Origin of the sequence: Pantoea sp. SM3 (assembly GCF_000963995.1) — a bacterium.
GTDB classification, from domain to species: Bacteria; Pseudomonadota; Gammaproteobacteria; order Enterobacterales; family Enterobacteriaceae; genus Pantoea; species Pantoea rwandensis_B.
On record NZ_JZRD01000013.1, the window covers coordinates 1 to 57,671 of the forward strand.

The window sequence follows — 57,671 nt, forward strand, 5'->3', positions numbered from 1 at the left end:
CTTAACTGATCGGCATTACGCCATAAATGGCGGCCTCTATAGGCTCACTGCAAAGTGCGCAGGTTTTGCCTTATTTACTGCTTGGACGCAGTGCAGGGAACAGGATCACGTCACGGATGGTGTGGCTGTTGGTGAACAGCATTACCATACGGTCGATACCGATGCCCAGACCTGCAGTTGGCGGCAGGCCGTGCTCCAGTGCGGTGACGTAGTCTTCGTCGTAGAACATCGCTTCGTCATCGCCCGCGTCTTTTGCATTCACCTGCTGCAGGAAACGCTCAGCCTGATCTTCTGCATCGTTCAACTCGGAGAAGCCGTTACCGATTTCACGGCCGCCGATAAAGAACTCAAAGCGGTCAGTGATTTCCGGGTTCTCGTCGTTACGACGTGCCAGCGGTGACACTTCAGCCGGGTATTCGGTGATGAAGGTTGGCTGAATCAGATGTGCTTCTGCGGTTTCCTCGAAGATCTCGGTCACCACGCGGCCCAGACCCCAGCTCTTTTCCACTTTGATGTGCAGCGATTTGGCAATCGAGACAGCTTTATCAAAGTCTTCCAGATCGTTCAGGTCGGTTTCCGGACGGTATTTCTTGATCGCTTCACGCATGGTGAGCTTCTCAAATGGCTTGCCGAAATCGAAGCTGTGGTCACCGTAAGGCACTTCAGTGGTGCCCAGCACGTCCTGCGCCAGGGTGCGGAACAGGCTTTCAGTCAGTTCGATCAGATCTTTGTAATCCGCATACGCCATATAGAGTTCCATCATGGTGAACTCTGGGTTATGACGTGGCGAAATACCTTCGTTACGGAAGTTACGGTTGATCTCGAACACGCGATCGAAGCCGCCGACGACCAGACGCTTCAGATACAGCTCCGGTGCAATACGCAGGTACATATCAATGTCGAGCGCATTGTGATGGGTGATGAACGGACGGGCTGACGCGCCGCCAGGGATCACCTGCATCATCGGCGTTTCCACTTCCATAAAGTCGCGATTCACCATGAACTGACGGATGCCGGCCATGATTTTTGAGCGCACTTTAAAGGTGTTACGTGATTCGTCGTTAGAGATCAGATCGAGATAACGCTGACGATAACGGGTTTCCTGATCGGCCAGGCCGTGGAATTTATCCGGCAGCGGACGCAGTGCTTTGGTCAGCAGACGCAGTTCAGTGATGTGGATCGACAGCTCACCGGTTTTGGTCTTGAACAACTTACCGCGCGCGCCAAGGATATCGCCCAGATCCCACTTTTTGAACTGCTCGTTGTAGACGCCTTCTGGCAGATCGTCACGTGAAACGTAGATCTGAATCTGGCCGCCAACGTCCTGCAGCGTAGCAAAAGAGGCTTTACCCATGATGCGGCGGGTCATCATACGGCCGGCCACGCTCACTTCAACGCCGAGCGCTTCCAGCTCTTCGTTCTCTTTAGCGTCATAGCTGGCGTGCAGCACATCTGACGTGGTATCGCGGCGGAAATCGTTAGGAAACGCGATGCCCTTTTCACGCAGCGCGCTGAGTTTTTCGCGACGCGCTTTCAGTTCGTTGTTTAACTCAAGGGCGGCATCAGCGCTCTGCGGTTGTTGTTCAGACATGTCGGTTCCTTATAACCCTGCTTTTAAACTTGCTTCAATGAAGCGGTCGATGTCGCCATCCAGCACCGCCTGGGTGTTGCGCGTCTCTACGCCGGTGCGCAGATCTTTGATACGCGAATCGTCGAGTACGTATGAGCGAATCTGACTGCCCCAGCCGATATCGGATTTGTTGTCTTCCGCGGCCTGCTTGTCAGCGTTTTTCTTCTGCATCTCATATTCGTACAGCTTCGCACGCAACTGCTTGAAAGCCTGATCTTTGTTCTTGTGCTGTGAACGGTCATTCTGGCACTGCACCACAATGTTGGTCGGCAAGTGGGTAATACGCACTGCAGACTCGGTTTTGTTAACGTGCTGACCACCCGCACCCGAGGCACGGTAAACGTCGATACGCAGATCGGCCGGATTGATGTCGATATCGATGTTGTCATCCACTTCCGGGTAGATAAACACCGAACTGAATGAGGTATGACGACGGCCGCCGGAGTCAAATGGACTCTTACGCACCAGGCGATGGACGCCGGTTTCGGTACGCAGCCAGCCAAACGCGTAGTCACCGATGATTTTAATGGTGGCCGATTTGGTCCCAGCCACTTCACCGTCTGACTCTTCGATAATTTCGGTTTTATACCCTTTGGCTTCCGCCCAGCGCAGGTACATGCGCAGCAGCATACTGGCCCAGTCTTGCGCTTCGGTGCCGCCAGAACCGGCCTGAATATCCATGTAGCAGTCGGCGCTGTCATACTCGCCTGAGAACATGCGGCGGAATTCGAGTTCGCCCAGCTTGGCTTCTAAACCATCCAGCTCGATAACGGCTTCGTTGAAGGTCTCTTCGTCATCGGCTTCAACCGCCAGATCCAGCAAGCCCTGCACATCTTCCAGGCCCTGACGCATGTGATCTAAGGTTTCTACTACCGCTTCCAGCGAAGCGCGTTCTTTACCCAGCGCCTGCGCGCGTTCAGGTTCGTTCCAGACGTCAGGCTGTTCCAGCTCGGCGTTTACTTCTTCGAGGCGTTCTTTCTTGGCATCATAGTCAAAGATACCCCCTAAGAACGTCGCTGCGCTCAGTGAGGTCTTGAATACGATTTTTGACCGGATTAATTTCAAACATGGCTTTTCAGTCTTTTTTGACGATTCGGTGAAAGGAGATAAAAAGTAACGCGCTAGTTTACCCGAAACTGCGCGTACTTTGTAGCATTGCAGGTATGCGAGATAGCGCAACAGAATAGGTTTTTATGCGCCCAAAGGGATTCGGTGACCAACAATGGCGAGCCAGGGTCACTCGCAGCAGGTTACCGGGTGCGCTTTTACACGCACCCGAATGAATGACGCGGTTATACCGGCCAGATATGGTCGATAATCAGTTGAACCGAGCGGTTGCCACGGTATTCGTTGATATCGAGTTTGTAGGCCAGCTTCACCTGACGCACGCTGGTATCCGGCCACAAGGTAGTATCAACGTTAAACGTGATACCATCCAGTAGCGGTCCGCCGCCCAGTGGCTCAATCATGACCTTCAGGTGACGCTCGCCCACCAGCTTTTGTTGCAGCAGTTTGAACTGGCCATCAAACACCGGTTCCGGGAACGTCTGGCCCCACGGACCGGCTTCACGCAGCATTTCGGCGGTGTGCAGCGTGAACTCCTGTGCGTGCAGTTCGCCATCAGACCAGATCACGCCCTGCAGCGCTTCGCCATCCAGCCATTCGTCGATCAGCGCAGCAAAGCGCTCGCGGAACAGTTCGTATTTTTCGGTTTCCAGCGACAGGCCCGCCGCCATCGCGTGGCCGCCAAACTTCATCATCATGCCGGGATAGAGCGTATCGAGACGCTCCAGCGCATCACGTAAATGCAAGCCAGCAATCGAACGACCCGAGCCTTTTAGCGTGCCATCGCCGGCTGGTGCGAAGGCGATGACCGGACGATGGAAACGCTCTTTCAACCGTGATGCCAGAATGCCGACCACGCCCTGATGCCATTCGGGATGATAGAAGGCCAGCCCCAGCGGCAGATCGGTGTGCTGGCGTTCCAGCTCATCGCACAGCGCCAGCGCTTCGCTCTTCATGCCCTGCTCAATCTCTTTGCGCGTCTGGTTCAGCGCATCAAGCTCGTTGGCAAGCATACGCGCCTGCGCAATGTCTTCGGTGAGCAGCAGAGCCACGCCGACCGACATATCATCCAGTCGACCGGCTGCATTGAGGCGAGGCCCGACGGCATAACCGAGGTCGCTGGCCGCCAGTTGACGCGCATCGCGGTTGGCGATCTCCAGCAGCGCGCGGATACCCGCCCGGCATTTTCCGGCGCGGATGCGGCTCAAGCCCTGCCACACCAAAATGCGGTTATTGGCATCCAGCGGCACCACGTCAGCCACCGTACCTAGCGCGACCAGATCCAGCCACTCCGCCAGATTAGGTTCGTTTCGGCCATCACTAAACCAGTTCTGCAGACGCAGGTGCGCACGCAGCGCCAGCATCAGATAAAACGCCACGCCCACACCCGCTAACGAACGCGAAGGGAATGCGCTGTCATTGAGATTCGGGTTAACGATCGCTTCCGCTGCTGGCAACGTTTCGCCAGGCAAGTGGTGATCGGTGATCAGCACGGGAATACCGTGCTGATGGGCGGTTTCTACGCCTGCATGGGAAGAGATGCCGTTATCCACGGTGAGAATCATCTCCGCACCGCGCGCACGAGCCTGTTCGACCACTTCAGGACTCAGGCCGTAGCCATCCTCAAAGCGGTTTGGCACCAGATAATCGACGTTTCCGCCCATGCTGCGCAGCGCTAAGACGGTTAATGCGGTGCTGGTTGCGCCATCGGCATCAAAATCACCGACCACCACAATACGGCGGCCTGTTTCCAGCATCTGATGCAGTAAGGCTACCGCTTGATCGATGCCACCCAGGGTTTGCCACGGCAGCAGATGTTTTGCACCACGCTCTAGCTCAGCGGCCTCTTTGACACCGCGTTGCAGGTATAAACGGCGCAGTAACGGGGGTATGGTATCAGGTAAGCTGGCGTCAGCCTGAATTTCACGCCGACGCAGTTCGACAGAATGCATCACTGTGAATTAACCGCCCCGCTTCTGACCATCAAGAACTTGTTTGAGCTCCTGCGGACCTTGATAGCCCGGGATCATCGCGCCGGTATCGGTGAGAATCGCTGGGGTGCCCTGAATGCCATACAGGATGCCGAGTTGGTAATGCTTATCCAGATCGATCTTACAGGTCGCTGGCGCATCCATTTGCGGTACATCGCCCTTCATCGCGGCATCAAAGGCCTTGTTGCGATCGGCACTGCACCAAACGGCGCGCATGGCTTTTTCCACCTGGCCGTGCAAACCTTCACGCGGGAAGGCCAGGTAACGAACGGTGATGCCCAGCGCATTGTAGTCGGCTATCTGCTCATGCAGCTTGTGGCAGTAACCACAGGTGATATCGGTAAACACGGTAATCACATGCTGCTCTTTTGGCGCTTTATAGACGATCATTTCCGGCGCCAGCGCGTTCATTTTTTTGTCCAGCAGTTGGTTAGTCACGTTCACCGGCTGTGCACCGCTGACATCGTACAGCGGGCCCTGGATCATGTGTTTACCATCTTCAGAGACGTACAGCACTCCGCTCTCGGTCAGCACGGTTTTCATGCCTGGCAGAGGTGAAGGCTGAATTTCGGTCTGCTGCAAACCGAGTTTTTTCAGGGCCTGCTGAATGGCGCTGTCATCGGCATGAGCCAGACCGGCAAAGGCGCTGACCAGCAATGCCAGCATCGTTAACTGTTTTTTCATCTCAATTCCTTGTTGCCGCGGTTCAAGCACGCGGATGATGCTGTTGATGTAACTGACGCAGGCGCTCAGTGGCCACATGCGTATAAATTTGGGTGGTGGAGAGGTCGCTGTGTCCCAGCAACATCTGTACGACGCGCAAATCCGCACCGTGGTTCAGTAAATGTGTGGCAAATGCGTGGCGAAGCACGTGTGGTGATAGCTTTTCGCTGTCGATACCGGCAAGGGTTGCATAGTGTTTGATGCGATGCCAGAAAGTCTGACGCGTCATTTGTTGCGCGCGGTTACTGGGGAACATCACATCCAGTGTTTGCCCATTCAACAACCACGGCCGACCGTGCGCCATATAGTGCTCCAGCCAGTAAATCGCTTCTTCACCTAATGGCACAAGTCGCTCTTTATTACCTTTACCAATCACACGAACCACACCCTGACGCAAACTGATGTCGCTGAGGGTTAAGCCTACCAGCTCCGAAACACGTAAACCGGTGGCATACAGCAGTTCCAGCATCGCTTTGTCACGTAGCTCAAGCGGCACATCAATACTCGGTGCCTGCAGCAGACGTTCTACCTGGTTTTCACTGAGGTCTTTTGGCAATCGCTGCGGCAGTTTGGGCGCGGAGAGCAGTGCGCTGGGGTCATCACTACGCAGCTTTTCGCGATAGAGGTATTGAAACAGACGGCGCATCGCGCTGAGCGTACGCGCAGAACTGGTGGCCTTGTAGCCGCCTTCGACGCGTTCGGCGAGAAACTGCTGCAGGTCAAGCGCTTCCAGCGTCAGCAGCGTGCGTTCGTGGTGGTGTAACCAGCTGGTGAGCGTTTGCAAATCCTGGCGGTAGGACGCAAGGGTATTTTGCGCCAGGTTACGCTCAATCCAGAGCGCATCCAGAAATTGTTCAATCAGATCGCTATCCTGCACGGTTCCCCCCAAACACGTGTGAAATCGTGCTCATTATGCCTGAAAGTCACCTGCTTCTGGTACAATTGCGCCAAAGTGAGTTTCAGTCAGAGCATTAATTGCATGAATATCGGTCTGTTTTACGGTTCAAGTACCTGTTACACCGAGATGACGGCGGAGAAGATTCGCGATTTTATCGGTGAAGAGTTAGTCACGCTGCACAACCTCAAAGATGAAGATCCCTCGCTGATGGAGCAGTACGATTTGCTGATCCTCGGCATTCCCACCTGGGATTTCGGTGAGTTGCAGGAGGACTGGGAAGCGGTGTGGCAGCAACTGTCCGCGCTGAATTTGCAGGGAAAAATTGTCGCGCTGTACGGCATGGGCGATCAGGCCGAATATTCAGAATGGTTCTTAGATGCACTCGGCATGTTGCATGAGTTGCTGCAGCCAATGGGCGTGCAGTTTGTCGGTTACTGGCCGCTGGAAGGCTATGAGTTTGCCAGCAAAAAGCCACTCACAGCTGACGGCACCCAGTTTGTCGGCCTGGCACTCGACGACGTGAATCAGTTCGAGCTGAGTGAAGATCGTGTCGAACAGTGGTGCGAACAGATTCTGACGGAAACGGCCGCACTGCTTTAACGCGGCGCATCTCTGTCACGCAGAAAACAAGCAGGCGCGCAGTGAGCGCCATGCATAGGGCGGCAGGTTATCCATCATCAACCACAGCCGCCAGCGCTTGCCCTGCTGATTTTGCAACGTCAACAATACGCCGAAAGGCAACCAATCTGCCTGCCGCGCTAATTGCCAGCGCGTTCCACGCCAATGCCAGTCACCCTGTTCATCCAGCCCTAAGCGACCGGTGCGCTGCCTGAGCCGACGTTCATTGCGCCCACACTCCAGCAGCATCAGAATCAGCAGTGGGGCTTGACCCCACACCACGCCCTCGAGCCACTCAAGACTCAACAGCCAAACGGTGACCAGCATATACAGCGTCACGTTAAGCGCCCGAGCGCTGCGTGACGGCTGCACATCACATTGGAACCGGTCCGCGTTCACGGTTGCGCTGCTGAATCAGTTGCACCATGCGCTTGAACTCTGGGTCAGCGGGTTCGCCGTGGTTCATCAACCAGTTAAACAGGTCAGGATCGTCACTCTTGAGTAGGGCGATAAACACCTGCTTATCGGTGTCCGTGAGCGAGTCATATTCGTATTTGAAGAACGGCATGATCGAGACATCCAGCTCCAGCATGCCGCGACGGCACGCCCACTGAACGCGAGCTTTATCATGAATTTCCATGTGTCTTTTTTCCATGGCTGAAAACAGTGGCGCTCAGTGTACCTGCTTTTTTCTCTGCCTGCAGGCGCAGCGCTGAATGCTGCGTGATATTGCGCACAACAGTTCTACCCATTGCAGGGTTATCACGCGATTTGTGCGCCAGATTAGGTAAACAGGTTGCAAAGCAGCACTGCTCTTTTAACATTGGAAGCAATATTGTTATTAATCAGGACGCACCCATGCCGATTTTCACCCTTCCGCCACGCCAGCCAGCTGCGGCATCACGCCTGCCATTAACCCTGATCTCCCTCGACGAGTGGGCGCTGGTGTCAGTGCAGGGCAAAGACAGTACGTCATATCTGCAAGGCCAGGTCACTTTAGATGTTGCAGCAATGGACGCCACCCAGCATCGTCTGGCAGCCCATTGTGACGCAAAAGGTAAAATGTGGAGCAACCTGCGTCTGTTCCACCGCGGCGAAGGTTACGCCTACATCGTTCGCCGCAATCTGCGAGAACAGCAGCTTAACGAACTGAAGAAATATGCGGTGTTCGCCAAAGTCACCATCGCTGCCGATGATGATGCAGTGCTGCTGGGTGTGGCCGGTTTTCAGGCACGCACGGCACTGGCTGATGTGTTTGCCACCCTGCCGGATGCAGAAACACCGGTGGTACAACATGGCGAGAGCACGCTGTTGTGGTTTGAACACCCCGCCGAACGTTTCCTGCTGGTGACCACGCTGGCTCAGGCAGAAACGTTGAAAGAGAAGTTAGCCGGTGCTGCACAGTTCAATGACAGCACGCAGTGGCTGGCGCTGGATATTGAAGCGGGCATTCCGGTGATTGAAACCGCCACCAGCGCGCAGTTAATTCCGCAGGCAACCAACCTGCAGGCGCTGGATGCGATTAGCTTTAAGAAAGGCTGTTACACCGGTCAGGAGATGGTGGCGCGAGCTAAATTCCGCGGGGCCAATAAGCGTGCGCTCTACTGGCTGGCGGGTAGCGCCAGCAAAGTACCGCAGGCTGACGGTTCCATGGAGCTGCAGATGGGCGACAAATGGCGTCGCACCGGCACCGTATTGAGCGGTGTGCAGCTGGACGACGGCAGCGTTTGGGTACAGGTGGTGATGAACAACGATCTGGAGCCAGACAGCGTGCTGCGCGTGGAAGGTGATGAAGGCGGGAAGCTGACCATTCAGCCGCTACCGTATTCACTGGTCGATTGATTTGCCTTTCTGGTGCGCATTCATGCGCACCTCTGGAAAACCCGCATGCTTCCCCCATAAAGTCGCTATTTATGGCGACTTTGCCGAAAATCACACCCGGTTGATGGCGCCATTTACGGCGACCTGGCCGAGTATTCCACCCAGTTGATGGCGCTATTTATGGCGACCAGGCCGATTATCGCACCCGGTTGATGACGTCATTTATGGCGACATGGCCGAATATTCTACCCAATTGATGACGCTGTTTATGGCAACATGCTTAGGCTACATAAAAGTAGATCGCGCAGAAGTGCAGTACGCTGCCGCCGAGTACAAAGCCGTGCCAGATGGCGTGATTATATGGAATACGCCGTGAGACATAGAAAATCACCCCCAGCGAATAGACAATCCCGCCCGCAGCCAGCAACCACACACCTCCGGCTGACAGCTTTGTCGCCAACTGATAAATCACCACCAGCGACAGCCAGCCCATGCTGAGATAGGTGACCAGCGACAGTGCTTTAAAGCGGTGGGCAATCGTCAGTTTGAAGATGATACCTGCCAGCGCCAGGCTCCAGATCACCACCATCAATCCTTGCGCCAGCGGAGATTTCAGCCCCACTAACAGGAAAGGTGTATAGGTGCCCGCGATCAGTAAATAGATTGCGCAGTGGTCCAATTTCTTCAGCCAATATTTCGCTTTCTGGTGCGGAATGGCGTGATAGAGCGTTGAGGCGAGAAACAGCAAAATCATGCTGCCGCCATACAGGCTGTAACTGGTGATGGCGGTGACATCAGCGCGCATATCAACGGCTTGTGTTAACAACAATACCAAACCAACAACGCCGAAAATGCAGCCGATTCCGTGGCTAATACTGTTGGCGATCTCTTCGGCTACCGAGTAACCCTGAGCAAGTATTCGATTCTGTGCCATGCGCTAACGTCCTGGAAAACGGGTTAAGAACTGTGTTTTTAATCAACATCAGGGTAACCGGGAAAAATTTCAGAGTACACATGTACGCTAAAATAATTCTATGGCAGGCGTGTGACAAATAGCCGATGGCAGCGCTGTCGATCACGCCGCCTCAGTGTCAAATAGTCAATCAGAAGATTAGCGACCACCTGCCGCATCAATAAAGGTGCCGGTGACGTAAGAAGCGGCATCACTTGCCAGCCAGATAATCGCAGCGGCGATCTCTTCAGCCTGACCACCGCGCTGCATCGGCAGCGAACGGGCTACACGATCGACTCTGCCAGGTTCACCCCCATCGGCGTGCATCTCGGTATAGATTAAGCCCGGCCGCACGCTATTGACGCGAATGCCCTGCGCCGCCACTTCCAGCGATAAGCCTTTAGTCAGCGTGTCCATCGCCCCTTTTGACGCCGCGTAATCAACATACTCGCCCGGCGCACCGAGACGTGCAGCCGCTGAGGAAACATTGATTATCGAACCGCCCTGCCCGCCGTGTTCGGTACTCATGCGCTTCACCGCTTCCCGACAGCAGATAAACGTACCGGTGACATTGGTGGCGAACACGCGCTGAATACGCTCAGCATCGAGATCTTCCACGCGACACTGCGTAAACAAAATCCCGGCATTGTTGACCAGCACGCGCAGGTTGCCTGCCTGCTGATCAAGCTGCTGAAACATGCGCACCACTTCCGCTTCAATGGCAATATCGGCCTGTAAGGCGAATGCACTGCCGCCCATCTCTGCAATCTCTGCCACCACCTGCTCTGCCTCAGTAATGCGCTGGCGATAATTGACCGCAACACGATAGCCCGCCTGCGCCAACATCAGTGCTGTTGCGCGTCCAATGCCACGGCTACCGCCAGTGACTAATGCCAGATCCATGTTGCCTCCAAAATAGAAAAAGGGCCGATTTCTCGGCCCTCAGAATAGGTGTTCAAAAAGTGTTTAGCCAAAAATAATTTAAGTTGCACAAGGCTGCTGGTCCCACTCTTCCCGGCAGTCCACAGTAGTCCGTGAAGGGGATGAATGGGAGCGACCAACGCCATGGCAGCCCCCAGCACAACCGCTAAATTATTGGTATTCGCTCATTGGAACACAGGAGCAGAACACATTGCGGTCGCCAAACACATCATCCAGACGCTTCACGGTTGGCCAGTATTTGTTGGCGCTGCCTGCCGGGAACACCGCCAGTTCGCGGGTGTACGGATGCGCCCACTCACCAACGATCTCCATCTGGGTATGAGGTGCATTCACCAGCGGATTATCCTCAGCGGGCCATTCGCCGTCGGCTACGCGGTCAATCTCCATGCGGATGGAGAGCATCGCATCGATAAAGCGATCCAACTCGATTTTGCTTTCGGATTCCGTTGGCTCAACCATCAGCGTTCCGGCCACCGGGAAGGACATGGTTGGCGCATGGAAGCCGTAGTCGATCAGGCGCTTAGCAATATCCAACTCGCTGATGCCGGTCTGCTCTTTCAGCGGACGAATATCGAGAATACATTCGTGCGCCACGCGACCATCGCGACCTGCATACAGAATTGGATAAGCGGATTGCAGACGGCTGGCAATATAGTTGGCATTCAGAATCGCTACCGAACTCGCCTGCTTCAGACCTTCCGCACCCATCATGCGAATGTACATCCAGCTGATCGGCAGAATTGAGGCGCTGCCAAATGGCGCGGCGGATACCGCGCCCTGCTGTGTCAGCACGCCATCGATTTGCACCACGCTGTGGCCCGGAACAAACGGTGCCAGATGCGCTTTCACGCCAATCGGTCCCATACCTGGACCACCACCGCCGTGTGGAATGCAGAAGGTTTTATGCAGGTTAAGGTGCGAGACATCGGCGCCGATGTAACCTGGCGTGGTGATACCCACCTGTGCGTTCATGTTGGCACCGTCCAGGTAAACCTGACCGCCATACTGATGCACGATCTGGCACACTTCACGAATGGTTTCTTCGTAAACGCCGTGGGTTGAAGGATAGGTCACCATGATGCATGACAGTTCATCGCCAACCTGAGCGGCTTTCTCGCGCAGATCGCCGAGATCGATGTTGCCTTGTTTATCACAGGCCACCACCACCACTGCCATGCCCGCCATCTGTGCAGATGCCGGGTTAGTGCCGTGTGCAGAACTTGGGATCAGGCAGACATTACGTCCCCCTTCATTGCGGCTTTCGTGATAACGGCGAATCGCCAGCAGACCGGCATACTCACCCTGTGCGCCAGAGTTGGGCTGCATGCAGAGTGCATCGTAACCGGTGAGCTGCACCAGCCACTGTGACAGCTGGCCAATCATCTGCAGATAGCCTGAAGCCTGTTCTGCCGGGCAGAATGGATGCAGTTCAGCAAATTCTGGCCATGTAATCGGGATCATTTCGGCAGCAGCGTTGAGTTTCATGGTGCAGGAACCGAGCGGGATCATTGCCTGGTTCAGTGCCAGATCCTTTTTCTCCAGGCTGTGCATGTAACGCATCATCTCGGTTTCGCTGTGATGACGGTTAAACACGGGATGGGTCAGGAACTCGCTTTCACGTGACATGCCTGCCGGAATAGCACTGTTTTCTGCGGCTACGCTGGCATCCAGGGCATCAATTTCCTGACCATGTGCATCACCCAGCAGAATCGCAAACAACGCCTGCACGTCTTCACGTGAGGTGGTTTCATCCAGGGTGATACCCACGCCGTTAAGCACGTCACTGCGCAGGTTAACGCCAAAGCTCAGCGCACGATTCAGCACTTCCGCTTTATCGGTTACTTCAACGGTTAAGGTGTCGAACCAGCTGTTGTGGCGTAGCTTCAGGCCACCCTTTTTCAGACCCGCGGCCAGAATGCTGGTCAAACGGTGGATGCGCGAGGCGATACGCTTCAGGCCCACTGGACCATGATAAACCGCATACAGACCGGCGATGTTCGCCAGCAGCACCTGAGAAGTACAGATGTTGGAGTTGGCTTTCTCACGACGAATATGCTGTTCACGCGTTTGCATCGCCATGCGCAGCGCGGTGTTGCCTGCGGCATCGCGCGAAACGCCAATGATACGGCCCGGCATGGAGCGTTTGTGCTCATCGCGGCTAGCGAAGAAGGCGGCGTGCGGACCGCCGTAACCCATCGGCACACCAAAGCGCTGAGCGGATCCGAAGACGATATCAGCGCCCTGCTTACCTGGCGCTTCTAACTGCACCAGCGCCATGAAATCGGCAGCCACGCTCACCACAACTTTACGGCTTTTCAGCTCGGCAATCAGTGAACGGTAATCATGCACTTCACCACTGGTGCCCACTTGCTGCAGCAGCACGCCAAACAGGTCGTCGTGATCCAGCGCTTTGCTGGCGCTGTCGATGATCAGTTCAAAACCAAAGGTTTCTGCACGCGTGCGCACCACATCCAGGGTTTGCGGATGGATGTCTTCGGCGATAAAGAATTTACCGGCATTTTTCAGTTTGCTGACGCGCTTCGCCATCGCCATCGCTTCGGCAGCCGCGGTGGCTTCATCAAGCAGTGAAGCAGAGGCGATATCCAGCCCGGTTAAGTCCAGCGTCAGGGTTTGGAAGTTCAGCAGCGCCTCAAGGCGGCCCTGTGAGACCTCTGGTTGGTACGGGGTGTATGCGGTGTACCAACCTGGGTTTTCCAGCATGTTACGCAGGATAACCGGCGGAGTGATCACGGCACTGTAGCCCATGCCGATCCAGGATTTGTAACGTTGGTTCTGACTGGCAATGGCTTTCAGCTCTGCCAGCGCTTGCTGTTCGGTCGCGGCATCACCGACCGCAGGCGGGCCTGGCAGTTGGATATCGGCAGGCACGATGGCGCTGATCAGTGATTCCAGAGAGCTGGCACCAATCGCTTCCAGCATGGTGGCCTGCTGCGCGGGTGTAGGACCGATATGGCGCTCAATGAAAGCACCGTTATGTTCAAGCTGGCTGAGAGTCTGGGTCATTTGCAGTAAATCCTGAATCGGGCTGGGTTACAAAAACGGCATTAAATCAGGCAGATAAAAAAGAAGGCGCTGCAGTGCAGCACCTTCGATGACTACCGGTTACTCGTCGATAGCGCCTTTGTAGGCATCGGCGTCGAGCATAGAATCAAGTTCTGACATGTCGCTGGCTTTGATACGGAATAACCAGCCCGCTGCGTACGGTTCGCTGTTGACCAGCTCCGGTGCGTCGGCCAGTTCTTCGTTCACAGCAACGATTTCACCGCTTAGGGGGGCATAGATGTCTGAGGCGGCTTTCACCGACTCCGCGACGGCGCAGTCATCACCGGCAGCGAAAGTGGCGCCTACATCAGGCAGATCCACAAACACCATATCGCCCAGCAGTTCCTGCGCGTGTTCAGTGATACCCACAGTGAAGGTGCCATCGGCTTCTTTACGCACCCACTCGTGACTATCGCGGTATTTCAATTCATTAGGCACATTGCTCATCGCCATTTCTCCTGAAAAATTACTGAGCGACCGGTTTACCGGCGCGAACAAAAATCGGTTTAATGACTTTCACCGGCATTTCACGATTGCGGATCTCTACAATCGCTTGCTCACCAATGCCCGCTGGCACACGTGCCAGCGCGATGCTGTAACCCAGCGTCGGGGAGAAGGAACCACTGGTAATAATACCCTGCTGTGGCTGACCTTGTTCATCGGTGAAACGCACCGGCAAGCCGTTTCGTAACACCCCTTTTTCGGTCATGATCAAACCCACCAGCTTTTCAGTGCCATGTTCACGTTGCGCTTCAAGCGCCTCGCGGCCGATGAAATCGCGATCGGCAGGTTCCCAGCTCACCGTCCAACCCATGTTGGCCGCCAGCGGTGAAACGCCTTCATCCATTTCCTGACCGTACAGATTCATCCCCGCTTCCAGGCGGAGCGTGTCACGCGCGCCCAGGCCAGCCGGTTTGACGCCTGCCGCCAGCAGTTTCTGCCAGAAATCGGCCGCTTCACTGTTCGGCATCGCAATTTCATAACCGGCTTCACCGGTATAACCGGTGGTGGCAATGAACAGGTTTTCGCTTTGCACACCAAAGAACGGTTTCATGCCTGCCACCGCTTCACGCTGCGCCGCAGTGAACAGCGTCTGTGCTTTCTGCTGCGCTTGCGGACCTTGAACAGCAATCAGCGCCAGATCGTCACGTTCGGTGAGTTCGACACCAAACGGCTGAGCGTGCTGTTTGATCCACGCCAAATCCTTCTCACGCGTCGCGGAGTTCACCACTAAGCGGAAAAAGTCTTCGGTCATAAAGTAAACAATCAAATCATCAATGACGCCAGCCGAAGCATTCAACATGCCGGTGTAGAGAGCTTTGCCGGGTTGCGTCAGTTTGGCGACATCGTTGGCCAGCAGATAACGCAGGAATTCACGGGTGCGGACACCGCGCAGATCGACGATGGTCATGTGGGAAACATCAAACATACCGGCATCGTTGCGCACGACATGATGCTCATCCATTTGCGAGCCATAATGCAGTGGCATCATCCAGCCATGGAAATCCACCATGCGCGCACCGCATGCCTGATGCTGTTCGAATAGAGGCGTTTGCTGAGTCATAACCATCCTGTGAAACAAGTGAGTGTGACGCGCCTGCGCCGCCTGTACCGGCTGACGCAAACGTTCTCTTTGTGCTGAAGTTACCACCGAACGCGGCGATTAACCATAAGGAAAACGAGGGCGAAACAGTATCACTCCCTTAGCACGCACCAAACCCAACCCAGAACAATTCACTGCATTTTTGTGATTAACTACGCATAAAATACAATTAAGAACGATAAACACAGCCTGATAATGGAACTCACGCCTCAGTACGGCAAAAAGGTCCGGAGAACTCGCAACACTATCATTAGTTAAAGTAATGCGAATTGACGAGTAAAATTAGAATAAATCAAACGAGGCGCAATTTGAGTGCAGAGACGCACCAGAGCAGTGCATAGGGTGAAAAAGCCATTTAATGTGCGCTTGTCTGAACACAGCCTGCAACGTCCCAGCGCAGACGTAGCGGTCACTTTTAGGATCGGCTTTTGGTATGACGAGACAGTGAATCTTGCAAAAAAAATGGCGCCTGAATCGGCGCCATTTGAAAAGAATTTAACGAATCCAGCTGGGCATATCATTGAGCCCCATGGCCTGTTTCAGCATCATCGGTTTTACGCCCGGCAGTGTATCCGCCAGTTTCAATCCCACATCACGCAGCAGCTTTTTCGCCGGGTGGGTGCCCGCAAACAGCTCACGGAATCCTTGCATGCCCGCCAGCATCATTGCCGCACTGTGCTTGCGGCTGCGCTCATAACGGCGCAGATAAAGGTGCTGTCCGATATCTTTGCCTTCCTGATGCAGGCGACGAATTTCACCGATCAGTTCTGCGGCATCCATAAAGCCAAGATTGACGCCCTGCCCGGCCAGCGGATGAATGGTGTGTGCGGCGTCGCCTACCAGTGCCAGGCGGTGTGCGGCAAAGTTACGGGCATAGCGCGCCATCAGTGGGAAGGTTTTGCGCTCGCTTTCAGCATGGCACAAGCCGAGGCGCATATCGAAGGCGACAGACAAATGCTGATTGAACAGCGCTTCTGGCATCGATTGCACCCGCGCCGCTTCCTGCGGCGACAATGACCAGACAATAGAACAGAGATGCGGGTCCTGCATCGGCAGGAACGCCAGAATGCCATCGCCATGGAACACCTGACGCGCAATCGCATCGTGCGGCATATCGGTGCGAATATTGGTAACCAGCGCATGATGATCGTAATCCCAGAAGGTAATCGGGATATCGGCTTTATCGCGCAGCCAGGAGTTTGCGCCATCCGCGGCAATCAGCAGGCGCGCACTCATCATGCTGCCGTCCTGTAAAGTGACGAACGCTTCGTTGTCGCCAAAGGCCACCTGCTGCAACTGCGCAGGGGCAAATAAGGTGATGTCGCTGCACTGACTGGCGCGCTGCCACAATGCGCTGTGAATCACTTCGTTTTCAATAATATGACCGAGATGGGATAAGCCTTGCTGCTCATCATCAAAGCTGATGGAACCAAAGCTGTCTTGATCCCACACTTCCATGCCGTGATAGGCACTGGCGCGCAACGCCAGGATGCTGGACCAGACATCCAGTTTTTGCAGCAGACGTTCGCTGGCAGCGTTGATCGCCGAGACGCGAATCGATGCGGCGCTCGCTGGATCAAATTGTGGCTCAGGTGCTTTCTCCAGCACGGCAACGCGCAGGCCGCTGCCCTGTAATCCGCAGGCAACGGCCAGACCTACCATACCGCCACCGGCGATAGCCACATCAAATGTTTGCATTGCTGCCCCTTAATTCATGCTTAACGCTTTACCCAGCCGAGCGTGCGCGCGGCAAGTGGGTTTCGCAGCCATGGCAGATGGTCCATTGCCACCAGCCCAAAATTTCTTCCCGCCACTAAGGGCGCATAACGATTGGCAAACAGCCGCACCAGGCCATCGGTCACGCCGATTGTCGCGGCGCGATCCGGTTGACGACGCGCAGCGAAGTGCTGCAACACGCCATAGCTGCCCACATCCTGCTGCTGACGATGTGCACCTGCCAGCGTTTCCGCCAGCGACATCACATCGCGCAGGCCCAGATTAAACCCCTGGCCCGCAATCGGATGCAGCGTTTGCGCCGCATTGCCCACCAGCGCCAGGCGATGCGCTACCTGACGTTCAGCGGTTTGCAGCGCCAGCGGATACACTTCGCGCTGGCCGGCATGGGTGAAACGCCCTAAGCGCCAGCCAAACGCTTGCTGAAGCTCGTGCAGGAAGGTCGCATCATCCCACTGTTTAACTGTCGCTTCTGCCTCGACGGGATGACACCACACCAGCGACATGCGATTGCCAGACATCGGTAATAGTGCCAGCGGGCCGTGCTCGGTGAAGCGTTCAAAAGCACGTCCCTGATGCGGTTGCTGCGTGGTAACGTTGGCAATCACCGCTAGCTGCTGGTAATCGTCCCGCTGCCAGGTCATGCCGCATGACGCCGCAAGTGGCGAACGTGAGCCATCGGCTGCCACCAGCAACGCGCCCTGTAACCGCTCGCCGCTGTTAAGTGTCACCGTGACAGACTCTGCTATGCGCTCCACCGTCGTGACGTAATCCGGGCAGCGCAGCGTCACGCCAGGCGCACTTTTCAGACGCTGGAACAGGCGCTGTCCCACATCAAACAGCTCAACCACCTGCCCCAGCGCTGGGACCTGATAATCATCCGCCTTGAGCTGCACAAAACCGGTGTGGCCACGGTCAGAGACGTGAATATCCGTGATTGGCGTGCCGCAATCTGCGAGCGAGCGCCATACATCGATATCCGCCAGCTGCTGACAGGTGCCCGCCGCTAATGCAATCGCTCGGCCGTCGAAACCAGGATGTTTGCGGCTATCCGGCAGACTGCGCTCAATGAGCGTGACGGGCAGCTGGCCTTGCGTCAGATGCGAAATCGCCAGCGCCAGGGTTGCCCCGGTCATACCGCCGCCTGCAATCAAAATGCTCATGCGTGGCGTGCCGCTGCCATCAAGGCTTCAATCGCATCGGCATCTTTCACGACGCTGTCGGTCAGGTTTTCGTTGCCGTCAGCGGTGATCACGATGTCATCTTCGATACGAATACCGATACCGCGATACTGCGGCGGGACTTTCGCATCCGGCGCGATGTACAGACCCGGTTCAATGGTCAGCACCATACCCTGTTCGAGAATGCGATCACGGCTTGGTGTACCGTAATGGCCGACGTCATGCACATCCAGCCCCAGCCAGTGACTCAAGCCGTGCATGAAGAACGGGCGGTGCGCCTGCTCTTCGAACAGCGTATCGATATTGCCTTCCAGAATGCCGAGATCGACCAGACCGGTGATCATGATGTGCACCACTTCGTCATTGACGTCGTGGATGCTGACGCCAGGGCGGAACATCGACAGCGCTTTGTACAGCGAGGCCAGCACGATGTCGTAAATCTCGCGCTGGGGTTGCGTGAATTTGCCATTAACCGGGAAGGTGCGGGTGATGTCACCGGCATACCCGTGGAATTCACAACCCGCATCAATCAGCACCAAATCGCCATCGCGCATTTCACTTTCGTTTTCGGTGTAATGCAGGATGCAGCCGTTCTCACCCGATCCCACGATGGTGTTGTAAGAAGGGAAGCGTGCGCCGTGGCGATTGAATTCATGGTGAATTTCGCCTTCGAGCTGATACTCAAACATCCCCGGACGGCAAGCTTGCATCGCACGAGTATGCGCCAGCGCACTGATTTTTCCCGCACGGCGCAGAATCTCAATTTCGGCTTCGCTTTTAAACAGGCGCATATCGTGCACCCACGGCCGCCAGTCGGTAACGGTAGCAGGCGCGCTGAGATTCTGACGGAAGCCACGGCGCAGTTTTTCCAACGCGCTGAACACCAGTTGGTCAGCTTCTGCGTACTCACCCTGAGCGTGATACACCACATCAAGCCCGTTGAGCAGCTGCTGCAATTGCTCACCGATGTCATCCCACGGTAAAGCACGGTCAACGCCAAGCTTAGCGGGTGCGGCATCTTGCCCCAGGCGGCGGCCAAACCAGATCTCTGCGGTAAGGTCGCGAACACGATTGAACAGCACGCTGTGGTTATGCTTGTCATCACTTTTGATCAGCACTAACAGCGCCTGCGGTTCATTGAACCCGGTGAAATACCAGAAGTCGCTGTTTTGGCGGAAGTTGTATTCCGTGTCGTTGCTGCGGGTCACTTCAGGTGCAGCGAAAATCAAAGCGGCGCTGCCAGGTGCCATACGGGCAATCAGCGCCTGACGACGTTGCTGGAAAGTATCCAGTGTAATCATGTTTGCACTCCCTGTTGAAACGGGCACCACGCGCCCGCAATAACGCACTTAGTGTAACGTTGGCTTTTGCACTTCCGGCGCAGTTGGCGTGTGCTGACGAGTGAATGTGTCATGGCAAAGCAAGGCCGCCACGCGCACATACTCAATCACTTCTTCCAGCGACTGCTCCAGCTCTTCCTGATCTTCATCTTCGTCGTAACCGAGTTGCGCGATGGTGCGCAGATCGTCAATCGCTTCACCGGTTTCGCCGGTCACTTTATCCAGCTTGGGCTGCGTGACGCCTAAGCCGAGCAGGAAATGGTTGACCCAGCCCGCGAGCGCATCGGCGCGATCGAAGACGGTGATGTCATCATCTTCCGGCAGCATCAGCTGGAACATGAAACCCTCATCTTCCAACGTATTGCTCAGATTTTCATGCAGCGCCTGCAGCGGCTGTGACAAGCTTTGTGAAAACGCCATGCCGTCGTTGGTGAGGTCGTGGATCTTGGTTTTCCAGCTGGCATCTTTGTTGCCACCACACAAAATACCGGACAGCAATCCGTGCATTTCGGCTGGCGTCATGCCCACGCCCTGCTGAGAAAGGGCTGCGGCTAGCGCGTTGTAACCAGGAGTTTCGTTCTGTAAAGACATAGGCTTTGGTCGTCGTTGGCAGAATAAGTTCGTGTTATGCTACCACCAGGTGCCTCAGGGTTTCCAGAAAAGGGGTTGTAACTTATATCGCGGCTCTATATAGTTGCGCACCTCCCAACCCATTGACAGGTAAGGGAGATGCGAACAGAGTAATCAGTCAGGATGGTGGCATGTCTGCACAACCGGTAGATATTCAGATTTTTGGTCGTTCATTGAGAGTAAATTGTCCGCCCGAACAGCAAGATGCGCTAAATCTGGCTGCAGAGGATCTCAATCAACGGTTGCAAGATTTAAAAGTTCGCACTAGAGTCACCAATACAGAGCAACTGGTGTTCATCGCCGCCTTAAACATCTGCCACGAGCTGGCACAGGAAAAAGGCAAGACGCGCGACTATGCAGCAAACATGGAACAACGTATCCGCATGCTGCAGCAGACCATTGAACAAGCATTAGTTGAGCAAGGTCGCATAACTGATCGCCAGGGCCCTAAATTCGAATAACACTTCATGGTACTCGTGTTAGAGTGACGGTGAAGTCAATTTTCTCTGAGATGTTTGCAAGCGGGCCCGTCCCCTGAGCCGATATTTAATACCAACAGAATGTGACGATCCACAATTTGTGCGCATGCTCGGTCCGTCCGAGAAGCCTAATAATTGTGACGGCATGTTCACCTTGAACCATGGGTTCAAGGGTTACAGCCTGCGGCGGCATCTCGGAGATCTCCTCTTTAGTCCCCTTCGCCAGAGACTTATGTTTCAGCAAGGCGGCAAGCAAATGGATCCCAATCAGCTTAACGAATTGAGTGATTGGGGTGCATGAGCGCAGTTAGTCCCCTGTACCTGAAGTATGACGAGAATCTCCCGCTTCGCATGATATAGTTGGTCAAATTGCCGACTCTGCCGGGGACATCATGACCGCACCTTCCCTACTTGATCGCCAGGACATCCGCCAGCATGTGCGCCATCTGCGCCGCAACCTTACGCCTGAACAGCAGGAGCAAGCTGCCGATCTGCTCGCCGAGCACGCTATCAACTTTGCGCCTATCGCTAATGCCCAACGCATCGCGCTGTTTTTATCTGTCGATGGCGAAATCAACACCCGCCCGCTGATTGCCAAGCTGTGGCAGCAGAAAAAGCAGGTTTATTTGCCGGTACTGCATCCTTTCGCTCCCGGGCATCTGCTGTTCCTGCGTTACACGCCTGAAACGTCACTGGCCCCAAACAAATTGCGCATCCCTGAACCGCCGCTGGATATCACGCAGATGGCCACACTCGATCAGTTGGATGTGATGCTGGTGCCGTTAGTGGCATTTGACCACCAGGGTCAGCGATTGGGGATGGGGGGAGGTTTTTACGATCGCACCCTGCAGCACTGGCAGCAGCATGGCTTTTTACCGATGGGCATTGCGCACGATTGCCAGCGTGTTGAGACATTGCCAGTCGCGGCATGGGATGTCCCTTTGCCTGCTATTTTAACGCCGTCAAAGCTGTGGCAGTGGGATAGCGCCGAACGATAAAACAAAAGGCGCCAAATGAGGTGGCGCCCTGAGCAATCAGCAAGATGAACGGGCACGCAAAGTGCCCTGAATCATCAGTACAGCAGACGGGCGCGAATGGTGCCCGGAATCGCTTTCATCAGCTGCAGCGCTTTTTCCGCCACATCTTCTTCTGCATCGATATCGATAACCACATAACCCATCACCGGCGAGGTCTGCAGATACTGAGCGGCAATGTTGATGCCCTGCTCGGCAAAGATCTGGTTAATCGCGGTCAACACGCCTGGGCGGTTCTCATGGATGTGCAGCAAGCGGCTGGCGCTGGCGGCATGCATCGGCAGGGACACTTCCGGGAAGTTAACGGCGGACAGCGTAGAACCGTTGTCAGAGTATTTCGCCAGCTTGCCCGAGACTTCCAGGCCGATGTTTTCCTGAGCTTCCTGAGTGGAGCCCCCGATATGTGGCGTCAGGATCACGTTATCAAACTCGCACAGCGGTGAGTTGAACGGATCGCTGTTGGTCGCTGGCTCAACCGGGAAGACGTCGATGGCCGCACCGGAGAGATGCTTGTTCGCCAGGGCGTTGCACAGGGCTGGAATATCAATCACGGTTCCGCGTGCGGCGTTAATCAGCAGTGCGCCCGGCTTCATCAGCGCTAACTCGTCTGCGCCAATCATATTCTGCGTTGAGGCATTTTCTGGTACGTGCAGGCTGACCACGTCGCTCATGTTAAGCAGATCAGACAGGTGACGAACCTGAGTCGCATTACCCAGCGGTAATTTGGTCTCGATGTCGTAGAAGAACACGTGCATGCCCAGGCCTTCTGCCAGCACGCCAAGCTGCATCCCGATATGGCCGTAACCAATGATGCCCAGCTTCTTACCACGCGCTTCGAACGAGCCGTTCGCCACTTTGTTCCAGATACCACGGTGTGCTTTGGCGTTTGCTTCAGGGATCCCGCGCAGCATCAGCAGCATTTCGCCGATCACCAGTTCGGCTACCGAACGGGTATTAGAGAATGGTGCATTGAAGACCGGCACACCGCGTTTTGCAGCAGCATTCAGATCAACCTGGTTAGTACCGATGCAGAAGCAGCCTACCGCGACCAGCTTTTCGGCCGCCGCAAAGATCTCTTCGGTCAGTTGGGTGCGGGAACGGATACCAATGAAGTGCGCATCGCGGATGGAGGACTTCAGCGACTCCGCATCCAGTGCCCCTTTATGGAATTCGATGTTGGTGTAACCCGCAGCACGCAGATTATCCAGTGCACTCTGGTGAACGCCTTCCACCAGCAGGAACTTAATCTTGTCTTTTTCCAGTGATACCTTTGCCATTTCCCGACCCTATTCAGAATTCAACGAGGACTACCATAAGGTAGCCTTCTGCCAAAATATCAAAAATTTCGAGCGCGGCAATACAAACGATTGCCTGACCGCCAGCACGCGCCCACGTTGAGGCAGCACAAAGCCGTACAAAATCGTGGGATGCGAGTGCGCCGAAGTACGAACCTGCTGTTGATGAATCTTTTGTGACATAAGTCACCAAATTTCACCCCAGCAAGAAAAGATGTTTTGCAGATGGAAATAACCGGCGCAGCACACGCGCCGGTGAGTACGCTATCAGATCAATAAGTGATGGTTTTCACGCCATCTGCTGTGCCGATTAAGGCAACATCAGCGCCACGCGCGGCAAACAAGCCAACGGTGACCACGCCCGGCAGTGCATTGATGGTTTTTTCCAATGCAATCGGGTCGAGAATACGCAGATTATGCACGTCGAGAATAATGTTGCCGTTGTCGGTCACCACATTCTGACGATACTCAGGTTGGCCGCCCAGCTTCACCAGTTCACGCGCGACAAACGCGCGCGCCATCGGAATCACTTCCACCGGCAGCGGGAAATTGCCCAACACGTCCACCTCTTTGGAGGCATCCGCAATGCAGATAAACTTTTTCGCCACGGCTGCGACAATTTTCTCACGCGTCAGCGCTGCGCCGCCGCCTTTGATCATCTGCATCTGTGGATTAATCTCGTCCGCGCCATCAACGTACACCGACAGCTCATCGACGTTATTCAGATCAAAAACCGGAATTCCCAGGGCTTTGAGTTTTTCCGTCGAGGCTTCCGAACTGGAGACCGCGCCTTCAATTTGATCTTTCATGGTGCCAAGCGCATCAATAAAATGCGCCGCTGTTGAACCGGTGCCAACGCCAACAATGGTGCCGGGTTGCACGTATTGCAGTGCTGCCCAACCAACCGCTTTTTTCAGTTCATCCTGGGTCATGGTATGTTTAAAACCTGTGCGACATCGAAGTGCGCGTAGTATAAAACAAGGCGTCGTGAAAATGCGCGGCTGTTAACGCATCGATTTAAGCCTTTGGAAGCCAGCCCGCAAAAATCCGCCGCAGCACAATATGACAGTTTTGTGGCATAGTACTTTCCATCCTGAACGAGAGAGAACAACAATGAAACGCCCGGATTATCGAACGCTTCAGGCGCTGGATGCTGTGATTCGCGAGCGCGGTTTTGAGCGTGCGGCCCAAAAACTCTGCATCACGCAGTCTGCGGTGTCACAGCGCATTAAACAGCTGGAAAATTTATTTGGTCAGCCGCTGCTGGTGCGCACCGTGCCGCCGCGTCCGACCGAGCAAGGACAAAAACTGCTGGCGCTGCTACATCAGGTGGAGTTGCTGGAAGAAGAGTGGCTGGGTGATGACAACGGCGGTACTACGCCACTGCTGCTGTCACTGGCGGTCAACGCCGACAGTCTGGCGACCTGGCTGCTGCCTGCACTGAAAGACGTGCTGGCCGATTCGCCGGTGCGCCTGAATTTGCAGGTAGAAGATGAAACCCGTACCCAGGAACGCTTGCGTCGCGGTGAAGTGGTCGGCGCTGTCAGTATCCAGCCGCAGCCGCTGCCGAGTTGTCTGGTGGATCAGTTGGGTGCTCTGGATTATCTGTTCTGCGCGTCGCCAGATTTCGCTGCGCGCTACTTCCCAAATGGCGTCACGCGCTCTGCTTTGTTGAAAGCCCCAGCGGTGGCGTTTGACCATCTGGATGATATGCACCAGGCGTTTTTACAGCAGAACTTCGATCTGTCACCGGGCAGCGTACCGTGCCACATCGTTAACTCGTCGGAAGCCTTTGTGCAGTTGGCGCGTCAGGGTTCAGTGTGCTGTATGATCCCGCACTTACAGATTGAGCGTGAACTGGCGCAAGGTGATTTGGTGGATTTGACGCCAGGCCTGTACCAGCGCCGCATGCTTTACTGGCACCGCTTTGCGCCAGAGAGCCGTTTGATGCGTAGCGTGACGGATGCGTTGATCGCACACGGTCATCGCGTGTTGCGTCAGGATACGGCGGCGGCATAAGCCCAAATGCAGATTAACGTAGCGGCTTAATTGATTGCGCAAATGAACGGCAGTTTCACCGCCATTCAGCACACTCAATCACGCCGCTACGATTCAACACATCAGATTACTGAGCTGTATTCGGCTTGATCTCGAACACCACATCAACCTGATCGTCAAAGTGAATGCTCTGCTGCTCATAAGTCTGCTGCGCGGTGGTATCCGCAGGGGCCGCAGCCGCTTTATACATGCGCGCCATTGGCATTGGCTGATAGTTCGCCACGTGATAGCGGATGCTGTACACCGGGCCCAATTTCGCGTTGAAGCCTTCTGCCAGTGCACCGGCCTGCTGAGTAGCGTTAGCAATCGCGGCTTTGCGCGCCTGATCTTTATAGGCATCGGCATTCGCTACGCCCAGCTCCACCGAGCGGATTTCGTTCAGGCCAGATTTCAGCGCACCGTCCAGTAACTCATTCAGTTTATCCAGCTGACGTAACGTCACCTGCACCTGGCGCACCGCACGATAGCCCTTTAGTACCGACTTGCCTTCTTTGGTGTAGTCATACTCCGGTTGCGTGCTCAGGTTTGCCGCATCAATATCTTTCTTCTCGATACCGTTCTTTTGCAGGAAATCGAAATATTGCGCCACGCGGTCATCAGCTTGTTTTTTCGCATCAGCCGCATCTTTCGAGGAAACATTCACCACGATGGAGAGTGTCGCGATATCAGGACGGGCATCTACGCTTGCCTGACCAGAGGTGACGACATGCGGGCCATTCGGGACTTCACCCGCTTGTACCATCGCTGACATTACGCCCGTGCTCATTACGGCGGCCAGCGCCAGTGCTTTCAGTTTCACGAAAGTCCTCCTTGAAGGTTCAATTTACAGGTCGCCACTATGGCTAAACCTAAAACACATTACTATGCGTGATGGTCTGAGTTTGAAATCACCAAAAAGTTCGGATAACGACGGTATTAACGTATCCGCGATCGCAAAACCAGGTTAACGGATTCGCGGAAATTTTGCCTTGGTGTTTCTATTAAAGAAACAATTCTAGCCTTATGGGGAGTTGTGGTATGACAGAGCAGCCAATTAGCCAAAGCGCCATTGCCGTTCGCGCCGGACGGACGCGATTCCTGATGCTGGGTCTGGTGTTTATCAACATCATCATCAACTACATGGATCGTACCAATCTCTCTGTGGCCGCGACGCAAATGGCCGGCGAATTGCGCTTTACGCCAATGGAGATGGGGTTGATCTTCTCAGCATTTGGCTGGATCTACGCTGCGCTGCAGATCCCCGGCGGCTTTCTGATCGATCGTCTCGGCGCGCGTCTGGTGTATGGCGTGGGCCTGTTTGCCTGGTCATTAATCACAGCCCTGCATGCGCTCGCCAACAGCTTCGGTGCGCTGTTTAGCTTGCGCCTGGGCGTCGGTGCCTTTGAAGCGCCGGTAATGCCTTCGAATAACCGCGTGATTTCCAGCTGGTTCCCGGAACAGGAGCGTGCCAGCGCCATCGGCATTTACTCCTCGGCCCAGTTTGTTGGACTCGCCTGCATGACGCCGCTGCTGTTCCACGTACAGGATGCGTTTGGCTGGCGCGGTCTGTTTCTGATTACCGGTGTGGCCGGGATGATTTGGGCGTTGGTGTGGTATCTGCTTTACCGTGAGCCACATGAGCATAAAGGCGTGTCAGAAGCCGAATTAAACTATCTGCGCAGCAACGGTGCCTTACTCGAGAGCCGTCAGCACACGCAGCAGCCGAAGGCCCGCTGGGCCGATCTGGCACAAATGTTCCGCAGCCGCAAACTGGTGGGTATCTACATCGGCCAGTTTACTATCTCAGCCACCTTTTGGTTCTTCCTCACCTGGTTCCCGACCTATCTGGTGGAGTATCGCCATATGGGCTTCATTAAAAGCGGCTATGTGGCTTCCGTGCCCTACTTCGCCGCTTTCTGTGGCGTACTGCTGGCAGGTTTCGCTTCGGATCGCATGATACGGCGAGGCGTGTCACCCAGTGTGGCGCGTAAACTGCCGGTCATCCTTGGTCTGTTCCTGACGCTGTTTATTCTTGGCGCCAATTACACCGACGATTCCACGCTCATCGTGCTGTTTATGTCGCTGGCGTTTTTTGGCAACGGCCTCGCGACCATCACCTGGGTGTTTGTCACCGCACTGGCACCTCGCCATCTGATTGGCTTAGCGGGCGGCGTATTCAATTTCACCGGCGCGCTTTCCGCTATTGTGGTGCCGATTGCCATAGGCGCGCTGATCGATGGCGACAATTTCGCGCCAGCACTCGGCTTTATTGCCGTGCTGGCGGCGATAGGCATTTGCAGCTATCTGTTCGTGGTTGGGAAAATCGAGCATGTCAGCGCGCACTGATCAGCACTTGCGCCAGCGACTGCAACTGCATCACCCGCTGCTGCAGATGTGCATCGTCGGCCTGCCAGATTTTGGCGAACGCCAGCGCAGCGCGGTTGTTGTTGATTGGCTGCGCCATGCTGATTTCGCCGTCATCACGGTGCCAGATCAAATGGTTTGCGTCACGCTTACGCGCCAGCAACGGCGCCATTTGCGCCCACTGTTCGTCGGTAAATCGTGGACGCAACTGCTCATCACTCTCTGTCGCCAGCAGCGACACACCAATCACCGACTGCCACGCCGGCAGCATGCGGAAACCGGCCAGCGCCTGGCTGGCACTGGTGCGCTCACCCGGTTCGGAGTGCCAGATGTAAATCACCTGGTCCTCCCACAGCACGCCCAGCGCCACCACGATGTCGCGCGGCGCGTGTGCTTCCAGTTGCGGCAGCGCCTGGGCAAACAGCGAGGAGCCGCGAATCGCCTGCGCCGCCAGTGCATGAATCCCCGGGCCGGGCAAATAGCGGCGGTGTTCGTCCTGAATCGTCAGGCCAATCGAGGCCATGGTCATCAACAGGCGGTTAACGCGCGTGCTGTTCATGTCCATCTGTCGCGCCAGTTCACGGCAGCCCACGGCTTTATCGCTGGAAACCAAATACTGCAAGCAGCGAATCCCATCAATCAGGCTTTGGTTGGGTTGAGAAGACATAGTTCACCCTGTGGCGCTCAAAACTCCAATCTTAGCTTCAGCATGACAGGAAGCAAATGATGCAGACTTTCTCTTCGCAAAATGCGCGCCACTTCCCAGAGCAAAAGTTACAGGCCGATCTGCTGGTGGCGGGCGGTGGGCTCGCGGGCGTGTGTGCCGCACTGGCCGCCGCGCGTGACGGATTGCAGGTGGTGTTGGTTCAGGATCGCCCGGTGCTGGGTGGCAACGCCTCGAGTGAAGTGCGGTTATGGGCCAACGGTGCAACATCGCATATGGGTAACAACAACCGCTGGGCGCGCGAAGGCGGCATCATGGGCGAGATCATGGAGGAAAACCTGTGGCGCAACAAAGAGGGTAATCCGGTGCTGTTCGATATGGTGCTGCTGGATTTGGTGCAGTCACAACCCGGTGTGACGCTGCTGCTCAACACGGTGGTCAGCGATATCACGAAAGAAGGCCGCCGCTTACAAGGCTTGCAAGCTTTTAACGCCATTAATCAGACACGTTACCACATCAAAGCCAGCCAGTTTATCGATGCCAGCGGCGATGGCGTGCTGGGATATCTGGCGGGTGTCGCGCATCGTGTGGGGGCGGAAACTGTTGAAGAATTTGGCGAAAAGATGGCGCCAGGTGAACATTTTGGACACAAACTCGGCCACTCAATCTACTTCTATACCAAACGTACATCGCAGCCGGTTCGCTTTGTGCCGCCCTCTTTTGCGCTTAAAGAGATTACCGCCATTCCGCGTTACAAACGCCTGACCTCCGATCTTAACGGTTGTGATTTGTGGTGGCTGGAATGGGGCGGACGGCTAGATACGGTGCACGAAAGCGAAACCATCAAATGGGAGCTGTGGAAAATTGTTTGGGGCGTGTGGGATTACATTAAAAACTCCGGCGAGTTTCCGGATGCCGATACCCTGACCATCGAATGGGTGGGCCTGATCCCCGGCAAGCGCGAAAGCCGTCGCTTCCTCGGTGACACGTTACTGTGTCAGCAGGACATCATTGAACAGCGCGATCACTACGACGCCGTTGCCTACGGCGGCTGGTCGGTTGACCTGCATCCGGCCGATGGCGTGTACAGCGAACACGATGGCTGCCGCCAGTTCCACAGCAAAGGCACCTATACCATTCCATTTCGTGCGCTATACAGTCAGTCGCTGGATAATCTGCTGCTCACCAGTCGTTTAATCTCAGCCACCCACGTTGCCTTTGGCAGCGCGCGCGTGATGTGCACCTGCGGCGTGTTAGGTGAAGTGGCGGGACGTGCGGCGGCCATCTGTCATCAGCAGCAATTCACACCGTCGCAGCTGGCAAAGCCAGATCGCGTCACACAGTTGCAGCAGCAACTACTGCGTCAGGGGGCGTTTATCCCACGTCATCCATTGCTGAGTCCGGCCCGCGATGCGCAGATCGAAGTCAGCAGCACCCTGCAGCTTAGCAATCTCCCCGCCGATGCTGGTTGGCAGCCGCTGCAATCGCGCTGTGCCCTGCTGCTGCCATTAAAAGCCGGTGAACGTTTACCTGCGTTAACCGTGCAACTGCGTGCCAAACAAACGCAGAAGATGCAGGTTTCGCTGCTCAGCAGTGACAATCCGGCCAACACTTGCGGCGATCGTCACATCGCCAGCCAAACACTCACGGTTAACGATCAGGGCAACTACCGCCTGAGTTTTGATTACCGTGCAGATTGCGATCGTTATCTGTTTATCGCCTTTGAAGAAAATCCGGCGATTGAAGTGGCCCTCACTCAGCAGCGTCTGCCCGGGGTCATGATGGTGTTTAACAGCCTCAATCCACGCGTCGCCAAACGCACGCGGCAGATTAATGATGGCGATTACGGCGTCGATGAGTTCGATTTCTGGCTACCGCGCCGCGTGCCGCATCAAATACTCTTCGCCTTCACGCTGGAGACGCCGTTAAAACTCTGGCATCGGGACTATCTGCTTAACGGCAAATTGCGTCCGGAGCAGCACACCAACTGCTGGGTGCCGGCACGGGATGACGCTCAGCCAACGGTTATTTGGCGCTGGGAACAGCAGCAACACGCTCGCCAAATCACGCTGTTGTTTGATAACGACTTTGACCATGCGATGGAGACGGTGCAGATGGGGCACGCACAAGCTGTCACGCCGCACTGCACCACACATTATCGTCTCTGGCTGGATGAAGAGTTACTGATTGAAGTCGAAGATAACCATCACTCGCTGTGCCATCACGCCGTACCGCAGGGGGTGAGCTTCCGCCAGATTCGTTTAGAGCTGCTGGCCAGTGCGGGCGCGCTGCCCGCACTGTACGGCTTACATCTGCATCAGAACGCCGCGATGCCCTGACGCGCCAGTTGAATGGCGATAAACCACATCACGCCGCCCACCAGCAGGTTAATGATGCGCTGGGCACGCACGGTGCGCAGGCGTGGTGAAAGCCAGGCCGCCAACAGCGCCAGGCCAAAGAACCAGATAATTGAAGCACTCACTGTGCCCAACGCGAACCATTGACGCGCTTCGGTAGAAGGAAGCTGACTGCCGAGGCTACCCAGCACCACAAAGGTATCGAGATAGACGTGCGGATTGAGCCAGGTCACCGCGACGATGGTGGCAACGATGCGCCAGCGACCTTGCTTCAGCGCGGCTTCTGTCGCTAACGTCACATCGCCCTGCCATGCGCTGCGCAGTGCGCCCCAGCCGTACCACAGCAGAAACGCCACGCCCGCCCAGGTGATCAGCATCAGCAGAATCGGGGATTGATTCAGCAGCGCACTACCACCAAAAATACCGCCGCAAATCAGCACGATATCGCTCAGCGTGCATAACCCTGCGGTCATTAAATGGTAGTGGCGTTTAATGCCCTGATTCATCACGAATGCGTTTTGTGGGCCTAATGGCAGAATGAGTGCTGCCCCAAGGGCAAGTCCTTGTAAATAAACAGATAACACGATGGCGATCCTGAGTAACGAGATAATGCGATGCAGTATAGTGACGCGAGGATATTAGTGGAAATTGAAAGATTTAATCGGGTATTAGAGAAAATAATAAGATTGATATCAATAGCGAAGTGATGGCGATGAGTGCGCTTTCGGTCGCCATAGATGATGGCCCTTTAGGGATATGATCGGGTTTTGTGGGGTGCACATGAGATGCGCACCGCCACTCATTGATTACTCAGCGCGCTCAGGTTGCTGTTCGTTCTTCACCTGATGCAGATGCACATCCATCTGCGGATAAGGGATGCCAATACCGTTCGCGTCCAGCGTACGCTTGAAGTTCTTCAACAGATCCCAGTAGACGTTTTGCAGGTCACTGCTCTTACTCCAGCAGCGCACGACAAAGTTGAGTGAAGACGCGGCCAGTTCGTTCAGGCCGATCTGGATACCCATGTCTTTCAGCACGCGTTCATCGGCCTCAACCACTTCCCTGAACAGCGCGATCACCTGGTCGACATCCGCGTCGTAGGCCACACCGATAATAAACTCATTACGGCGAATGGGTTCGCGTGAGTAGTTAACGATATTACCCGCGATCACCTTGCCGTTAGGCACCACGACAATTTTACCGTCCGCGCTCTTCATGGTGGTGGAGAAGATCTGCACGTTCTGCACCGTTCCCATCACGCCACCGAGATCCACGAACTCGCCAGTTTTAAATGGACGGAAGGTCACCAGTAGTACACCCGCGGCAAGGTTGGACAGCGAACCCTGCAGGGATAACGCTAAGGCCAAACCCGCTGCACCCAGTACCGCAATCACCGATGCGGTTTGCACCCCGACGCGGCCCAGCGCAGCAATCAAGGTAAAGGCAATCACGCCATAGCGCACCAGCGCCGAAAGGAAATCTGCGACTGTGGCATCGATATGACGCGCCACCAGCACGCGGTTGATGCCTTTCGAAATAATACGCGCTGCCATCATACCGATCACTATGATGACAATCGCCGCAGCGATATTGACGAAATAGCTCAGGATCAGTGCCTGATTTCTTACCAGCCAGCCGCCAGCGTTGTTAATGCCGTCAACGACATTTAAGTCTTCCATTTGTTAGCCCTGTTGTTGAGTTTCCCGCAGGAAAATGCAAAAACGGCCAGATTATCTCCGGCACTCCCGTGTACAAGGGTAAACAAAAATGGCATGAAGCGCCAAAAATGGCCTGAATTTCCTCACTATTCCGAATCGAATGCATAAAAAAAGGCCCTTTCGGGCCTTTTTTGTACTGTAAGGAAAAATTACAGCACGTCGACAGCGTTAAGCTCTTTGAAAGCCTGCTCTAAACGCACAACCATTGAAGCTTGTGCAGAGCGCAGCCATACGCGTGGGTCGTAGTATTTCTTGTTCGGGCTATCCACGCCATTTGGGTTACCCAGCTGGCCTTGCAGATAGTCTTCGTTCTTTTTGTAGTACTGCAGGATGCCGTCCCAGGTCGCCCATTGGGTATCGGTATCGATGTTCATCTTGATTACGCCGTAACCAATTGACTCTTCGATTTCTGCAGCAGAAGAACCTGAACCACCGTGGAACACGAAGTCCAGCGCGTTGTGCGGCAGATTGTGTTTCTTGGTGACGTATTCCTGAGAATCACGCAGGATGGTCGGGGTCAGTTTCACGTTGCCTGGCTTATACACGCCGTGCACGTTACCGAAGGAAGCCGCGATGGTGAAACGTGGGCTGATTTTGCTCAGCTCGGTGTACGCGTAATCAACGTCTTCTGGCTGGGTGTACAGCGCAGATGCGTCCATATGGCTGTTGTCCACGCCATCTTCTTCGCCACCGGTGCAACCCAGTTCGATTTCCAGCGTCATGTCGATTTTCGCCATGCGCGCCAGGTATTTAGAAGAGATCTCGATGTTCTCTTCCAGTGACTCTTCTGACAGGTCGATCATGTGAGAAGAGAACAGTGGCTTACCGGTTTTCTTGAAGTGCTCTTCACCGGCATCCAGCAGACCGTCGATCCACGGCAGCAGTTTCTTGGCGCAGTGGTCGGTGTGCAGAATCACTGGCACGCCGTACTGTTCAGCCATCAGATGCACATGGTGTGCACCCGCGATAGCGCCGAAGATTGCCGCGCCCTGTGGCTTGTCGGTTTTGAAACCTTTACCGGCGATGAAGGCAGCACCACCATTGGAGAACTGAACGATGACCGGCGCTTTAACTTTGGCCGCAGCTTCCAGTACCGCGTTGATGGAGTCCGTGCCGACGCAGTTAACTGCAGGCAGAGCGAATTTGTTTTCTTTCGCTACTTGGAAAACTTTCTGAACGTCATCACCAGTGACAACGCCGGGTTTTACGAAATCAAAAATTTTAGACATGGTTGTGTCCTGTTTCGTTACCGTTCATCCCACGAGGGGACGTCGATTTTTTGCCCAGGATGGGCAAGCCTTCAGACGGCGCCGAAGCGCCGCCCCCAAAAATTACTGCTTAGCGCGCTCTTCCAGCATCGCTACCGCTGGCAGTTTTTTGCCTTCCACGAACTCGAGGAATGCGCCACCGCCGGTAGAGATGTAGGAGATCTTGTCTTCGAGACCGAACAGGTCAATCGCTGCCAGGGTATCGCCGCCGCCCGCAACAGAGAACGCGTCGCTGTCTGCAATCGCGTTCGCCACGATTTCGGTGCCTTTGCGGAAGTTCGGGAATTCGAACACGCCAACTGGACCGTTCCACAGAATGGTTTTTGCTTCTTTCAGCAGTTTCGCCATCGCCTGTGCGGTTTCGTCACCGAAGTCCATAATCTCTTCGTTATCCGCCACTTCGGAAACCTTTTTCACGGTTGAAGGGGCAGTTTCAGAGAATTCCGTTCCTACGCGAGAGTCGGTTGGAACTGGGATGCCGTGCTCGTCACGCAGCTTTTTCGCCGCTTCAACGAAGTCTGGTTCGTACAGTGATTTACCGACTTTGTTGTCGATAGCCACGAAGGTGTTAGCGATGCCGCCGCCGACAATCACGGTATCCGCGATTTTCACCAGAGACTGCAGCACGTCGAATTTGGTAGAGACTTTAGAACCCCCCACAACGGCGACCAGCGGACGCTCTGGGTTGCTCATCACTTTACCCAGCGCTTCCAGCTCAGCAGACAGCAGCGGGCCAGCACAAGCGATCGGTGCGAACTTGCCCACACCGTGGGTAGAAGCCTGCGCGCGGTGCGCAGTACCGAAAGCATCCATTACGAAGACGTCGCACAGTGCGGCATATTTCTTCGACAGGGTCTCTTCGTCTTTCTTCTCGCCTTTGTTGAAGCGAACGTTTTCCAGAACCACCAGCTCACCTGCGCCGACTTCAACGCCGTCGAGGTAGTCTTTCGCCAGGGTAACGGTGGTGCCGTTCAGTTTGTCTTTCAGGTAGTTAACAACAGGCAGGAGGGAGAATTCTTCGTTATATTCACCTTCGGTCGGGCGACCCAGGTGAGAGGTAACCATCACTTTCGCGCCCTGTTTCAACGCCGCTTCGATGGTAGGCAGAGAAGCACGGATACGTGCATCTGACGTCACTTTCCCTTCTTTCACTGGCACGTTGAGATCGGCACGGATCAGAACACGCTTACCAGCAAGATCCAGATCGGTCATTTTAATTACAGACATGGTGAACCCTCTCGTTGATTCTCATAAGTTTTGCCAGACGCAGTCCGCGTCTTACCTGAAACCGCTTGCGGCCATTGCTAACGTGGTGTCGATCATGCGGTTAGCAAAGCCCCATTCGTTGTCACACCAAACCAAGGTTTTGATCAGGTGGTGACCACTGACCCGCGTTTGTGTGCCGTCCACTATGGCACTGTGCGGATCATGGTTGAAATCTACTGAGACTAACGGTAATTCCGTATAGTCAACTATACCACGAAACGCCCCTTCTGACGCGTTTTGCAGCAAGGCATTGACCTCACAGGCCTTCACGGCTTCGCGTACTGAAACGCTCAAATCAATGGCTGTCACGTTGATCGTGGGAACACGGACAGCGATGGCTTCGAAGCGGTCGTTAAATTTCGGAAAAATACGGGTAATGCCCGCAGCAAGACGCGTATCCACCGGAATGATCGATTGGCTGGCGGCACGGGTACGACGCAGATCGCTGTGATAGGCGTCAATCACCTGTTGGTCGTGCATCGCCGAGTGAATCGTGGTCACGGTGCCTGACTCAATTCCGAAGGCGTCATCCAGCAACTTGATCACCGGAATAATGCAGTTGGTGGTACAGGATGCGTTGGAGACAATGCGGTCAGTTTGTTTAAGAGCTTGTTCGTTAACGCCGAACACCACGGTGGCATCCAAATCATTACCGCCCGGATGCGAGAACAACACTTTCTTCGCGCCCGCTTGCAGATGTGCTTCGCCATCGGCGCGGCTGCCGTATACCCCTGTACAATCCAGCACGATATCGACATTCAGTTCCTGCCACGGCAGGGTATCAATATCGGCCAGATGCAGTATGCGGATGGTGTCGTCGCCCACGAACAGCTGATCGCGCTCCTGGCGCACATCCCAGGCAAAGCGGCCATGGCTGGTGTCATATTTCAGCAAATGTGCCATGCCAGTGGCTTCAGCCAGCTCGTTGATCGCTACCACGGTGATCTCAGCGCGGCGGCCGGTTTCGTACAAGGCACGCAGCACATTGCGTCCGATACGACCAAAACCATTAATTGCTATGCGAACGGTCATCTCACTTCCTGCAACAACAGCCAAAAAAACGTGCCAAATACCTTGAGCGTTTCGCTGCGTTTTGTACAGGGAATTATTGCCCGCTTAACGTTGCAAAATGATGCCACTGAATTGCAACTGAAACGGTTCAGCTAGAATAAAGCATGCAAGGAATAACAGGAATGATTGCGATCAATTGCGCTGCTGATTATTGGATCTGCGTCACATAATTCGCATGTAAAAATTATTACTTCAGGAATAATTGAACCGTTTCAGGTTTGAGGCGGGAGTTGAAATGAAAAAGGTGCGCATAAATGCGCACCTTCAATAGCGATAATCACCTGTCGGGCCGCCCTTGATGGCGACCGCTGATTACAGAATAGATTTCGCGGTGTTCACCACGTTCTCAACGGTGAAGCCGAACTCTTTGAACAGCAGTTCTGCTGGAGCAGACTCACCGAAGGTGGTCATGCCGACGATAGCGCCATTCAGACCGGTGTATTTGAACCAGTAGTCTGCGATGCCGGCTTCGATTGCCACACGCGCAGCAACCGCTTTCGGCAGTACAGATTCACGGTAAGCCGCGTCCTGCTTGTCGAAAGCATCGGTTGAAGGCATAGACACCACGCGCACTTTACGGCCTTCGCTGGTCAGCTGGTCGTAAGCGGCAACCGCCAGTTCGACTTCTGAACCGGTAGCGATCAGGATCAGCTCTGGCGTACCTGCGCTGTCTTTCAGCACATAACCACCGCGCGCCACGTTAGCCAGCTGCTCAGCGGTACGATCCTGCTGCGCCAGGTTCTGACGAGAGAAGATCAGGGCTGATGGGCCGTCAACACGCTCAATCGCGTATTTCCATGCCACAGCAGATTCAACCTGGTCACATGGACGCCACAGGCTCATGTTTGGTGTCACGCGCAGGCTAGCCATCTGCTCAACCGGCTGGTGCGTTGGACCATCTTCACCCAGACCGATGGAGTCATGGGTGTAGACCATGATCTGACGAATCTTCATCAGTGCAGCCATACGCGCCGCGTTACGTGCGTATTCTACAAACATCAGGAAGGTCGCAGTGTACGGCAGGAAGCCACCGTGCAGTGCCAGGCCGTTAGCGATCGCGGTCATACCGAATTCGCGCACGCCGTAATGGATGTAGTTACCGGCTGCATCTTCGTTGATTGGCTTAGAACCCGACCACATAGTCAGGTTGCTTGGTGCCAGGTCAGCGGAGCCGCCCAGGTATTCCGGCAGGATCTTACCGAAGGCTTCAATCGCATTCTGAGACGCTTTACGGCTGGCGATTTTCGCCGGGTTAGCCTGCAGCTGTTCGATGAACTTCTGCGACTCAGTTTCCCAGTTCGCTGGCAGCTCGTTGTTGGTACGACGCGTGAACTCAGCAGCCAGTTCAGGATGAGCAGCAGCATAAGCAGCAAACTTCTTATCCCATGCGGATTCTTTCGCCTGACCGGCTTCTTTCGCATCCCACTGCGCGTAGATGTCTGAAGGAATTTCAAACGGCGCGTGGTTCCAGCCCAGCTGTTTGCGGGTCAGTGCGATTTCGTCGTCGCCCAGCGGTGCGCCGTGCGAATCGTGCGTACCGGCTTTGTTTGGTGAACCGAAACCGATGATGGTTTTGCACATCAGCAGTGAAGGTTTGTCAGATACGGCTTTAGCTTCTTCAACCGCTTTTTTGATCGCGTCTGCATCGTGGCCGTCTACGCCACGCACCACGTGCCAGCCGTAAGCTTCGAAGCGTGCTGCGGTGTCGTCAGTGAACCAGCCATCAACGTGACCGTCGATTGAGATGCCGTTGTCATCATAGAAGGCAACCAGTTTACCCAGTTTCAGGGTACCGGCGATGGAGCACACTTCGTGTGAGATACCTTCCATCATGCAGCCGTCGCCCATGAACACGTAAGTGTTGTGGTCTACGATGTCATGGCCTGGACGGTTGAACTGTGCCGCTAAAGTGCGCTCAGCGATGGCGAAGCCTACTGCGTTAGCGATACCCTGGCCCAGTGGACCGGTGGTGGTTTCAACGCCAGCGGTGTAGCCGTATTCCGGGTGGCCTGGAGTTTTAGAGTGCAACTGACGGAAGTTCTGCAGCTCGCTCATCGGCAGGTCATAACCGGTGAGGTGCAGCAGGCTGTAAATCAGCATGGAGCCATGACCGTTAGACAGCACGAAGCGGTCACGGTCTGCCCACAGCGGGTTAGTCGGATTGTGGTTCAGGAAGTCACGCCACAGCACTTCGGCGATGTCCGCCATGCCCATAGGGGCACCAGGATGTCCCGATTTGGCTTTCTGTACTGCATCCATACTTAACGCGCGAATGGCGTTGGCAAGCTCTTTACGAGAGGGCATCTTCTACTCCAGGTCGGATTAATGCTCCGCCGCGCTTAACGTATTGTAATTAATCAGTTATCAGGCGAAGCGAGAAAAAAGTCGCACATCAATGTACATGAAAATCGGGGCAAAAGTACATGCGTCGACGTGCTAAATAGCGGGTAAACGGTTGCAATTCGGGGCTTGTCTGCTAGCCAGTGAACAGGATGCACGCTATAACCAAAGCGTTTGAACACCGATCTCAATTTCAGGTGTTTGTTTTCTCTACCTTGTTACGCAAAGGACCTCTCAATGAAAATCCGCGTCACCATTCTTGCTGTGGGAATCGCTTCGCTGCTGAGCGGCTGTGAAGGGATGGACAATAACGCGCTACTGCAATCCGGCGCGCAGGCCTATCAGGCTTATACGTTAAATGATTCACAAGTGAAGCAGCTCAGCGATCAGTCCTGTGCCCAGATGGACAAAGACAACCAGCTCGCACCTGCCAACAGTGAATATCAACAGCGTCTGAACAAAATCGCCGCAGCGCTGGGCGATAATATCAACGGCGTGCCAGCCAACTACAAAGTCTATCTGACCAAAGATGTGAATGCGTGGGCGATGGCCAACGGCTGTATCCGCGTTTACAGCGGCTTGATGGATATGATGACGGATAACGAAGTGGAAGGCGTACTCGGCCACGAAATGGGCCACGTCGCGCTCGGCCATACGCGTAAAGCGATGCAGGTTGCCTATGCCACCACGGCGGCACGCACTGCCGCGGCCTCGGTTGGCGGCGTGATTGGTCAGCTGTCGCAATCCCAGTTGGGCGATCTGAGCGAAAAGCTGGTCAATGCGCAGTTCTCGCAGACCCAGGAATCGCAGGCGGATGACTACTCTTATGACCTGCTGAAAAAGCGCGGTGTTAATCCGCTCGGCTTAGCCACCAGTTTCGAGAAACTGGCGAAAATGCAGCAAGGCCAAACGAGTTCGATGTTCGATTCGCACCCGGACTCCGCAGCACGTGCACAGCACATCCGCGATCGTATTGCGGCAGATGGCAAATAATCGACAATAAAAAGGAGCGCTGATGCGCTCCTCTCTTCCACTTCGACAATTACCGCTTAAACAGATCATCCACCATCGACCCCAAATCCAGCTGGTTGTTGTGCAGACTCTGCTCATCCAGTTGGCCTTGCGGCGACATCTTATCGATCAATTGCGGCAACAACGAGGCCAGCGTGCCAGATGCACCATTCACATCGGTGCCCAGCTTATCAGCCAGCGACTGCAACTCCTCCTGCCCAAAGGCACTCTGAATCTCACCGCCGCCGACCTGTTGATTACCGCCGGTGCCGATCCACGAACCCAGCACCTCACCGAGCCCGCCCTGTTGAAACTTCTGCAGCAGCACTTCGATTCCGCCCTGCTCCTGCACCCAATTCCAGATCGCCTGCAACTGCCCCAACTGATTGCCTTGCCCGTTGCCGTTCCCCAGCGAACCCACTAATTCATCCAGAAAGCCCATGGTGACCTCCAAAGACTATGAAAATGTGATTAACGAAGCGATTAATGACGTACGCATCAAAGTATAGCTACACTCAGCCGATAACAGTTTGTCACTATTCAATTGTCGAAATATTGAGATAAGAAGCGTGATAATGGTCGGAACAAAGCCGTGCGGGGCATGTCATTCTGCATGGTCTACAATGACCTTTTGATTACAGGCGCAGTCAGAGAGAGTCACAGGAGCATCACATATATGCTGACCATTCTGATTATTATCGCCATCGTTATCGCGGTTGTACTGATTGGCGCGTTTCTGGTGATACGTTCCGCTTCGCAGGACATCAACGATGATTACTAGGAACCGGGGAGGTCGAGGGCAAAGGAACGCCCCATTAGTTTTACACTCTGCTTTAGCATCCCACTTATTCTCCCATTCACTCCCCTGCTTTAATGCCTTTTCTGTAGCGTAACGGCGGGATTTATCTCGCTTAAACAAGCTTTTCAAGGCGCCAATACAACACACCTCACAAATTCTCAACATAGTGATACAAACCAGTGAAATACCGTCGATAACTACTTATAGATGAACAGGTATGGAGTATGAAAAAGCAGAAACGTAACGATAGCGTGGGATAATAAATAATGACCGAGTCTGTGCGGGCTAAACGGATGATTCTGAATTCGCTAAGGCAGCAAGAATTGTGTCACAAATAAAATGTAGCGTGGTTCAAATTCTCTGAGAGGAGCCACTTATGCTAACAACTATCATTATCAGCACTGTCGCTTTACTGGCTATAACCGGTTTTGTCGTGGTGCGTTCCGCTATCAACGATATCAACAACGATTATTGAGAGGTGGGCAAGGTTCATACCTCGCCCACAACGGCTTAGCCTTTGTTCGCTGCCTGAACGTGCAGCATATCCAGCGCAATAGTTGCCGCTGCCAATGAAGTCAGATCGGCGTGGTCATAACCTGGTGCTACTTCAACCAGATCCATACCGACGATATTCATCCCCTGCAAACCGCGAATCAACTTGGTGGCTTTATCGCTGGTCAGGCCGCCAATAACTGGCGTACCGGTGCCCGGCGCATGTGCTGGGTCCAGGCAGTCAATATCAAAGGTCAGATAGACCGGCAGGTCGCCCACGGTACGCTTCACTTCAGCCAGGATATCATCCACGCTGCGATCGCTAACCTGTGCCGCATCCAACACGTTAAAGCCAAGGCTCTTATCAAACTCGGTACGAATACCGATCTGCACTGAGTGGTGAGGGTCGATCAAACCTTCTTTCGGCGCAGTGAAGAACATGGTGCCGTGGTCAAAGGTTGGACCGTTGGAGTAGGTATCGGTGTGGGCATCGAAGTGTACCAACGCCATCTTGCCGAAGTGTTTGGCGTGCGCGCGCAGCAGCGGCAGAGTGACATAGTGGTCGCCACCGAAGGTGAGCATACGCTTGCCATTTGCCAGCAGCTTCTCAGCATGAGCTTGCAGCTTGTCAGAGAGATCCTGCGAATCGCCGAAGGCGTAAACCAGATCACCGCAATCCACCACGTTCAGACGCTGACGCAAATCGAAATCCCACGGCCAGCGGCAACCTTCCCAAGCGAGGTTGGTGGAGATTTGACGAATTGCACCCGGCCCCAAACGGCTGCCAGGACGACCTGAAGTCGCGGCATCAAAAGGTACTCCGGTGATGACCCATTCTGCATCGCTGTCGTAGGGTTGGAAATTCACTGGAAAGCGCATGAAACCGAAGGCGTTAGAAACCAGGGAGTTATCGTAATGATTGCCCAGGGTGTTATACATAACTTGTCCTCTTTAGATCCGTGAGTCGGTTAGCCACTAAGGTATAGATGAAAAAAATCCCCTCCGCGTCGTTAGGCCCGACGAGGAAGGGATTTGTTGGGCGCGATTATCGCGAAGATTTAGGTAGTCTGCAATCGGCGCTATCAAAACAAACTCATTACTACTTTTTGTAAAAACCAGAGAAATATCTCGTAGATTGATTCATTAGCCGAATTGATTTCAGTATCAAAAGAGTAGACAGAGTAAAACTTCATAACTAACAACTAATCATTAAATTTCAATAATTTGAATATATTTAGCCATGAAATTTCGTTCAATAGGCCTAACGAATTATTTGCAGAATATTAATAGATGAAAACGTTTAGGATTATTTTGACATGAACTGTAACGTACTGCGTCAAAATTAGGGAAAATTCTTACAGACAACCAGGGAATGGCGGTTCTAGTAGATGCATTCATTTCATTGAAAAGCTTCTAAATGAACAAATTGGCGTCACCTCTTTAACGTGTTCATCAGGTCAAAAAATCTGAACTTGCGTAAAATATGTTGAAAAATTCAGCAGCCCATCCCGTCTGAAAAAACCCCAACCTCTCCCCTACTCCGCCCAAGCTGTGCCCAGTGCATTGGTAGCTGTTAAGCCAAGGGCGGTAGCGTGTCCAAATTCAACCCAATGATAATGAGTTTATGAAATGGCCCGAAGTGGATTTGAAGTCCAACAAGCTGCCGTTAAGGCCTTGTTTTTGCGTGAAATACGCACCCGATTTGGTAAGTTTCGCTTAGGCTATTTTTGGGCGATTCTTGAGCCATCTGCGCATTTACTGGTACTGCTGGGCATATTTGGTTTCATTATGCACCGCACCATGCCGGATATCTCGTTCCCAGTGTTTCTGCTGAACGGCATTATCCCCTACTTTATTTTCAGTAATATTACAAACCGCTCCGTAGGTGCGATTGAAGCTAACCAAGGGCTGTTTAATTACCGTCCAGTTAAGCCGATTGACACCATTATTGCCCGCGCAATGCTTGAAACACTGATCTATGCAGCGGTGTACATTCTGTTAATGTTGGTTGTATGGATGGCGGGAGAATACTTCTCAATAATCAATCTTCTCCAGTTAGTTGTATCCTGGGGATTACTGATAATTTTCTCATGTGGAATAGGGTTAATTTTTATGGTGGTAGGTAAAACCTTCGCTGAGACGCAGAAGTTCTTACCAATACTGCTTAAGCCACTCTACTTCATCTCCTGTATTATGTTTCCGCTGCATTCTATCCCCAAGGATTATTGGCCATATCTCCTGTGGAATCCTTTGGTTCATGCATTTGAATTGAGTCGTGAAGCTGTGATGCCGGGTTATGTGAGTGAGGGTGTGAGCCTTAGCTATCTTGCTCTATGTGCACTCATTACAGTCTTTATAGGTTTATCGTTATACCGTATTCGTGAGGAGGCAATGTTAACCACATGATTAAAATTGAAAACCTCACTAAATCCTATCGCACACCAACCGGCCGACACTATGTGTTTAAAGACCTGAATATTGAGTTACCTAGTGGTAAGAGCGTAGCGTTAGTTGGCCGTAACGGTGCGGGTAAATCTACATTGTTGCGCATGATTGGCGGTATTGACCGCCCAGACAGCGGCAGTATCACCACAAATAAAACCATCTCCTGGCCGGTGGGTCTCTCTGGCGGATTTCAAGGCAGCCTGACAGGGCGTGAGAACGTGAAGTTCGTTGCGCGTCTGTATGCAAAGAAAGATGAGCTTAAGGATAAAGTGGCCTATGTGGAAGAGTTTGCCGAACTAGGCAGATACTTCGATATGCCAATTAAGACTTACTCTTCCGGGATGAAATCACGTTTAGGTTTTGGATTGAGCATGGCGTTTAAGTTTGATTACTACCTGGTGGATGAAGTTACAGCGGTAGGCGATGCGCGGTTTAAAAAGAAGTGTGCGGATATTTTTAGAGAAAGGAGTGTTGATTCTAATATTTTAATGGTATCACACTCTAACAATTCATTAATTGAACATTGCGACATAGCCATCTACATATCAAAAGATGATCGCATTAAATTATATCCATCTGTTACTGAGGCTTTAAATAAATATGCCTCAGAGAATAATTGATAAATTATAATCAGGAAGATTTTTTGAAATGATCGCAGAAGATAGTAATGATCTTGTTTTACTTTTAGGAGAAAAAGCGGGTAAGCAAGCAAGAGATAATGGCTTTTTTTTCTTTGAGCATAGGATCTCCCAAGGCTATAAAAATACATACTTTGTTTACACACATGAAAATATCGATATTAACAAAATAAAAAAATACAAAGAAAACATATTATTAAAAGATAGCAGGAAACACATTTCTACTTTTTATAAAGCCGACTATTTATTACTAAACGATGGTTATTTGGATGTATTTCCAACGACGGGAAAATCACCCTTAAGTAAAGGTTGGTCGCCTATTATTTATCTACAGCACGGGATAATCTCCTACAAGAAAGTACATTTTTACAAAGGGCACTACAATGGAAGAATACGAAGTTTTATAACATCCCTTTCTTCAGAAAAAAATATCGTTTCACAGATCCTACAGCCAAGAAAAGACATAAATCAAACAAAAAAATTAGTACTTAAATACAAAATACCACATTATAATGGATATACATCTAAAGAAGATCTTAAGAATTTTTATTCATTTATTCTTGAAAAATATTATCGAGATAAAAATAGCGTAGATGCTGAAGACCTTCAAACGCTTAAGCGCCTGATTAATAACATTGGTTTCTTAGACATAAGGGTTGTAAACGCAGGACTATCTCGACATAAAAACTTGTCAAACACAAAAAAAACAAATAGAAACATTCTATTCTTTTTCACATGGCGTGAAGAGTGGACAGTAGCAGGTCCTCAGAACAGCTTCTTAGAAATCATAAAAAGCATTAAAAATAGCAAAAGTTTAATGGAATATGCTAAGCGTAAAAAGCTTAACATTGCATTTTATTTACATGAGAAAGTACTTCATCTTAAGGATGATATTAACTCTCTTTTCAATAATGACATATTATTTGTTGGCCAAGAAGATTTCTCCGAAGTATTATCTGATACGGCAATATGTGTAACCGACTATTCTTCAATTTCCTTTGAATTTAACTTACTTAAAACACCAGTTATCTTTTTGCAATTTGACTATGACCAGTATAAGTTCGAACGCGGTCATTTTTTAGACTCACCATATGATTTCAACGGTACTGTTGTTCGAAAAATAAGTGACTTAGAGAGCCTTTTTTCACAAAAAAACATTAGAGACATCTTAAAGAAATCAGCAATAAGTAACCATAGAAAAGTATTACTGGATTACGAAAATTATAAAAATACAAATGCTATACTTGATGACATTGTAAGAAAAAAACAAGAGCACATTGTATATTTTTGTTATAATCTTTATGGGGTAGGTGGTACTGTTCAGACTGTTATAAATCAAGCTAATCACCTCGTAGAACGTGGATATCAAGTCTCAATAATATCACTCAGAAGAACAGCTGAAACACCAAAATTACACTTAGACCCTAGTGTCCGCCTCGAATATTTGAATGATGCCAGAAGTAAAGGTAGACATAGAACTAAATGGGAAAATCACTTAGCACAGTATCCATCACTATTATTCAAAAAGACAGAAGATCTCTATTCTGGCCTTTCATTACTGACTGACTTAAAGTTAAAGAAAGTTTCAAAGACAATTAAAAATGCAACTTTGGTAGGCACATTCCCCGGACTATGTGTTAACATTTTGAAAAATGCTCATAAGAGCAATATTGTAATGGTTCAAGAACACAAGGAATTTAGTTCTCATAGTTCAGAGATTCAAAAAAGCTTAATTAAACATTATAATAAAGCGCACAAAGTAGTAGCACTAACTAAGTTTCAGCGTGAAGAGTTTAATGCCCAAGGTTTCAACAATGTCATTAATATACCAAACGGAATTGAAGATAAGTTAGAATTATTGGCTAGGGCAGGATTGCATAAAAAACAAAAAAGAATCGTTTCATTTGGTCGCCTAGTAAAAATCAAACAATTTGATCTACTTATCCAAGCCTTCTCACACATTGCTACTTCCTATCCTGATTGGAAAGTAGATATATATGGTGACGGGGAAGATAAAGATATGCTGCTCCAAATGATAGACGATTTAAGATTGAATGACCAAGTCACAATTCACTCACCAACATCTTTAGTTTATGAGGAAATTTACAATAGTGCTTTTTGCGCTTTAACCGCATCAAAAGAGCCTTTTGGTATGGTCTATATTGAAAGTTTCAGCATGTCAAAACCAGTAGTTAGCTTTGATATTGGTTATGGGCCTAAAGAGTTTTTAGTTGACGGTTATAACTCATTAATTTCACCATGTTTTGACACGCAAGATTTTGCCAAGAAGATGGAAATGTTGATGACTGATGAAAATCTTCTACAAAAACTTGGTGATAATGCACGGCAAACCTACATTAATAATTATGAAATATCAAAAGTAATGGATAAATTTCTCAGGGAGTGCAAATAATGAGCAGGCTTTCTAAGTTAGTCAGGACTCCTAAACTGTTTTTTAAAGATGCAATAAAAAAAAGAAATAAAAAACACTCTAGAAAACCATTAGAGGTTAGTAAGAAATCCTCCTCGATTAACAAAAAAATCATAAAAACCACATCTAATTTTTTTAATTACAAATACATTAACAAAAAAACCCATCTTGTCATAATTGATGATATTCATGGTGATCACCCGTTTAAACAAAAACTGGTTAATTATCAACTTAGAAGTATAAAAAAGTACACTGATTTTTCAGACATCATCTATATTTCAGATTCTATTGAAAGTAGAACTAAGGCTATAAAATCATTTACAACATATGATGAATTTCATAACAATGTAGTGTCGACCATTTCTCCTCAAAGAGAATTTTTTGTCTTCATTAATTTGAATTTTATATTTTTACAAAATGTTAAACATGATTCATTCATTGATGAAAAAGGCAGATCCTACACATTCATGAAGAGATCGGGCGGATATGAAGAGATAGTCCATGCTGTTATCAATAAAATCAATGGCGAATTCGACTATAACTTCACTCCAATTGAAAATTTCTGTTGCATTGATAACGTAACATTAAACCATTACTATAAAATAAAGAGTGATTTCAGTAATATTTCTGACTTTATTTTTAAGTTCTTACCAGTTATTAACGTATTACATACATCTTCTGATAACATCATAAAATCTCCCGTTCAGTTTGCATATCTGAATGGCGGTTATGAAGAGAAGTTTATTTGGCTTCAATCAGTACATGGTTCCAAAAAATGCCCTATCGGAGTAACGTTCAATAAAATGGATAGTAACACTGATGATTATGAGAAGTTTTTGGGAAGTATTGTCCCTCACAGCGAAAAAGAAGATGGCTTGGTAAAAGTTAGAGCATAGAATATTAATCCCGAGGCTGATACCTCGGGAGTTAAATGAGGCTATTATCCCCGGTGCGAAAAATAAAGAAGCTAGCAACAAAACCCCATATTTTTCTAAGAGACGCATTGTTGAACAAATACCCTCTAATTTTAAATAAGAATGGGGTATCTAATGGTAGTGAAGATGAAATAATCAAATCAATTCAACGGGTAAACTTATCATTCATCCCCGAGTTCGAAATAGATATCGTTTATACCTGGGTGGACTCAAAAGATAAAGATTGGATCAATAAAAAAGACAATTTCATTTCTAATGAACGACAACATGAATTATATGCAACAGAAGATTCAAGATTCCAAAGTCATAATGAAATTTACTACTCATTGCTAAGCATATCTAAGAATATGCCATGGGTCAGAAAAATATATATTGTCACAGATGAACAATCTCCTTTGGTTCCCGATATTATTAAAAACAAAGTAACTTTAATTGATCACAGAGAAATAATCCCCTGTAACTTCCTTCCCACATTTAACTCTCATGTTATAGAAGCTTACTTACATAATATTAAAGGATTATCTGAGAATTTCATCTATTTTAATGATGATTTTTTTGCAGCAAGACCACTTGAATCTTCACATTTTTTTAAATCCAATGGTCTTGCCAGTTTGTTTATTAGTAATTGTAGCATCCGTGAAATGAAAGCTAATGGAAGACCTACAGCTACTCTTCTAGCTTGTACTAACTGTAATGTGCTATTTAATGATAAATTCCAGACAACATTTGATAACACGCTTACTCATACGTATGTACCGTTGAAAAAAAGCCACTATGAGAAAGCTCATCAGCTCTTTGAGAAAGAAATATTATCTTTCTCTACTAATAAATTTAGATCAAATAATGATTTAAATGTTGCGACATTCCTAGTTCCATACTTACAGTATAGCTTACAAAAATCAACGCCAGCTCTTGATATTTGTACCTACTTCAATATACGCTCCCCCTCTGCAAAGACATTTTATAGGGAGTTATTAAACGCTAAGAAAAATCATAAATTGCCACATTCATTCTGCGCAAATGATTTCAGCTCGAAAGAGTTTGATGATAATGACTACCAACATAGCCTAACCACCTTTCTTCAGTCTTTTTTCAATGACTTTCCCCACCAAGAAAATTAATAAAGCTAGTGGTTATATCATAATTATCCCATTAAATTTACACCACAGTTAACAAAGACTTTTTGTAAAGGGTGTTTAGACCTACATTTTTTATCTTATTGCCTTTATGGATCTTCCAAAATAATGGTAGCATCTCTTAACTTTACAGCTTCCCGCCTCAACAAGGTTAAATAATGAGCACAGAGTTCGAAGAGAAGATTAAAGAATTCATCGCAGCTGGAAACATAGTGGAAGGCCGCCCAACTAGAGTTGCTGGTAAGTTTGAGTTGGTTTACCTGAAAGGTAAAAACAGCAAAATTATTTTTGGTAATGGCTCTGTATTGAATAGTGTATCTATAAATATGGAACAGGGTGATGGAAACCTTCATTTTGGTGAAGACACTTACATAAGAGGTCGTTACTTCGTCGGAGCTCAGTCAACAATTGCCATTGGCAATAAAACTGCAATGAATAGACATTCTCTATTTGTAGCAACTGAAAAAGCTTCAATAACCATTGGTAATGGCTGCCTTATTTCTGACATATCTATGTCTACGACTGACTGGCATTCAATTATTGATGATGAGAGTGGAAAACGAATAAATCCTGCAAAAGATATCATTATAGAAGATTCTGTTTGGCTTGGTGAGGCGGTAACAATTCAAAAAGGGATCACTATAGGAAAAAATAGTATTATTGGCGCCAAAGCACTGGTAACAAAACCAATTCCTCCTGGCAGTTTAGTTGTTGGTATGCCAGCGAAAATAATTCGTTCTGGGGTGCGTTGGCAAAGAGAACTTATTCCAATGGACTCGTTGCCTGCAGCTAACTATGAATAAATAATAGTGCAGGCATTAATATATGACTGCACTTTTAAGCTATAACCTTATAGCTCCATTTAAGGGCATACCTCTGCATATAGTAGCTTATGGTCGGATAATTCTTTAGGCACATTAACCAGCTTGTAACTAGTCAATTTTGAGAATCCTTTGTAAAAAACCCTGTCACCATACCAATGATGGTCACCGTCATGATTATAAGCATTTAATTCATTGTTTTTATTTATCATTTTAAAGCCCAAAGAGACTATTGGCTCAAAATCCACATCAATATTATTATTAAAATCCCCTAGTAATAATATCCTTCTGCTTCGATCTTTTCTTAAATCACTCGCTAATTCTTCTATTTGCAGCTTATTTTTGTTTTTATCTAGAGTAAGATGTGTGACGTAAACTGATAAGTAGTCATCTTTATAATCAAACCGTGTATTTATAAACCCTCTAACTTCAGTATCTTTATCATTTTTTATTTTTTGTATTTTATACTTATTATTTACACTGAAATATAATGGAAGATCTGTTAGCAGAGCATCGCCAAAGTATGCTTTTTTCTGATAAAAGTAATACCAGTTAAAATCTATATTTTTCATCGGTGCAGCAAGGCCAACCCTAACATTACTTGAATCCGGGAACATGACCTCACTCAATGCAAGTACGTTTGGGTTTACACTTCTAACGACATTATGAATTTCGCTCCAGTGATTTTTACTGGTATAGTCACCAAAGAAATATTCTTTCGTGCTGCCATTAAACCACACATTCCAGAATGCTACTTTAAGCGGCTGATTTCCATTAATGCATTGAGTATTTGAATTATTAGATGCGAAAGAATATTGAGATGTTAAAGCGGTGCTTATAATGAATAATGAAGAAATTAAGGAAGCATGGTAACTAATTTTCATTTTTCCCTCCGCTTACAATAGTTCACGCTTAGTTAGCTCATCACCAAATATAATTGAAACATTAGCATTTTTTTTCAAAAGGTGCTCGTGGTCATGGAAGCCCGCCATATAGTAAACAGAGTTTAACTGCGTGTTAAACATTAGATAGCTTCTAAACTTCCTAAACAAGCGCATATCTGGCTTGAAGTCTGCCTGCCAGAACTGGTGTAAATGTCCCTGATACGTCAGTCCTTTGATGTCGTACAAAGCATTTCCCATCACTTTCAGTGGCTTATTATGAATCAGCGCTGAGATCCCCGCCGTACTGTTAATCGTCACTACCGCCTTAGCATGGGTCAGCAGATCCGGCATTGGTAGGTCATGCACGTAGCTTACCCTACCCACAATCCCAAACTCTTTGCTCAGTTTCTTGATCAATGGACCGTATAGGCGATGGCCGCGATCCATTGGGTGATGCTTAATCACCAGATGGCTACCTTCCGGCGCTTTGCGCGCAAACGAGAACATCACATCGTTGATGTAATTCCGCACATCATTGTACGGGCTGTGATTGCGAATCTGGCTGTCGTTGTACACCTGTAAAATTGCCAAGTAGAAACACTGGTCCAGTTCGTTTTTCAGCTTATCCAACACGTTACGCTGCTTGAAGCCGTACAGCTCTTTACGCCACCAGGCACGAATCCAACACTGCGCCTCATACCACGGTGAGAATGATTTATGGTGGCGATACTGATGAAACTCATGGCGATAGCGCCAGCCGACAAGGTAGTACCATGTCGCATGACCAATACGCTTAGCAGCCGAAGGCTTTATTTTCTCAACCTGCATGGCAGGTATTTCAGGTAAGCGACGATAAAAATCAGGATCGCGTGGCAAAGATGAGAACGCATTCACCCCGCCCTCTTCTACCGTAATGAAGTGTGGGCGCAAATAACCCTCTTCAAATGCGATAAAGCGAATCCCTTTCGCTTTTGCCCAGCGCTTAGCGGCCTGATGCATTGGGCGACAGTCACCAAAACAAAGAATCGTATCAAAGTCATACTCTTTGTGCGTATCACGCAGCCATGAGGGGAATTCTTTTGGTGTTTTGAGATAAGGCAGATATTTACGCTGGCGACAGTAAAAACGATCCCCACCGTTAAATATTACATTAACAGCTTCCCGCTCCAGCGATTCGAGCCACTCAGCGACATCATTGAAGAATGGTCCCATTGGTCCCTGCAATAGCAGATATTTTTTCCCAGACAACAACATTTTCAAAGCGTTATTGTGCATTGCTATTAACCTTTTATTTTTTTATTTAAAGGATCTAATTTTTAATTGCATTAAAGCTATTAGTTTTCGCAACTGTCTGGAAAAGTATTCCAGCCTGCTCTTCTGGATTATCATCTTTCCACGCGGGGCGTTAATCAGTAATTCTGCCGCCTCTTCTGCGCTTATCGCCGTGAGCCGTAATGGATGGATATAGGTGGGATAAGCAATCAATGCTTGGTATACCACATCCGCAAGCCCCAACTTGCGATTACGACGTGCGCTGAAATGCTCATCATTTGTTAGTCCCCAGCCCGCGTAAAAGGGCAGGCCGTAGCAATACACCTGCTTGCCGTGCAGTAGCGCTTCAAAACCTGAAAGAGAGGTCATTGTGTGGAGTTCATCAGCCATCTGGATGCATTGAATCACATCTGCATCCAGCGCCTGATAATCTGCCAGTTGGGCAATATCCTGCTCGGGAATATTCCCTTTACGGTTTCCTACCAACACATCAGGATGCGGTTTGTAGATGATGAAAGCATCAGGATTACGCTCACGCACCGTTCGCAGTAATGACAGGTTGGTATTGATGGAGAGTGTGCCGGTCTCAATAGAAGCGTCATCTTCCACTTGCCCGGGCACCAGCAGGATACGTTTACCTTCAGATCCCGCAGGCAAAGCAAAGTCGGCACCCAAGTTGTATTTACTGAGCTTACTTTCGACTAAGCGCTTATGCAGTTTCTCTGCGCGCAGCTGTTGGGCCAAGGTTAACTCGCTGTGATTCATCATCACTTCGAGGTCACTGGAGCGCCTGGCGTCGTAATAGATACCGCGTTTATCGAGCACCAATGAGAGCGGTGGCAGTAAATCTGAACCCAGCCCGGAAGAACGTAAGAAGCCATCTTCCATGCGCCACAGTGGCAGTTGGCGAGTTCTGGCTTTGTCTTGCCAGCGCTGTTCGCCACGCACGCCCCAAACAACAAATGCGGTCGCAGCACGGCAATGACGAGAGAAACTCAATTTGTTCGCCGTCGTATGCAAAAACGGTTTTAGGATCGTGGATTTCCATAGCGATAATCCCGGCGCCCAAAGATGTCCACTACGTTGTTGCTGATGACGACGCTGTAACTGCATCCAGTTCAGCACATCAAATAGTGTTGCGGCTTCACCGGTTATTGGGTCGATGTAGCGGCTGTAGCGCAGGTAAGCGGCAGCAAACAGCTCTTCCAGAGTCGAGTGACCACGGCGCTGACGCAATGACTCAGCCTGCTGATGGCGATCATCCGTTAACCCCCAACCCGCATACCAGGGCTGGCCAAAGCAGGTCACTGGTTTACCTGCCATCAAGGCTTCAAAACCATATTGTGACGTCATGACGTAGACACGTGAGACGTGGCGCAGCAATGACTGCGGGCTCACGTTATCTGCCATTAGGTGAATGCGATGCGTAGATTGTAACTGGTGGTAGTAACCCGCTTTTTTTCCCTCTAATACATCCGGGTGAACTTTAACCCAGATGGTGGAAGACGGGTTTTCTTTAATGGCCGCTTCCAGCATTGCGGCAAAATCCTCTGCTGCCGCATTGCCGTATGTCACTGACATATCGCCAAAGGTTTGATCTACCACCAGCACTAAATTGCTGGTCAGGCTTTCTCCCGCCAAAAATGTCGGGGCCTGATTATATTTCGACAGATCTTCAGTCACGATGGTGTGGATCGCTTCCTTCGCCTCAGCCACTAACGCCTGATTAGCCGTGCGCTCGTGAATTAAGCGCTCTAGAGCACTTGGTCGGCTAGCATCGTAATAGATGCCTTCATCATCCAACACCATTGAAAGCGGCGGCGCACCATTTACACCTAAGCCAAGCGAGCGGATAAAACCGTCTTCCAAGCGCAGTATCGACTTACCCGCAGCCTGCGCTATTTCAACCGGTTTACGGGCGCTGGGGCGATGTCCCCAGACCGCAACAGTATCGATCTCATCGGGAATCGGACGCAGTGCAGAGAGTTTCTGGCACGGCTGTGCCAGAAAGTTATCCAAATGCGGAACACGCCAGATGCCCGAAGAGAAGATACCAATCATGTCTTAATGTCCTTAAATCGACAGAATCACTTTCGCACCCACCGCCAGCTGGTAGAGGATGGTGGAAATACCACGTGTCACTTCGATGTTCTTCGATTCGTACTTGGGCAGCACCATCAGCTCATCGCCAGGATTCAGCGAATCAACATCCTCGCCGTTCTCGGCAGCACCGTTCTGACGAATCACCACAATCTTGGCGTTACCCGATTTCTGCGTCAGACCACCGCACTTCTCGATGTAATCTTTCGGGCTCATGCCCTTTTCCCAGCTCACCGCATTCGGGAACAGCACTTCGCCATGCACCATCACCAGTGAAGTTTTCTGCGGGATGTTAATCACGTCGCCGTCTTCCAGCAGAATCGAATCGAGGTTCTTCTCGTTAAGAATCACTTCACCCTTCGGCACCACGTTGCGCGCTTTGTTGACAAAGCGGCTGATTAGCTGTGCTTCCTGCATACGCAGGCTGGCTTCTTCTTTGGTGGAGGATTGGGCAGAGAGCGAGGCTTCTTCCAGCTTCTGTAAGGACAGATCCAGCATCTCTTTCTGACGCTGTGCCACTGACGGACGATAAAGCTGGATGGCGCTCATCTCAGACATGCTGTTAGTGCGAATCTTCGCTAACACCGCACGCATGCTCGAACCGTATGGCAGCACCATCGCGTGTTCGCCAGAATGCGCACCTTCAACACGAACCTGAATAGTGCCGGCATAGCGATCGGTGCTGACAATCAGCGTATCGCCATCCTGCAACATGCGGCCCGGCGCAGAACTGATCGGGTAATACTCGCTCCGCTTCTGCAAACCCTGCTGACGTATGATGGTGATGTTGGTTGCACCTGGCTTGGCGCGTGCCCATTCCAACGCTTCGGTCACCGGAATGCTGCTGTTGCGGAATTCGAAGTCGTAGCTGTTAAACACATCACCTTGCACGCTGAAAGTGTGCTGGCGCGGCCCAACCACAATGGTGTCGCCGTCTGCGAACTGCGACAGACCGAGTTTGCCGTTGAGCAGAAAGTCATACAGGTTGATGTTGGAACGCACACGGTTGCCGCGCTTCACCACAATATCCACATAGCTGCCGCGATCCGGATCGACACCGCCCGCTTTGATCAGGTAGTTGAGCAAGGAATCGGAGGTCACGCCACCGTACAGGCCAGGACTGCGGACAAATCCCGTCACATACACTTTCACTGGTTGTGCTTGCAGCAGTGAGGCATACACGCTGACGTTAGCCTGATAAACCTGTTTTACCTTGGTAGTGATCAGCGCGTTCAGCTGGCTGTTGCTGACGCCCGCTACCTGCACTGGCCCCACATTCGGCAGGAAGATATTGCCTTTCGGATCAACCTGCAGAGCGCCATCAAAGGTGAATGCGCCCCACAAACGCACCTGAATGCTGTCGCCAGGATTGAGTACGTAGCCAGGGTTAAAGCCAACGGTCGCGCCGCTATCGGCGCTGGTGCCGTTAAACAGCTGTGCGCCGAACATGCGGCTCATCATCGCCGGTGCTACCGGGCGCGGGGTGTTATCGAACCCATCGCTGCTCTGCACCTGGCTCTGCTGGCCGGTGAGGAACGAAGGCAGCGGCGCGGCACCGGTCAGATTCGGATCGGCGTTAATATCGACGGCCGCGCTGGCGGAGGTGGCTTGCCAGACAGCAAGCAGTATTAGTGACTTCAATAATTTCATGACGAACTCAATTAATCCCGGTGATCTTCAACAACAGCCAACAGCAGTTTCAGCGTGCCGAACAGTAAGCAGCACACCAGCAACCAGCAGGCGATCAAATAAGGTGTATTGGGGAAAGTGGATTCCTGCGGCTGCTGCGGTGAGCTGATCACCGAAAGCACTTTCAGCTTGCGCGCCGCTTCCACGCGGGTTTTCTCAATCGAGGTGAGTGCCAGTTTGTACAGCTCAGTATCAAACGCCACCCTAGATTTAATCTCTTCAAAATCCACCGCCATACGGTTCAGCTTGTGGCCCTGAGGCGCGGTGATTTTGCTTTTTTCAGCGTCAATCTGCGCTTGTAAGGACGAGATGGCGTTTTGCGCACTCACTACCTGTGGCGCGTCATCACGCAGATAGGTCAGCAGGTTGCGCAGATCGGCTTCCATCTGGATTTTCTGACCCATTAGGGTATTGACCAGAGTGCTGGCAGCCAGCGCCTGCGCTTCCGGGTCCAGCACGTTGTTGCTGTTCTGGTAAGCGAGCAATTCACCTTTACTGGCATCCAGTCGAGCACGTGATTTTTCCATCTCCGCTTCAGCAAACGAGAGCTGATCGCGCGCAATACGGTGCGACAGTTCGTTGATAAAGCGCTCGGATTCCTTCAATACCGCCTTGTTAAACTTCAGCGCGAATTCCGGGCTGAAGCCTTGAGTTTGAATATCTAACAGTCCAGTTTTGTCGTCGTATGCAATACTGATACGGTCGCGGTAATACTGCAGGAAGCGCTCTGCGGTCTCTTCCTTCGCCAGATGATTCAGGAAATCCCAGCCGCTATGGCTGAAGGCTTCATGGAAATCGAGTTGTTTGTCCAACACGCGCAGCATGTCCGGCGAGTTGATGTACTCCTTTAAATAGAGCGCATCTTCGGCCGAGCTGGGATTCGAGGCACCCAGCAACAAGCCAAAATTAAGGCTACTGCTGGTGAGATCATCAGAACGTTTAATCGCGACTTTGGATTCGCTCATATAGCGCGGCTGGCTGAAAATCACCAGATAGATCAGCAGCAGCGCCATCGGCAGCAGAATGATAATTTTCGCCAGGTGTTTCTGGATTTCCGCCAGTGAAATAGCAGGAAAACGCGAACGCATCGTGGATGCGGCGGACTTCACTTTCATCAACATGTAACAGTCATCAATTATTGTTAGGGTGTCCAAACTGCAATTCAGGTTTGGCGATATCTCTCACACCCACTTCTCCATGGTCAGCCGAAAATTTGTACAAGGCTGGTTATTTTTATTCAGTCAACGGGTAATCAAAAGCGCAGGGACCCAAAGATTCTGCACCCTATTTGCGGGTTCCTAGATTCGATTGGGTCATGCTGAGAGTTGAGGCTAAGCGCCGGATGCCGCTCAACCAACACGGTAGAAACTGAAGAAATCAATCCCGGCCAAATGCTGCCGCTTTGCTGCTCCTGAAAAACAACCTGCTTCATGTCAGTTCCTTTGCATGGTGTTTAGCAAATGCTGTCGCCGTACTCCCAAAATCGCGGAAGCATAACTGCTAATCTTGTTAACATTTCTGTTCTATCCCACCTGAAAACCAGACGGTTTTTCTCGCTGCGTGACAAGTTAAGGCGTGCACATAAGCATCCGCTTAACGGGTAGTGAGGTAAGCTCTTTTTATTATTTTTCACTGCGACGCTCACGGAAAAATCTGAAGTGAGCAAGGGATAGAAATTCGACACTCTATGTAACATACAGCAACAGACGGCACAAGAATTTTAAGCATATTCTTATTGAACCCTTACATGTTCAGCGGTCGATTCTTAACCATAAAAAAGCACCCACTGGTATAAAACGCTTTAATTCATCTGGTTAACGAAGGTTTAAGTCAAATCCTCAACAAGCTTCACTAATTCGCACTAAAATTTTCTAAAAATGTCAAAAAGCTTCCAGTAATTACCATTGCGACCTATGAGGTCAAAGTAAAGCGATAAAAGCTTCTTAGAAATGCCTTGGTTAGCTGCACGCTTTCAGCATTAAATATGGCGAACAGGTAAGCGCTTATGCTGAATAAAAAATGTCGCCACCTCGCAAAATGTCACCTCTCTGCACCCTAATAAACATCAATTTCCTTTAAGTCACCCAGCTCACAGACACAAAAAAGCCGCCGTTGACTCCTCAGCGGCGGCTTTTAAACATGCACGATATGCGATTAACGTTCGCGCATCGCCTCTTTGGCTTTATTAAACGGTTTCACCAGATAATCCATGATGGTCTTCTCGCCAGTCTTGATATCAACCGTAGAAACCATCCCCGGACTGATCGAGTAGCGCTTACCGGCTTTGTTCTGCACGTAGTCGTTATCAGTGCGGATAAACACGCGATAGTAGTAAATCTCCGGCTTCACCTCATCCTGGATGGTATCCGGTGAAATGCTTTCCACCACGCCGTTCATCCCACCATAAATCGCGTAGTCATAGGCCGAGATCTTCACCACCGCACGCTGGCCGGGATGGATAAAGGCAATATCACGCGGTGACAGGCGCGCCTCAATCAGCAACCGGTCGTTTAACGGCACGATGTTCATCAGTTCCCCGTTGGGAGGAATCACCCCGCCGACGGTGGAGACTTTGATGTTTTTCACGATGCCGTTCATCGGTGAACGGATGGTCAGGCGCGTCACCGTATCTTCGCGCCCTTTGATCACCTCAGCCAGGCTGTCCGCTTCGGCACTGGCTTTTGCCAACTCCTCACGCGCCTGCACATAGTATTGCGAGCGCATGTCGGTGAGTTTTAGCTCCAGATCCGATTTATCACGCTGCAAACGCAGCACTTCGACGCTACTGGCGGCACCGGTTTTGGCCAGCTTTTGTGTGATCGCCAATTCCTTGTTCGCCAACGCCAGCGACTCGTTGAACTGCTTCGTCGAGTCAGCAAGCTGAGCGCGTTTGGTTTTGTACAACCGCGTCTCAGAGGCAATCAAATCAGGATA

At 51.3% G+C, this 57,671-nt stretch carries 48 protein-coding genes and 1 other RNA gene (1 of these 49 running past the window's edge); 15 read left to right on the forward strand and 34 right to left on the reverse strand.

Translation table 11 applies throughout. The features are described 5' to 3' along the window. Nucleotides 1-70: 70 nt before the first annotated feature. The 5 genes from lysS to xerD all read right to left on the reverse strand — a co-directional run bounded on the left by lysS (nucleotide 71) and on the right by xerD (nucleotide 6,286). Nucleotides 71-1,591 carry a lysine--tRNA ligase gene (gene lysS / locus VI01_RS07560; RefSeq protein WP_045814657.1) on the reverse strand — a complete coding sequence of 507 codons (1,521 nt, stop codon included), beginning with the start codon at nucleotides 1,589-1,591 and terminating at the stop codon, nucleotides 71-73. Nucleotides 1,592-1,600: 9 nt separating this feature from the next. After that, a protein-coding gene (gene prfB / locus VI01_RS07565; RefSeq protein ID WP_097118019.1) for a peptide chain release factor 2 occupies nucleotides 1,601-2,699 on the reverse strand; the annotation gives its coding sequence in 2 pieces (ribosomal slippage) (nucleotides 1,601-2,623 and nucleotides 2,625-2,699; 1,098 coding nt in all). 223 nt (nucleotides 2,700-2,922) lie between these two features. Next, complete coding sequence (recJ, locus tag VI01_RS07570; RefSeq protein ID WP_045814658.1) at nucleotides 2,923-4,647, reverse strand: single-stranded-DNA-specific exonuclease RecJ; 1,725 nt, start codon at nucleotides 4,645-4,647, stop codon at nucleotides 2,923-2,925. 9 nt (nucleotides 4,648-4,656) lie between these two features. Next, nucleotides 4,657-5,370, reverse strand: a complete 714-nt coding sequence (gene dsbC / locus VI01_RS07575) for a bifunctional protein-disulfide isomerase/oxidoreductase DsbC (RefSeq protein WP_045814659.1) — start codon at nucleotides 5,368-5,370, stop codon at nucleotides 4,657-4,659. A 22-nt stretch (nucleotides 5,371-5,392) separates the two neighbouring features. Further along, on the reverse strand, nucleotides 5,393-6,286 hold the full coding sequence (gene xerD, locus VI01_RS07580; protein ID WP_045814660.1) for a site-specific tyrosine recombinase XerD: 894 nt from the start codon (nucleotides 6,284-6,286) through the stop codon (nucleotides 5,393-5,395). A gap of 102 nt (nucleotides 6,287-6,388) precedes the next feature. Between xerD and fldB the strand changes: the two genes are divergently transcribed. Beyond that, nucleotides 6,389-6,907, forward strand: coding sequence for a flavodoxin FldB (gene fldB / locus VI01_RS07585; protein ID WP_038645015.1), 519 nt, complete (start codon nucleotides 6,389-6,391; stop codon nucleotides 6,905-6,907). Nucleotides 6,908-6,922: 15 nt separating this feature from the next. On the opposite strand, the gene VI01_RS07590 is transcribed toward fldB, so the two are convergent. Beyond that, complete coding sequence (locus tag VI01_RS07590; RefSeq protein ID WP_231638478.1) at nucleotides 6,923-7,264, reverse strand: protein YgfX; 342 nt, start codon at nucleotides 7,262-7,264, stop codon at nucleotides 6,923-6,925. A gap of 34 nt (nucleotides 7,265-7,298) precedes the next feature. Further along, nucleotides 7,299-7,565: an FAD assembly factor SdhE gene (gene sdhE / locus VI01_RS07595; RefSeq protein ID WP_038645011.1), complete on the reverse strand. Its 267-nt coding sequence runs from the start codon at nucleotides 7,563-7,565 to the stop codon at nucleotides 7,299-7,301. A gap of 218 nt (nucleotides 7,566-7,783) precedes the next feature. On the opposite strand from sdhE, the gene ygfZ reads away from it, so the two are divergent. Beyond that, nucleotides 7,784-8,767 carry a tRNA-modifying protein YgfZ gene (gene ygfZ, locus VI01_RS07600; RefSeq protein WP_045814662.1) on the forward strand — a complete coding sequence of 328 codons (984 nt, stop codon included), beginning with the start codon at nucleotides 7,784-7,786 and terminating at the stop codon, nucleotides 8,765-8,767. Nucleotides 8,768-9,026: 259 nt separating this feature from the next. Here ygfZ and VI01_RS07605 read toward each other — a convergent pair whose 3' ends face one another. The 9 genes from VI01_RS07605 to VI01_RS07645 all read right to left on the reverse strand — a co-directional run bounded on the left by VI01_RS07605 (nucleotide 9,027) and on the right by VI01_RS07645 (nucleotide 20,152). After that, a complete protein-coding gene (locus tag VI01_RS07605; RefSeq protein ID WP_038645007.1) occupies nucleotides 9,027-9,680 on the reverse strand; it encodes a hemolysin III family protein in 654 nt (217 codons plus the stop codon). A gap of 177 nt (nucleotides 9,681-9,857) precedes the next feature. Beyond that, nucleotides 9,858-10,601, reverse strand: a complete 744-nt coding sequence (locus VI01_RS07610) for an SDR family oxidoreductase (protein WP_045814663.1) — start codon at nucleotides 10,599-10,601, stop codon at nucleotides 9,858-9,860. A 189-nt stretch (nucleotides 10,602-10,790) separates the two neighbouring features. Continuing rightward, a complete protein-coding gene (gene gcvP, locus VI01_RS07615; RefSeq protein WP_045814664.1) occupies nucleotides 10,791-13,664 on the reverse strand; it encodes an aminomethyl-transferring glycine dehydrogenase in 2,874 nt (957 codons plus the stop codon). A gap of 99 nt (nucleotides 13,665-13,763) precedes the next feature. Beyond that, the gene (gcvH, locus tag VI01_RS07620; protein ID WP_045814665.1) at nucleotides 13,764-14,150 is read right to left on the reverse strand and encodes a glycine cleavage system protein GcvH; all 387 of its coding nucleotides are present in this window, start codon (nucleotides 14,148-14,150) and stop codon (nucleotides 13,764-13,766) included. Between the two features lie 19 nt (nucleotides 14,151-14,169). Further along, nucleotides 14,170-15,267 carry a glycine cleavage system aminomethyltransferase GcvT gene (gene gcvT, locus VI01_RS07625; protein ID WP_045814666.1) on the reverse strand — a complete coding sequence of 366 codons (1,098 nt, stop codon included), beginning with the start codon at nucleotides 15,265-15,267 and terminating at the stop codon, nucleotides 14,170-14,172. 534 nt (nucleotides 15,268-15,801) lie between these two features. Further along, the gene (gene ubiI / locus VI01_RS07630) at nucleotides 15,802-17,004 is read right to left on the reverse strand and encodes an FAD-dependent 2-octaprenylphenol hydroxylase (protein ID WP_038644997.1); all 1,203 of its coding nucleotides are present in this window, start codon (nucleotides 17,002-17,004) and stop codon (nucleotides 15,802-15,804) included. Between the two features lie 20 nt (nucleotides 17,005-17,024). Continuing rightward, nucleotides 17,025-18,203, reverse strand: a complete 1,179-nt coding sequence (ubiH, locus tag VI01_RS07635; protein WP_045814667.1) for a 2-octaprenyl-6-methoxyphenyl hydroxylase — start codon at nucleotides 18,201-18,203, stop codon at nucleotides 17,025-17,027. Then, nucleotides 18,200-19,522 (reverse strand): Xaa-Pro aminopeptidase, encoded by a 1,323-nt coding sequence (gene pepP / locus VI01_RS07640; protein ID WP_045814668.1) that lies wholly within the window; start codon nucleotides 19,520-19,522, stop codon nucleotides 18,200-18,202. The genes ubiH and pepP overlap by 4 nt, the downstream gene beginning before the upstream one ends. Before the next feature lie 48 nt (nucleotides 19,523-19,570). Beyond that, nucleotides 19,571-20,152 (reverse strand): YecA family protein, encoded by a 582-nt coding sequence (locus VI01_RS07645; RefSeq protein WP_045814669.1) that lies wholly within the window; start codon nucleotides 20,150-20,152, stop codon nucleotides 19,571-19,573. A gap of 170 nt (nucleotides 20,153-20,322) precedes the next feature. On the opposite strand from VI01_RS07645, the gene zapA reads away from it, so the two are divergent. The 3 genes from zapA to VI01_RS07660 all read left to right on the forward strand — a co-directional run bounded on the left by zapA (nucleotide 20,323) and on the right by VI01_RS07660 (nucleotide 21,668). Next, nucleotides 20,323-20,652, forward strand: a complete 330-nt coding sequence (zapA, locus tag VI01_RS07650) for a cell division protein ZapA (RefSeq protein ID WP_034823204.1) — start codon at nucleotides 20,323-20,325, stop codon at nucleotides 20,650-20,652. A 39-nt stretch (nucleotides 20,653-20,691) separates the two neighbouring features. Then, a non-coding RNA gene (gene ssrS / locus VI01_RS24790) (6S RNA) lies at nucleotides 20,692-20,875 on the forward strand. Nucleotides 20,876-21,062: 187 nt separating this feature from the next. Then, the gene (locus VI01_RS07660) at nucleotides 21,063-21,668 is read left to right on the forward strand and encodes a 5-formyltetrahydrofolate cyclo-ligase (RefSeq protein WP_045814670.1); all 606 of its coding nucleotides are present in this window, start codon (nucleotides 21,063-21,065) and stop codon (nucleotides 21,666-21,668) included. Nucleotides 21,669-21,742: 74 nt separating this feature from the next. Here the strand turns inward: VI01_RS07660 and serA are convergent, their stop codons facing one another. Continuing rightward, nucleotides 21,743-22,981 carry a phosphoglycerate dehydrogenase gene (gene serA, locus VI01_RS07665; protein WP_038644986.1) on the reverse strand — a complete coding sequence of 413 codons (1,239 nt, stop codon included), beginning with the start codon at nucleotides 22,979-22,981 and terminating at the stop codon, nucleotides 21,743-21,745. A gap of 290 nt (nucleotides 22,982-23,271) precedes the next feature. Next, nucleotides 23,272-23,931 carry a ribose-5-phosphate isomerase RpiA gene (rpiA, locus tag VI01_RS07670; protein ID WP_038644984.1) on the reverse strand — a complete coding sequence of 220 codons (660 nt, stop codon included), beginning with the start codon at nucleotides 23,929-23,931 and terminating at the stop codon, nucleotides 23,272-23,274. A gap of 181 nt (nucleotides 23,932-24,112) precedes the next feature. Here rpiA and VI01_RS07675 point away from each other — a divergent pair, with 181 nt between their 5' ends. Continuing rightward, nucleotides 24,113-25,018, forward strand: coding sequence for a LysR family transcriptional regulator ArgP (locus tag VI01_RS07675; RefSeq protein WP_038644982.1), 906 nt, complete (start codon nucleotides 24,113-24,115; stop codon nucleotides 25,016-25,018). Nucleotides 25,019-25,124: 106 nt separating this feature from the next. Here VI01_RS07675 and VI01_RS07680 read toward each other — a convergent pair whose 3' ends face one another. Further along, nucleotides 25,125-25,856: an oxidative stress defense protein gene (locus VI01_RS07680; RefSeq protein ID WP_045814671.1), complete on the reverse strand. Its 732-nt coding sequence runs from the start codon at nucleotides 25,854-25,856 to the stop codon at nucleotides 25,125-25,127. Nucleotides 25,857-26,074: 218 nt separating this feature from the next. Here VI01_RS07680 and VI01_RS07685 point away from each other — a divergent pair, with 218 nt between their 5' ends. Then, complete coding sequence (locus VI01_RS07685) at nucleotides 26,075-27,382, forward strand: MFS transporter (RefSeq protein WP_045814672.1); 1,308 nt, start codon at nucleotides 26,075-26,077, stop codon at nucleotides 27,380-27,382. On the opposite strand, the gene VI01_RS07690 is transcribed toward VI01_RS07685, so the two are convergent. Continuing rightward, nucleotides 27,369-28,067, reverse strand: a complete 699-nt coding sequence (locus VI01_RS07690) for a global regulatory protein (protein WP_045814673.1) — start codon at nucleotides 28,065-28,067, stop codon at nucleotides 27,369-27,371. The genes VI01_RS07685 and VI01_RS07690 overlap by 14 nt on opposite strands. Nucleotides 28,068-28,126: 59 nt before the next feature. Here VI01_RS07690 and VI01_RS07695 point away from each other — a divergent pair, with 59 nt between their 5' ends. Beyond that, complete coding sequence (locus tag VI01_RS07695) at nucleotides 28,127-30,403, forward strand: FAD-dependent oxidoreductase (RefSeq protein WP_045814674.1); 2,277 nt, start codon at nucleotides 28,127-28,129, stop codon at nucleotides 30,401-30,403. Here the strand turns inward: VI01_RS07695 and argO are convergent. The 6 genes from argO to tkt all read right to left on the reverse strand — a co-directional run bounded on the left by argO (nucleotide 30,382) and on the right by tkt (nucleotide 38,048). Then, nucleotides 30,382-31,005 (reverse strand): arginine exporter ArgO, encoded by a 624-nt coding sequence (gene argO, locus VI01_RS07700; protein ID WP_045814675.1) that lies wholly within the window; start codon nucleotides 31,003-31,005, stop codon nucleotides 30,382-30,384. The genes VI01_RS07695 and argO overlap by 22 nt on opposite strands. A 222-nt stretch (nucleotides 31,006-31,227) precedes the next feature. Beyond that, nucleotides 31,228-32,100, reverse strand: a complete 873-nt coding sequence (gene mscS / locus VI01_RS07705; protein ID WP_038644974.1) for a small-conductance mechanosensitive channel MscS — start codon at nucleotides 32,098-32,100, stop codon at nucleotides 31,228-31,230. A gap of 188 nt (nucleotides 32,101-32,288) precedes the next feature. Further along, the gene (gene fbaA, locus VI01_RS07710) at nucleotides 32,289-33,368 is read right to left on the reverse strand and encodes a class II fructose-bisphosphate aldolase (RefSeq protein ID WP_034823221.1); all 1,080 of its coding nucleotides are present in this window, start codon (nucleotides 33,366-33,368) and stop codon (nucleotides 32,289-32,291) included. A 102-nt stretch (nucleotides 33,369-33,470) separates the two neighbouring features. After that, nucleotides 33,471-34,634: a phosphoglycerate kinase gene (pgk, locus tag VI01_RS07715; protein ID WP_038644972.1), complete on the reverse strand. Its 1,164-nt coding sequence runs from the start codon at nucleotides 34,632-34,634 to the stop codon at nucleotides 33,471-33,473. Nucleotides 34,635-34,685: 51 nt separating this feature from the next. After that, nucleotides 34,686-35,705, reverse strand: coding sequence for an erythrose-4-phosphate dehydrogenase (gene epd, locus VI01_RS07720; protein WP_038644970.1), 1,020 nt, complete (start codon nucleotides 35,703-35,705; stop codon nucleotides 34,686-34,688). A 351-nt stretch (nucleotides 35,706-36,056) separates the two neighbouring features. Next, nucleotides 36,057-38,048 carry a transketolase gene (gene tkt, locus VI01_RS07725; RefSeq protein WP_038644968.1) on the reverse strand — a complete coding sequence of 664 codons (1,992 nt, stop codon included), beginning with the start codon at nucleotides 38,046-38,048 and terminating at the stop codon, nucleotides 36,057-36,059. Nucleotides 38,049-38,321: 273 nt separating this feature from the next. Here tkt and VI01_RS07730 point away from each other — a divergent pair, with 273 nt between their 5' ends. Beyond that, nucleotides 38,322-39,077 (forward strand): M48 family metallopeptidase, encoded by a 756-nt coding sequence (locus tag VI01_RS07730; RefSeq protein WP_045814676.1) that lies wholly within the window; start codon nucleotides 38,322-38,324, stop codon nucleotides 39,075-39,077. A 49-nt stretch (nucleotides 39,078-39,126) separates the two neighbouring features. On the opposite strand, the gene VI01_RS07735 is transcribed toward VI01_RS07730, so the two are convergent. Further along, nucleotides 39,127-39,537 carry a YidB family protein gene (locus tag VI01_RS07735; RefSeq protein ID WP_045814677.1) on the reverse strand — a complete coding sequence of 137 codons (411 nt, stop codon included), beginning with the start codon at nucleotides 39,535-39,537 and terminating at the stop codon, nucleotides 39,127-39,129. 867 nt (nucleotides 39,538-40,404) lie between these two features. After that, nucleotides 40,405-41,325 (reverse strand): agmatinase, encoded by a 921-nt coding sequence (gene speB / locus VI01_RS07740; RefSeq protein ID WP_045814678.1) that lies wholly within the window; start codon nucleotides 41,323-41,325, stop codon nucleotides 40,405-40,407. Nucleotides 41,326-42,015: 690 nt separating this feature from the next. On the opposite strand from speB, the gene VI01_RS07745 reads away from it, so the two are divergent. The 6 genes from VI01_RS07745 to VI01_RS24560 all read left to right on the forward strand — a co-directional run bounded on the left by VI01_RS07745 (nucleotide 42,016) and on the right by VI01_RS24560 (nucleotide 48,774). After that, nucleotides 42,016-42,792 (forward strand): ABC transporter permease, encoded by a 777-nt coding sequence (locus tag VI01_RS07745; protein WP_045814679.1) that lies wholly within the window; start codon nucleotides 42,016-42,018, stop codon nucleotides 42,790-42,792. Beyond that, nucleotides 42,789-43,451, forward strand: coding sequence for an ABC transporter ATP-binding protein (locus VI01_RS07750; protein ID WP_045814680.1), 663 nt, complete (start codon nucleotides 42,789-42,791; stop codon nucleotides 43,449-43,451). Before VI01_RS07745 ends, VI01_RS07750 begins: the two co-directional genes overlap by 4 nt. A 28-nt stretch (nucleotides 43,452-43,479) precedes the next feature. After that, a complete protein-coding gene (locus VI01_RS07755; RefSeq protein ID WP_045814681.1) occupies nucleotides 43,480-45,882 on the forward strand; it encodes a glycosyltransferase in 2,403 nt (800 codons plus the stop codon). Next, the gene (locus VI01_RS07760; RefSeq protein ID WP_045814682.1) at nucleotides 45,882-46,796 is read left to right on the forward strand and encodes a hypothetical protein; all 915 of its coding nucleotides are present in this window, start codon (nucleotides 45,882-45,884) and stop codon (nucleotides 46,794-46,796) included. Before VI01_RS07755 ends, VI01_RS07760 begins: the two co-directional genes overlap by 1 nt. 35 nt (nucleotides 46,797-46,831) lie before the next feature. Next, nucleotides 46,832-47,956, forward strand: coding sequence for a stealth family protein (locus VI01_RS07765; RefSeq protein WP_052696982.1), 1,125 nt, complete (start codon nucleotides 46,832-46,834; stop codon nucleotides 47,954-47,956). 173 nt (nucleotides 47,957-48,129) lie between these two features. Further along, a complete protein-coding gene (locus VI01_RS24560) occupies nucleotides 48,130-48,774 on the forward strand; it encodes an acyltransferase (protein ID WP_052696983.1) in 645 nt (214 codons plus the stop codon). A 59-nt stretch (nucleotides 48,775-48,833) separates the two neighbouring features. Here VI01_RS24560 and VI01_RS07775 read toward each other — a convergent pair whose 3' ends face one another. The 6 genes from VI01_RS07775 to VI01_RS07805 all read right to left on the reverse strand — a co-directional run. Further along, the gene (locus VI01_RS07775) at nucleotides 48,834-49,676 is read right to left on the reverse strand and encodes an endonuclease/exonuclease/phosphatase family protein (protein WP_156149343.1); all 843 of its coding nucleotides are present in this window, start codon (nucleotides 49,674-49,676) and stop codon (nucleotides 48,834-48,836) included. Between the two features lie 12 nt (nucleotides 49,677-49,688). Next, nucleotides 49,689-50,951: a capsule biosynthesis protein gene (locus VI01_RS07780; RefSeq protein ID WP_045814684.1), complete on the reverse strand. Its 1,263-nt coding sequence runs from the start codon at nucleotides 50,949-50,951 to the stop codon at nucleotides 49,689-49,691. Nucleotides 50,952-50,972: 21 nt separating this feature from the next. Beyond that, nucleotides 50,973-53,009 (reverse strand): capsular polysaccharide biosynthesis protein, encoded by a 2,037-nt coding sequence (locus tag VI01_RS07785; protein WP_045814685.1) that lies wholly within the window; start codon nucleotides 53,007-53,009, stop codon nucleotides 50,973-50,975. A 12-nt stretch (nucleotides 53,010-53,021) separates the two neighbouring features. Continuing rightward, complete coding sequence (locus tag VI01_RS07790; protein WP_045814686.1) at nucleotides 53,022-54,698, reverse strand: polysaccharide biosynthesis/export family protein; 1,677 nt, start codon at nucleotides 54,696-54,698, stop codon at nucleotides 53,022-53,024. A gap of 11 nt (nucleotides 54,699-54,709) precedes the next feature. Further along, on the reverse strand, nucleotides 54,710-55,858 hold the full coding sequence (locus VI01_RS07795; protein ID WP_045814687.1) for a capsule biosynthesis protein: 1,149 nt from the start codon (nucleotides 55,856-55,858) through the stop codon (nucleotides 54,710-54,712). A 1,033-nt stretch (nucleotides 55,859-56,891) separates the two neighbouring features. Then, nucleotides 56,892-57,671, reverse strand: the 3' portion of a protein-coding gene (locus VI01_RS07805; protein ID WP_369801870.1) for an HlyD family type I secretion periplasmic adaptor subunit. 444 nt of this gene lie beyond the right edge of the window; the window shows 780 of its 1,224 coding nt (coding positions 445-1,224); its start codon lies off the right edge, out of view; its stop codon occupies nucleotides 56,892-56,894.

Excerpts from the sequence above, each read along its gene's own strand:
- epd (WP_038644970.1), bottom strand. The coding sequence starts at position 35,705 with ATGACCGTTCGCATAGCAATTAATGGTTTTGGTCGTATCGGACGCAAT.
- gcvP (WP_045814664.1), bottom strand. The coding sequence starts at position 13,664 with ATGACCCAGACTCTCAGCCAGCTTGAACATAACGGTGCTTTCATTGAG.
- lysS (WP_045814657.1), bottom strand. The coding sequence starts at position 1,591 with ATGTCTGAACAACAACCGCAGAGCGCTGATGCCGCCCTTGAGTTAAAC.
- VI01_RS07785 (WP_045814685.1), bottom strand. The coding sequence starts at position 53,009 with ATGATTGGTATCTTCTCTTCGGGCATCTGGCGTGTTCCGCATTTGGAT.
- VI01_RS07685 (WP_045814672.1), top strand. The coding sequence starts at position 26,075 with ATGACAGAGCAGCCAATTAGCCAAAGCGCCATTGCCGTTCGCGCCGGA.
- dsbC (WP_045814659.1), bottom strand. The coding sequence starts at position 5,370 with ATGAAAAAACAGTTAACGATGCTGGCATTGCTGGTCAGCGCCTTTGCC.
- VI01_RS07690 (WP_045814673.1), bottom strand. The coding sequence starts at position 28,067 with ATGTCTTCTCAACCCAACCAAAGCCTGATTGATGGGATTCGCTGCTTG.
- VI01_RS07775 (WP_156149343.1), bottom strand. The coding sequence starts at position 49,676 with ATGAAAATTAGTTACCATGCTTCCTTAATTTCTTCATTATTCATTATA.
- VI01_RS07605 (WP_038645007.1), bottom strand. The coding sequence starts at position 9,680 with ATGGCACAGAATCGAATACTTGCTCAGGGTTACTCGGTAGCCGAAGAG.
- VI01_RS07795 (WP_045814687.1), bottom strand. The coding sequence starts at position 55,858 with ATGTTGATGAAAGTGAAGTCCGCCGCATCCACGATGCGTTCGCGTTTT.
- VI01_RS07735 (WP_045814677.1), bottom strand. The coding sequence starts at position 39,537 with ATGGGCTTTCTGGATGAATTAGTGGGTTCGCTGGGGAACGGCAACGGG.
- VI01_RS07660 (WP_045814670.1), top strand. The coding sequence starts at position 21,063 with ATGACCGCACCTTCCCTACTTGATCGCCAGGACATCCGCCAGCATGTG.
- VI01_RS07695 (WP_045814674.1), top strand. The coding sequence starts at position 28,127 with ATGCAGACTTTCTCTTCGCAAAATGCGCGCCACTTCCCAGAGCAAAAG.
- ubiH (WP_045814667.1), bottom strand. The coding sequence starts at position 18,203 with ATGAGCATTTTGATTGCAGGCGGCGGTATGACCGGGGCAACCCTGGCG.
- VI01_RS07675 (WP_038644982.1), top strand. The coding sequence starts at position 24,113 with ATGAAACGCCCGGATTATCGAACGCTTCAGGCGCTGGATGCTGTGATT.
- tkt (WP_038644968.1), bottom strand. The coding sequence starts at position 38,048 with ATGCCCTCTCGTAAAGAGCTTGCCAACGCCATTCGCGCGTTAAGTATG.
- mscS (WP_038644974.1), bottom strand. The coding sequence starts at position 32,100 with ATGGAAGACTTAAATGTCGTTGACGGCATTAACAACGCTGGCGGCTGG.
- gcvT (WP_045814666.1), bottom strand. The coding sequence starts at position 15,267 with ATGACTCAGCAAACGCCTCTATTCGAACAGCATCAGGCATGCGGTGCG.
- gcvH (WP_045814665.1), bottom strand. The coding sequence starts at position 14,150 with ATGAGCAATGTGCCTAATGAATTGAAATACCGCGATAGTCACGAGTGG.
- serA (WP_038644986.1), bottom strand. The coding sequence starts at position 22,981 with ATGGCAAAGGTATCACTGGAAAAAGACAAGATTAAGTTCCTGCTGGTG.
- speB (WP_045814678.1), bottom strand. The coding sequence starts at position 41,325 with ATGTATAACACCCTGGGCAATCATTACGATAACTCCCTGGTTTCTAAC.
- VI01_RS07750 (WP_045814680.1), top strand. The coding sequence starts at position 42,789 with ATGATTAAAATTGAAAACCTCACTAAATCCTATCGCACACCAACCGGC.
- VI01_RS07610 (WP_045814663.1), bottom strand. The coding sequence starts at position 10,601 with ATGGATCTGGCATTAGTCACTGGCGGTAGCCGTGGCATTGGACGCGCA.
- fbaA (WP_034823221.1), bottom strand. The coding sequence starts at position 33,368 with ATGTCTAAAATTTTTGATTTCGTAAAACCCGGCGTTGTCACTGGTGAT.
- ygfZ (WP_045814662.1), top strand. The coding sequence starts at position 7,784 with ATGCCGATTTTCACCCTTCCGCCACGCCAGCCAGCTGCGGCATCACGC.
- VI01_RS07755 (WP_045814681.1), top strand. The coding sequence starts at position 43,480 with ATGATCGCAGAAGATAGTAATGATCTTGTTTTACTTTTAGGAGAAAAA.
- ubiI (WP_038644997.1), bottom strand. The coding sequence starts at position 17,004 with ATGCAAACATTTGATGTGGCTATCGCCGGTGGCGGTATGGTAGGTCTG.
- sdhE (WP_038645011.1), bottom strand. The coding sequence starts at position 7,565 with ATGGAAATTCATGATAAAGCTCGCGTTCAGTGGGCGTGCCGTCGCGGC.
- VI01_RS07645 (WP_045814669.1), bottom strand. The coding sequence starts at position 20,152 with ATGTCTTTACAGAACGAAACTCCTGGTTACAACGCGCTAGCCGCAGCC.
- VI01_RS07790 (WP_045814686.1), bottom strand. The coding sequence starts at position 54,698 with ATGAAATTATTGAAGTCACTAATACTGCTTGCTGTCTGGCAAGCCACC.
- VI01_RS07780 (WP_045814684.1), bottom strand. The coding sequence starts at position 50,951 with ATGCACAATAACGCTTTGAAAATGTTGTTGTCTGGGAAAAAATATCTG.
- VI01_RS07765 (WP_052696982.1), top strand. The coding sequence starts at position 46,832 with ATGAGGCTATTATCCCCGGTGCGAAAAATAAAGAAGCTAGCAACAAAA.
- VI01_RS24560 (WP_052696983.1), top strand. The coding sequence starts at position 48,130 with ATGAGCACAGAGTTCGAAGAGAAGATTAAAGAATTCATCGCAGCTGGA.
- recJ (WP_045814658.1), bottom strand. The coding sequence starts at position 4,647 with ATGCATTCTGTCGAACTGCGTCGGCGTGAAATTCAGGCTGACGCCAGC.
- rpiA (WP_038644984.1), bottom strand. The coding sequence starts at position 23,931 with ATGACCCAGGATGAACTGAAAAAAGCGGTTGGTTGGGCAGCACTGCAA.
- VI01_RS07760 (WP_045814682.1), top strand. The coding sequence starts at position 45,882 with ATGAGCAGGCTTTCTAAGTTAGTCAGGACTCCTAAACTGTTTTTTAAA.
- pepP (WP_045814668.1), bottom strand. The coding sequence starts at position 19,522 with ATGATTACACTGGATACTTTCCAGCAACGTCGTCAGGCGCTGATTGCC.
- pgk (WP_038644972.1), bottom strand. The coding sequence starts at position 34,634 with ATGTCTGTAATTAAAATGACCGATCTGGATCTTGCTGGTAAGCGTGTT.
- VI01_RS07730 (WP_045814676.1), top strand. The coding sequence starts at position 38,322 with ATGAAAATCCGCGTCACCATTCTTGCTGTGGGAATCGCTTCGCTGCTG.
- zapA (WP_034823204.1), top strand. The coding sequence starts at position 20,323 with ATGTCTGCACAACCGGTAGATATTCAGATTTTTGGTCGTTCATTGAGA.
- fldB (WP_038645015.1), top strand. The coding sequence starts at position 6,389 with ATGAATATCGGTCTGTTTTACGGTTCAAGTACCTGTTACACCGAGATG.
- VI01_RS07745 (WP_045814679.1), top strand. The coding sequence starts at position 42,016 with ATGGCCCGAAGTGGATTTGAAGTCCAACAAGCTGCCGTTAAGGCCTTG.